Annotated in this window: 62 protein-coding genes and 1 tRNA gene (1 of these 63 running past the window's edge); all 63 read right to left on the reverse strand. The window is 40.7% G+C overall.

The genetic code is table 11. The features are described from left to right. Window position 1 precedes the first annotated feature (1 nt). Window positions 2-1,207, reverse strand: a complete 1,206-nt coding sequence (locus tag VMW39_06925) for a DUF401 family protein (GenBank protein ID HUW23745.1) — start codon at window positions 1,205-1,207, stop codon at window positions 2-4. Window positions 1,208-1,417: 210 nt separating this feature from the next. After that, window positions 1,418-1,846, reverse strand: a complete 429-nt coding sequence (locus VMW39_06930; GenBank protein HUW23746.1) for a response regulator — start codon at window positions 1,844-1,846, stop codon at window positions 1,418-1,420. A 61-nt stretch (window positions 1,847-1,907) separates the two neighbouring features. Further along, the gene (locus VMW39_06935) at window positions 1,908-2,141 is read right to left on the reverse strand and encodes a DUF167 domain-containing protein (GenBank protein HUW23747.1); all 234 of its coding nucleotides are present in this window, start codon (window positions 2,139-2,141) and stop codon (window positions 1,908-1,910) included. A 331-nt stretch (window positions 2,142-2,472) separates the two neighbouring features. Further along, window positions 2,473-2,546: transfer RNA gene (locus tag VMW39_06940), tRNA-Ile, on the reverse strand. Between the two features lie 141 nt (window positions 2,547-2,687). Beyond that, on the reverse strand, window positions 2,688-2,942 hold the full coding sequence (locus VMW39_06945; protein HUW23748.1) for an Lrp/AsnC ligand binding domain-containing protein: 255 nt from the start codon (window positions 2,940-2,942) through the stop codon (window positions 2,688-2,690). Window positions 2,943-3,023: 81 nt separating this feature from the next. Continuing rightward, window positions 3,024-3,578, reverse strand: coding sequence for an aldolase (locus tag VMW39_06950; protein HUW23749.1), 555 nt, complete (start codon window positions 3,576-3,578; stop codon window positions 3,024-3,026). A gap of 156 nt (window positions 3,579-3,734) precedes the next feature. Further along, window positions 3,735-5,465 carry an aldehyde ferredoxin oxidoreductase family protein gene (locus tag VMW39_06955; GenBank protein HUW23750.1) on the reverse strand — a complete coding sequence of 577 codons (1,731 nt, stop codon included), beginning with the start codon at window positions 5,463-5,465 and terminating at the stop codon, window positions 3,735-3,737. Between the two features lies 1 nt (window position 5,466). After that, on the reverse strand, window positions 5,467-5,694 hold the full coding sequence (locus tag VMW39_06960; protein HUW23751.1) for a MoaD/ThiS family protein: 228 nt from the start codon (window positions 5,692-5,694) through the stop codon (window positions 5,467-5,469). Window positions 5,695-5,791: 97 nt separating this feature from the next. Then, the gene (locus VMW39_06965; protein HUW23752.1) at window positions 5,792-7,897 is read right to left on the reverse strand and encodes a vitamin B12-dependent ribonucleotide reductase; all 2,106 of its coding nucleotides are present in this window, start codon (window positions 7,895-7,897) and stop codon (window positions 5,792-5,794) included. A gap of 413 nt (window positions 7,898-8,310) precedes the next feature. Continuing rightward, complete coding sequence (rpoD, locus tag VMW39_06970) at window positions 8,311-10,035, reverse strand: RNA polymerase sigma factor RpoD (protein ID HUW23753.1); 1,725 nt, start codon at window positions 10,033-10,035, stop codon at window positions 8,311-8,313. Continuing rightward, window positions 10,022-11,851 (reverse strand): DNA primase, encoded by a 1,830-nt coding sequence (gene dnaG, locus VMW39_06975; GenBank protein HUW23754.1) that lies wholly within the window; start codon window positions 11,849-11,851, stop codon window positions 10,022-10,024. The genes rpoD and dnaG overlap by 14 nt, the downstream gene beginning before the upstream one ends. A gap of 98 nt (window positions 11,852-11,949) precedes the next feature. Further along, window positions 11,950-12,903 carry an NGG1p interacting factor NIF3 gene (locus tag VMW39_06980; GenBank protein HUW23755.1) on the reverse strand — a complete coding sequence of 318 codons (954 nt, stop codon included), beginning with the start codon at window positions 12,901-12,903 and terminating at the stop codon, window positions 11,950-11,952. A gap of 81 nt (window positions 12,904-12,984) precedes the next feature. Continuing rightward, the gene (locus VMW39_06985; GenBank protein ID HUW23756.1) at window positions 12,985-13,617 is read right to left on the reverse strand and encodes a DNA-3-methyladenine glycosylase; all 633 of its coding nucleotides are present in this window, start codon (window positions 13,615-13,617) and stop codon (window positions 12,985-12,987) included. Continuing rightward, window positions 13,618-13,833: a 30S ribosomal protein S21 gene (gene rpsU, locus VMW39_06990; protein HUW23757.1), complete on the reverse strand. Its 216-nt coding sequence runs from the start codon at window positions 13,831-13,833 to the stop codon at window positions 13,618-13,620. Window positions 13,834-13,939: 106 nt separating this feature from the next. Further along, complete coding sequence (locus tag VMW39_06995) at window positions 13,940-14,284, reverse strand: histidine triad nucleotide-binding protein (GenBank protein ID HUW23758.1); 345 nt, start codon at window positions 14,282-14,284, stop codon at window positions 13,940-13,942. A 105-nt stretch (window positions 14,285-14,389) separates the two neighbouring features. Next, window positions 14,390-15,406, reverse strand: a complete 1,017-nt coding sequence (locus tag VMW39_07000) for a bifunctional phosphoglucose/phosphomannose isomerase (GenBank protein HUW23759.1) — start codon at window positions 15,404-15,406, stop codon at window positions 14,390-14,392. 32 nt (window positions 15,407-15,438) lie between these two features. Beyond that, on the reverse strand, window positions 15,439-17,157 hold the full coding sequence (gene ptsP, locus VMW39_07005) for a phosphoenolpyruvate--protein phosphotransferase (GenBank protein ID HUW23760.1): 1,719 nt from the start codon (window positions 17,155-17,157) through the stop codon (window positions 15,439-15,441). A 5-nt stretch (window positions 17,158-17,162) separates the two neighbouring features. After that, the gene (locus VMW39_07010; GenBank protein ID HUW23761.1) at window positions 17,163-17,429 is read right to left on the reverse strand and encodes an HPr family phosphocarrier protein; all 267 of its coding nucleotides are present in this window, start codon (window positions 17,427-17,429) and stop codon (window positions 17,163-17,165) included. Between the two features lie 15 nt (window positions 17,430-17,444). Continuing rightward, window positions 17,445-18,206 carry a PTS system mannose/fructose/sorbose family transporter subunit IID gene (locus VMW39_07015; protein HUW23762.1) on the reverse strand — a complete coding sequence of 254 codons (762 nt, stop codon included), beginning with the start codon at window positions 18,204-18,206 and terminating at the stop codon, window positions 17,445-17,447. Window positions 18,207-18,226: 20 nt separating this feature from the next. Further along, window positions 18,227-18,883, reverse strand: coding sequence for a PTS sugar transporter subunit IIC (locus tag VMW39_07020; GenBank protein HUW23763.1), 657 nt, complete (start codon window positions 18,881-18,883; stop codon window positions 18,227-18,229). Window positions 18,884-18,933: 50 nt separating this feature from the next. After that, window positions 18,934-21,144: an alpha-amylase/4-alpha-glucanotransferase domain-containing protein gene (locus VMW39_07025; GenBank protein HUW23764.1), complete on the reverse strand. Its 2,211-nt coding sequence runs from the start codon at window positions 21,142-21,144 to the stop codon at window positions 18,934-18,936. A 60-nt stretch (window positions 21,145-21,204) separates the two neighbouring features. Further along, window positions 21,205-21,693, reverse strand: coding sequence for a PTS sugar transporter subunit IIB (locus VMW39_07030; GenBank protein HUW23765.1), 489 nt, complete (start codon window positions 21,691-21,693; stop codon window positions 21,205-21,207). After that, window positions 21,693-22,118: a PTS sugar transporter subunit IIA gene (locus tag VMW39_07035; GenBank protein HUW23766.1), complete on the reverse strand. Its 426-nt coding sequence runs from the start codon at window positions 22,116-22,118 to the stop codon at window positions 21,693-21,695. Before VMW39_07035 ends, VMW39_07030 begins: the two co-directional genes overlap by 1 nt. A gap of 42 nt (window positions 22,119-22,160) precedes the next feature. Beyond that, complete coding sequence (gene rapZ, locus VMW39_07040) at window positions 22,161-23,030, reverse strand: RNase adapter RapZ (protein ID HUW23767.1); 870 nt, start codon at window positions 23,028-23,030, stop codon at window positions 22,161-22,163. A gap of 343 nt (window positions 23,031-23,373) precedes the next feature. After that, the gene (hprK, locus tag VMW39_07045; protein ID HUW23768.1) at window positions 23,374-24,318 is read right to left on the reverse strand and encodes an HPr(Ser) kinase/phosphatase; all 945 of its coding nucleotides are present in this window, start codon (window positions 24,316-24,318) and stop codon (window positions 23,374-23,376) included. A gap of 37 nt (window positions 24,319-24,355) precedes the next feature. Next, window positions 24,356-24,820, reverse strand: a complete 465-nt coding sequence (locus VMW39_07050) for a PTS sugar transporter subunit IIA (GenBank protein ID HUW23769.1) — start codon at window positions 24,818-24,820, stop codon at window positions 24,356-24,358. A 192-nt stretch (window positions 24,821-25,012) separates the two neighbouring features. Continuing rightward, window positions 25,013-25,732 carry an LPS export ABC transporter ATP-binding protein gene (gene lptB / locus VMW39_07055; protein HUW23770.1) on the reverse strand — a complete coding sequence of 240 codons (720 nt, stop codon included), beginning with the start codon at window positions 25,730-25,732 and terminating at the stop codon, window positions 25,013-25,015. 127 nt (window positions 25,733-25,859) lie between these two features. Continuing rightward, a complete protein-coding gene (locus VMW39_07060; protein HUW23771.1) occupies window positions 25,860-26,519 on the reverse strand; it encodes an LptA/OstA family protein in 660 nt (219 codons plus the stop codon). A 1-nt stretch (window position 26,520) separates the two neighbouring features. After that, window positions 26,521-27,078: an LPS export ABC transporter periplasmic protein LptC gene (lptC, locus tag VMW39_07065; protein ID HUW23772.1), complete on the reverse strand. Its 558-nt coding sequence runs from the start codon at window positions 27,076-27,078 to the stop codon at window positions 26,521-26,523. Continuing rightward, window positions 27,075-27,608 (reverse strand): HAD hydrolase family protein, encoded by a 534-nt coding sequence (locus VMW39_07070; protein ID HUW23773.1) that lies wholly within the window; start codon window positions 27,606-27,608, stop codon window positions 27,075-27,077. The genes lptC and VMW39_07070 overlap by 4 nt, the downstream gene beginning before the upstream one ends. A 76-nt stretch (window positions 27,609-27,684) precedes the next feature. Then, on the reverse strand, window positions 27,685-28,695 hold the full coding sequence (locus VMW39_07075) for a KpsF/GutQ family sugar-phosphate isomerase (protein HUW23774.1): 1,011 nt from the start codon (window positions 28,693-28,695) through the stop codon (window positions 27,685-27,687). A gap of 22 nt (window positions 28,696-28,717) precedes the next feature. Then, entirely contained in the window at window positions 28,718-28,903 is a 186-nt protein-coding gene (locus tag VMW39_07080; GenBank protein HUW23775.1) for a zinc ribbon domain-containing protein, read from the reverse strand. 16 nt (window positions 28,904-28,919) lie between these two features. Then, entirely contained in the window at window positions 28,920-29,753 is an 834-nt protein-coding gene (gene kdsA, locus VMW39_07085; protein ID HUW23776.1) for a 3-deoxy-8-phosphooctulonate synthase, read from the reverse strand. Window positions 29,754-29,795: 42 nt separating this feature from the next. Continuing rightward, window positions 29,796-29,966 (reverse strand): Trm112 family protein, encoded by a 171-nt coding sequence (locus tag VMW39_07090; protein ID HUW23777.1) that lies wholly within the window; start codon window positions 29,964-29,966, stop codon window positions 29,796-29,798. A gap of 9 nt (window positions 29,967-29,975) precedes the next feature. Further along, the gene (gene kdsB, locus VMW39_07095; GenBank protein ID HUW23778.1) at window positions 29,976-30,719 is read right to left on the reverse strand and encodes a 3-deoxy-manno-octulosonate cytidylyltransferase; all 744 of its coding nucleotides are present in this window, start codon (window positions 30,717-30,719) and stop codon (window positions 29,976-29,978) included. A 129-nt stretch (window positions 30,720-30,848) separates the two neighbouring features. Then, window positions 30,849-31,469, reverse strand: coding sequence for a methyltransferase domain-containing protein (locus VMW39_07100; GenBank protein HUW23779.1), 621 nt, complete (start codon window positions 31,467-31,469; stop codon window positions 30,849-30,851). Window positions 31,470-31,486: 17 nt separating this feature from the next. Continuing rightward, window positions 31,487-32,521 carry a glycosyltransferase family 9 protein gene (locus tag VMW39_07105; protein HUW23780.1) on the reverse strand — a complete coding sequence of 345 codons (1,035 nt, stop codon included), beginning with the start codon at window positions 32,519-32,521 and terminating at the stop codon, window positions 31,487-31,489. Continuing rightward, window positions 32,518-32,952, reverse strand: a complete 435-nt coding sequence (locus VMW39_07110; GenBank protein ID HUW23781.1) for a DUF4254 domain-containing protein — start codon at window positions 32,950-32,952, stop codon at window positions 32,518-32,520. The genes VMW39_07105 and VMW39_07110 overlap by 4 nt, the downstream gene beginning before the upstream one ends. Before the next feature lie 82 nt (window positions 32,953-33,034). Continuing rightward, window positions 33,035-33,913 carry a glycosyltransferase gene (locus tag VMW39_07115; GenBank protein HUW23782.1) on the reverse strand — a complete coding sequence of 293 codons (879 nt, stop codon included), beginning with the start codon at window positions 33,911-33,913 and terminating at the stop codon, window positions 33,035-33,037. Next, on the reverse strand, window positions 33,910-34,827 hold the full coding sequence (locus tag VMW39_07120; GenBank protein ID HUW23783.1) for a glycosyltransferase: 918 nt from the start codon (window positions 34,825-34,827) through the stop codon (window positions 33,910-33,912). The genes VMW39_07115 and VMW39_07120 overlap by 4 nt, the downstream gene beginning before the upstream one ends. A gap of 165 nt (window positions 34,828-34,992) precedes the next feature. Then, entirely contained in the window at window positions 34,993-36,072 is a 1,080-nt protein-coding gene (locus VMW39_07125; protein ID HUW23784.1) for a glycosyltransferase family 4 protein, read from the reverse strand. A gap of 5 nt (window positions 36,073-36,077) precedes the next feature. Beyond that, window positions 36,078-37,169 carry a glycosyltransferase gene (locus VMW39_07130; protein HUW23785.1) on the reverse strand — a complete coding sequence of 364 codons (1,092 nt, stop codon included), beginning with the start codon at window positions 37,167-37,169 and terminating at the stop codon, window positions 36,078-36,080. Window positions 37,170-37,249: 80 nt separating this feature from the next. Beyond that, window positions 37,250-38,227: a glycosyltransferase family 4 protein gene (locus VMW39_07135; protein ID HUW23786.1), complete on the reverse strand. Its 978-nt coding sequence runs from the start codon at window positions 38,225-38,227 to the stop codon at window positions 37,250-37,252. Further along, window positions 38,224-38,982 carry a glycosyltransferase family 2 protein gene (locus VMW39_07140; protein ID HUW23787.1) on the reverse strand — a complete coding sequence of 253 codons (759 nt, stop codon included), beginning with the start codon at window positions 38,980-38,982 and terminating at the stop codon, window positions 38,224-38,226. The genes VMW39_07135 and VMW39_07140 overlap by 4 nt, the downstream gene beginning before the upstream one ends. A gap of 143 nt (window positions 38,983-39,125) precedes the next feature. After that, entirely contained in the window at window positions 39,126-39,983 is an 858-nt protein-coding gene (locus VMW39_07145; GenBank protein ID HUW23788.1) for a lipopolysaccharide kinase InaA family protein, read from the reverse strand. 8 nt (window positions 39,984-39,991) lie between these two features. Beyond that, on the reverse strand, window positions 39,992-41,038 hold the full coding sequence (gene waaF / locus VMW39_07150) for a lipopolysaccharide heptosyltransferase II (GenBank protein HUW23789.1): 1,047 nt from the start codon (window positions 41,036-41,038) through the stop codon (window positions 39,992-39,994). A gap of 137 nt (window positions 41,039-41,175) precedes the next feature. After that, window positions 41,176-42,168 carry a lysophospholipid acyltransferase family protein gene (locus VMW39_07155; protein ID HUW23790.1) on the reverse strand — a complete coding sequence of 331 codons (993 nt, stop codon included), beginning with the start codon at window positions 42,166-42,168 and terminating at the stop codon, window positions 41,176-41,178. A 113-nt stretch (window positions 42,169-42,281) separates the two neighbouring features. Further along, a complete protein-coding gene (locus VMW39_07160; GenBank protein ID HUW23791.1) occupies window positions 42,282-43,622 on the reverse strand; it encodes a 3-deoxy-D-manno-octulosonic acid transferase in 1,341 nt (446 codons plus the stop codon). Next, a complete protein-coding gene (locus VMW39_07165) occupies window positions 43,623-44,381 on the reverse strand; it encodes a DUF3108 domain-containing protein (GenBank protein HUW23792.1) in 759 nt (252 codons plus the stop codon). Continuing rightward, window positions 44,351-45,490: a tetraacyldisaccharide 4'-kinase gene (lpxK, locus tag VMW39_07170; GenBank protein HUW23793.1), complete on the reverse strand. Its 1,140-nt coding sequence runs from the start codon at window positions 45,488-45,490 to the stop codon at window positions 44,351-44,353. Before lpxK ends, VMW39_07165 begins: the two co-directional genes overlap by 31 nt. 9 nt (window positions 45,491-45,499) lie before the next feature. Continuing rightward, on the reverse strand, window positions 45,500-46,393 hold the full coding sequence (gene secF, locus VMW39_07175) for a protein translocase subunit SecF (GenBank protein ID HUW23794.1): 894 nt from the start codon (window positions 46,391-46,393) through the stop codon (window positions 45,500-45,502). Window positions 46,394-46,499: 106 nt separating this feature from the next. Further along, window positions 46,500-47,882, reverse strand: coding sequence for a protein translocase subunit SecD (gene secD / locus VMW39_07180; protein HUW23795.1), 1,383 nt, complete (start codon window positions 47,880-47,882; stop codon window positions 46,500-46,502). Window positions 47,883-47,920: 38 nt separating this feature from the next. After that, window positions 47,921-48,583, reverse strand: a complete 663-nt coding sequence (locus VMW39_07185) for an HD domain-containing protein (protein ID HUW23796.1) — start codon at window positions 48,581-48,583, stop codon at window positions 47,921-47,923. After that, window positions 48,580-48,930, reverse strand: coding sequence for a preprotein translocase subunit YajC (gene yajC / locus VMW39_07190; GenBank protein ID HUW23797.1), 351 nt, complete (start codon window positions 48,928-48,930; stop codon window positions 48,580-48,582). Before yajC ends, VMW39_07185 begins: the two co-directional genes overlap by 4 nt. Window positions 48,931-48,954: 24 nt before the next feature. Beyond that, window positions 48,955-50,091: a tRNA guanosine(34) transglycosylase Tgt gene (gene tgt / locus VMW39_07195; protein HUW23798.1), complete on the reverse strand. Its 1,137-nt coding sequence runs from the start codon at window positions 50,089-50,091 to the stop codon at window positions 48,955-48,957. A gap of 24 nt (window positions 50,092-50,115) precedes the next feature. Then, window positions 50,116-51,285 carry a tRNA preQ1(34) S-adenosylmethionine ribosyltransferase-isomerase QueA gene (gene queA, locus VMW39_07200; protein ID HUW23799.1) on the reverse strand — a complete coding sequence of 390 codons (1,170 nt, stop codon included), beginning with the start codon at window positions 51,283-51,285 and terminating at the stop codon, window positions 50,116-50,118. Continuing rightward, complete coding sequence (locus VMW39_07205; GenBank protein ID HUW23800.1) at window positions 51,273-52,433, reverse strand: SpoIID/LytB domain-containing protein; 1,161 nt, start codon at window positions 52,431-52,433, stop codon at window positions 51,273-51,275. The genes queA and VMW39_07205 overlap by 13 nt, the downstream gene beginning before the upstream one ends. Then, window positions 52,417-53,022, reverse strand: a complete 606-nt coding sequence (locus tag VMW39_07210) for an epoxyqueuosine reductase QueH (GenBank protein ID HUW23801.1) — start codon at window positions 53,020-53,022, stop codon at window positions 52,417-52,419. The genes VMW39_07205 and VMW39_07210 overlap by 17 nt, the downstream gene beginning before the upstream one ends. A gap of 165 nt (window positions 53,023-53,187) precedes the next feature. After that, window positions 53,188-54,213 (reverse strand): Holliday junction branch migration DNA helicase RuvB, encoded by a 1,026-nt coding sequence (gene ruvB, locus VMW39_07215; GenBank protein HUW23802.1) that lies wholly within the window; start codon window positions 54,211-54,213, stop codon window positions 53,188-53,190. Window positions 54,214-54,226: 13 nt separating this feature from the next. Further along, window positions 54,227-54,829, reverse strand: coding sequence for a Holliday junction branch migration protein RuvA (gene ruvA / locus VMW39_07220; GenBank protein ID HUW23803.1), 603 nt, complete (start codon window positions 54,827-54,829; stop codon window positions 54,227-54,229). 50 nt (window positions 54,830-54,879) lie between these two features. Then, a complete protein-coding gene (ruvC, locus tag VMW39_07225; protein HUW23804.1) occupies window positions 54,880-55,371 on the reverse strand; it encodes a crossover junction endodeoxyribonuclease RuvC in 492 nt (163 codons plus the stop codon). 30 nt (window positions 55,372-55,401) lie between these two features. Then, window positions 55,402-56,151, reverse strand: a complete 750-nt coding sequence (locus VMW39_07230) for a YebC/PmpR family DNA-binding transcriptional regulator (protein ID HUW23805.1) — start codon at window positions 56,149-56,151, stop codon at window positions 55,402-55,404. A gap of 213 nt (window positions 56,152-56,364) precedes the next feature. After that, a protein-coding gene (gene fusA, locus VMW39_07235; GenBank protein HUW23806.1) for an elongation factor G crosses the window boundary here: on the reverse strand, window positions 56,365-57,671 show its 3' portion. 727 nt of this gene lie beyond the right edge of the window; 1,307 of the gene's 2,034 nt are visible here — the last part of the coding sequence; its start codon lies off the right edge, out of view — the gene reads right to left on this strand; the stop codon is at window positions 56,365-56,367.

The following is a 57,671-nucleotide window of genomic DNA, read 5'->3' on the forward strand; positions in this document are numbered from 1 at the left end:
GCTACATTATTACTGTATAAATAAGCCCAATCATTATCATCAGAAATACTGGAAGAATCAATTCTTTACGGTAAAGCTTCAGCCAATCAGCCTGGAAATATTCTCTGGTTAATGATAGACAAAAGTGGACGGGTGTCAGCAAGACCCCGGCAAAGCCACACATAAAAGAAAAAGTCATAAGTGACAATTTACCGTCAAAAAGGGGCAGAATAACAGGGAAAGTAATACCCACTGCAACCATCGTCATTCCCGTCAAAAAGCCTACAATGAAAGGGAGAAAAGAAATAACTAAGTATCGGGGAATACCTGCAGTGTTAAAGAAAAGAGGCAGGCGTTCTATCATTCCTGTAGTTCCTAACATCGCCTTAAAAATCATAATACCAAAAACCATAAGAATCATCCCATACTTCCCTTTTGCCAGAGAGCGCAAAACTGTTCTAATAGAAATCTGATTGCTGATGATTGTGAACACTATTGCCACAAGGAGAGCGTATAAAACTCTTAACCTGAAAACGAGGACCAGAACCATTACCAGAATAATTGGCGATAGGTTGAAGAGAAAATTCAGGATTGCCCGGCCTTTCCCGGAAAGAGCTTCTCCCGAATGTTCAGGTCTCCATTTCAGTCTCCCTATACCCCAAATTATTCCTATAATAATTGCACTCGCTGTCAAAATGCTATTGCTTGCAATTATTCTATAAACAGGCACGCCCAGAATGCCAGCAGCAAGTATGATTCCCGGATAGAGTGGGAAAGTATACTCCCAGATATGTCTAAACCAAAAATTGAGAAAGGTCTTTCGCTCATTGGATATGCCCATCTCCTGAGTAATTTCCTTTACCACTGGAGCAGAAACGAGCGCTCCACCAAACATGGGAAGAAAACCGATCACTGCCGGGATAACGGCGATAACCCACTTTATGTCTAAAAGTATATTTTTCATGTTATTGATTATTTTCTTAAAAGTATATGCTGCACTCATAGATAGGTTGAATATAATCACAAGAAAAAGAGTAGCAGCAATCTCCAGAGTCTCCCTTGACAGGCAAGCAGCGTAAAAAGTTTTTAAAATTTCTGTTAAGCTAAACCTGTAAGCAATACCCAGAAAGAACGCCGCTACTATCATAGTCAGAGTCAGATTCAATTTACATTTGAAAAGAATCAGAATAATTGCCAGAGAAACAATCAAGATTATTAAGTCGTACATATTTACTCTTCTCCCAAAGAGACTGCAGGGGCTCAATTTATTGAGTCCGTTTCTGCGGGTTCACCCAGCCCCTACACAGGGGCGGGGTGAATCTAACCCCTACGACGCTGAAGTAATTATAATAGATTTCTCGATAAAAAATCAAATAAAAAAATCTTCCCGTTTGGGAAGATCAAATTCAACACTATAAATTAAAAATATTTTCAAAAATTATTCTTCAGAAGTTTCTTCACGCCTTTCCTGAAAATCCGCCTTATATTCGGCTTTTTCAATAAGCATGCTGAATTTATTCTCAATGGTATTATTAATCGTTACAACTTCGAATGGCTTCACAATATAGTCATCTGCTCCTTTCTCAAAAGCACGCTCAACATCTTCTAATCGGTCTAAAGCGGTAAATATGAAAATGGGAATATCTTTTGTCTTCTTATAAGACTTGAGTAACTCACAAACCCTGAAGCCACTCATCCCGGGCATAACCAGGTCTAAAAGGATAAGGTCTGGCTCAAACATCCTTGCTTTTCTAATTCCATCTATTCCATTATTAGAGGTAATCACTTCGTGTCCAAACTTCCCCAGTCTGAACTTAAGAAGTGTCAGGACGCCTTCTTCATCATCTATTACTAGTATTTTTAGCACCGTTTTTTCCATATTGTTATTATACTACGCCCATAGAAAAAAATCAAGCATAAAATTATAATCAACTGTCACTAATGTTCTTTCCAATCTGCACAATTTTGTGTCTTGATTTTTCTCCCTGAACTATTTTTATCTGGTTCTTTTTCACTTTGAATTCTTGAGAGAATAATTTAATCAAAAGTTTATTCGCCTTTCCTTTTTCCGCTGGTGCCCTCAGGTGAACTTTCCAGCAATTTTCTTCCTTTTTGATTTCGTTCTTTCTGGCATTGGGAATCACCTTGACATTTAAAATCATTCCATTACCTTTCTGCTGAATTTAAAAAGAAACTCGCAGTTATCAAGTCTTCGGAAAACCCTTTGGCGAAGGAAAATCTTCGTTGAACCGGCCTCCTTTACAACGCCGACAAAGCCCGTTAAATTCTTCATATTCTTCCTGAGATATTTCTCGATTACACAATGTATATCTGTGTTTTTCCTCTTCAGGTTCGACCTCGCCACAACCACCCTTTGGGGAGGAGTTCAAAAAGGTTGGGAGTCCTTGCGAATCGCGTAGGGGCGACCCTTGTGGTCGCCCGAGCCTTCCTATCGGGAGGACTCCAGCTTTAGGGATGACCGGAAATAAAAAATGGGCCCACTAGGATTTGAACCTAGGACTCCCTGATTATGAGTCAGGTGCTCTAACCAGCTGAGCTATGGGCCCAATTGTGTTTTTATGCTATGAGTGAATTTATTATATTAGTAAATAAATAAAACGTCAAGAAAATTTTATTCTACTTTCAGCGCCCTACCCCACCCCACCCCAAAACAGGGAGGGGATTGGAAAAGGATGCTCTGACAGTGATTAGATGAAAATTTTTGGTTTTTTGAGTCCTACGGTAATTAGTGTTTCTGTTGCAGTAGTACCTGGAATAGCCCTTATCTTATTAATCACAAGTGAGGCAAGTTCATCTGTATCTCCTACTTGCACGCTAACTACGAGGTCCCACCGGCCAAAAACAGCAATAACTTTCTGGACTCCTCTAATTTGCCTTAATGCTTCCATAACAGCTTCTTCATGTCCTGATAATAGACGGACAAAAACCAACCCAGAGACCATTGTTTCCTCCTTCTATCAACCCTCCCTTTCGGGAGGACTCCAGAGCCGATTTCATCAAAGATGCAGAGCTTTGCTCTGCAGCTACTTCCGAGAAAAAAGGTCTGCAAAATACTTCACTTTGCAAGCATGTTCGATAGAACATATCGTTACGAATGCTTCCTCGACAATCTTTCCAATAGCAATGGGTCCGTGTTCTTTTATTATCGCGCCTTTGTGGTCTTTAAGTACATTCGCTGCGTTTTGGGCAAGCTCTTTCGACCCCACTCCTCCTGTTATGATAGGAATCTCGTGTAGGAAGTATTTGCTTTCACAGTCGGAAGGGATTAACAGGTTTGTGGAGGAAATCATCGATTGCACTATGGCAAATGGAGAATGGGCATGGATTATGGCTAAAGCAGAAGTCTCTTTGTAGATTTGTCTGTGTACTATTGTTTCTGAGGAAGCTATGGTGTCGAAACTACTGGGCTTATCCAGGTTTAACTCTACTACCATATTCTCATCGATCTCGTCGAGCATACTACCGCTTCTGGTAATTATGAGTTTGTTTCCTACTCTCACGCTGATATTGCCGAAATGGGAATGGGCCAATCCACACTGAACCATCTTTTTGCCAAATTTGCTAATTTCTCTCCACATTATGACTCCTTGAAAGGCTCTTAAAGTGTCCTTGTGCAATTTGAAATTGTGCCTACAAATATTTTCAACCTAACCAATGTCTACCGGGCGACCACAGCGGGTCGCCCCTACGCGTTCAAAACCACAATACGGGCTCAATGAATTGAGCCCCTACATTTAAATGTTGAGTTGTGCCAGTTTCTCTTTTGTGGGTATGCCCTTTTCACTCCATCCCCGGAATCGATAGTATTCCAGAAGAGATGCCAGAAACTCGTCTTTCTTAATATTCCTGCCCTCCACTCCTCCATCCTCTTGGAAAAACCTTTCCGGGAGGGTGTCGTCTTTATTACTGAATTTCTCTTTCAGATTGAACAATTTCTCTATATTCCAGACTCGCTCTCCTATCTCAAGCAGTCTTTCTGAGACAAAATCTATTCCGGTCACTGCACTTAGAATATTTGCCCACTCTTCTTCTCCCACGCTGAAAAGGGCAAATTTACAAACTACCAGAGAATCGACTGCGGTGAACAGATTCTGAATAACCTGCACAAGGCCAGACTTTCCTGAGAAAGTAAGTCTGTTTACTAGTTTGGGTTTGCCGAAAATCTCTGGACCAATCATATATGCTCTCAGATGGCATCCTCCTCTATTGGAAGTGGCATATCCTAAAGCCAATCCTAAAACTCCTCTCGGGTCATAGCCGGGTAACTCGAGACCTTTAACCTGCATGCTTATATCGGGGTTTTTGTTGACTCTGGCATATCTCATCGAGCCTTCGGATAATTCTTGACCAATCTCTTTTCTCTCACCAATTAGTTCGACTAACTTTAATAATTTTTCATCTGTGAGTTGCTTTCCGTTCAGTTCCAAATAGCAGGCAATTGTGCTTCCGGCAGTAATGGTATCCATACCATAATCATTGCAGAGTCTATTTGCTTTCATTATTGTCTGAATGTTGGAAATCCTACAGGAGGAACCGAACATACTTATGGTCTCATATTCAGGTATTTCCATTTCCGTGTCCCTGACTTCACGCTTGCAGGCTATGGGACAAGCATAGCAGGGTGTCTTTTTTATGGAAAAAGTCGAGTTTATCTTCTCTCCAGAAATTTCCTCTGCAAAATCGAACCGGGAAAACCTGAAATTCCCCGTGGGAAGAATCCTCATATAGTTTATCAAATTGACCAGAACTGCTGTTCCATACTGGCTAAGACCTTTGGAAGATACGGGGCTGGCTACAAGGAGCCTGGTTATGTCCTGAAAATACTTTTTGTATCTATCCCTGTCAAAGATGGGTATTTTCTTATTTCCTTTCACTACAATTGCTTTTAAATTCTTGCTACCCATCACAGCTCCCAATCCGCCACGACCACAGGCATGGCTATAGTCGTTCATTATGTTGGCAAACCTTACTCCTTTTTCTCCCGCCTTGCCTATACAGGAAACTCTCCCGAATTTCGATAATTCCCGGGTGACTTCCCGGGTATTTTTGCCCCAGAGATGCTTTGCGTCTTTTATGGAGATTTTGCCATTATGAATCTCTATGTATACTGGTTCCTCTGCTTTCCCGAATACTACTAATCCGTCAAACCCGGCAAACTTTAATTCGGGGCCAAAGCTCCCGCCACTGTTAGAATCGAATATGGTGCCGGTTAGTGGAGATTTAGAAACAGTGGCATATCGTCCGGAAGTGGGGCAAGTAGTACCAGTGAGGGGTCCGGCAGCAAACACGAGGATATTTTCCGAAGAGAGTGGGTCGACACCAGGCTTCACTAAATCATAGACGAGTTTCACCCCTAGACCACGGCCTCCCAGGTAGTCGGCGAGGAATTCTTCGCCTAATGGAATGGGCTCTATTTTCTTTTCAGTTAAGTAAACTTTTGCTATTTTCCCGTTCCAACCAAACATCTTATCCTCCAGCAATTATCGGGAAGAGACAAAGGGTGTCCCCTTCTTGAAGGGGAGTCTCTTTTCCTTGGGTAGACTCATTGACGATAACAAGAAGAGGTTCATTCTGGGGGATCCCTATTTTGGAAAGTAGATCTTTTACGATAGAACCTTCTTCGATATCTATCTCCAGATTGTCTCTCCGGGAAAACTTACGAACACTGGCAAATAATTTTACATTTACTTTCAACAGGAATTCCAAGTTATGAGTCAAACTTTCGTTTTACACGAGATCATTAAAAATAGACCTGACCCCTTTTTCTGAAAAATAGAGTTGACCCCATTTTTTAGAAGAGGCAGTAGGGGACTGGGCAACCTCCAGCATACTCTGAATCTACACTTACGTATCCAGGTGCCTCTTCCCCTGCTTCTTTAGGGATAGGACCGAGATAGAGTACTTGTTGGGACTTGCTTCCGTACCGATATATGGTAACTCCTTTGCATCCAAGTTGATAGGCGAGTTTGTAAACTTTTCCCACTTCTTCCACTGTGGCTTCATACGGAAGATTGACTGTTTTTGATACAGCGTTGTCTGTATACTTCTGGAAAGCCGCCTGCATTCTCACATGCCATTCAGGTGAGATATCAAAAGCTGTCACGAATATCTTCCTTATCGATTGGGGAATCTTCTTCATATGTTGTATTGAACCCTTCTTTGCTATCTCCATTAGCAATTTTTTATTGTGAAATCCTTTATCCATGGCTGCTTCTTCAAACAGACTATTGGTCTCCAGAAACTGTGTGCCTTCCAAAATCCTCCTAACATAAGATATAGCAAATAGAGGTTCTATGCCACTGGAACAACCTGCAATTGTGCTTATTGTCCCTGTGGGTGCAATTGTGATTAAAGCGGAATTTCGCACCCTGACTTTTCTCTTAGCCCAGATACTTCCTTTGAAGTTTGGAAAGACTCCTCTCAGCTTTGCTAGTCTTTTCGATTTTTCTCTCGCTTCTCTGGCGATAAATTTCATAGTCTTTTCAGCAATACGGATTCCTTCTTGGGAATTATAGGGAATGCCCAGTTTAATTAGCATTTCAGCAAATCCCATAACACCCAGGCCAATTTTTCTGTTACCCTTTGTCATTTTCTCTATCTGGGGAAGTGGATATTTATTAACATCAATAACGTTATCTAGAAAATGGATGGCTGTTCTTATTATGTCCCTCAATTTTTGCCAGTTTATCTTCTTTTTTCCGACCATCTTTGATAAATTTATTGAACCTAAAACGCAGGATTCGTACGGCAACAAAGGTTCTTCACCACACGGGTTAGTGCTCTCTATTTTTCCAATATGGGGCGTGGGATTGTATTTGTTTATTCGGTCAATGAATACGAGACCTGGATCTCCTGTCTTCCAGGCTGTCGCTATTATCAAGTTAAATATATCTCTGACCCTTAATTTTCTGGTAGGTTTTCCTGTTCTGGGATTTATTAGCTCATACTCCTTGTCTGCCTCAAGCAATCTCGTAAACTTATCTGTAATGGCAACTGAGAGATTGAAATTAGTAAAGGCGCCTTCCCTGATTTTGGCTGTGATGAACTCCAGGATATCGGGGTGGTCTACTCTCAAGATTCCCATATTTGCTCCTCTTCTCCTGCCTCCCTGTTTGATTATATCTGTTGCCATATTGAATACGCTCATAAACGAAACAGGACCAGAAGCAATTCCTTTAGTTGACTTGACTAAATCTCCTTTTGGTCTCAGTTTGGAAAATGAGAATCCCGTTCCTCCACCCGACTGATGAATTAAAGCCATATTTTTTACTGCTTCAAAGATTGATTTCATAGAATCTTCAACAGGCAGGACAAAGCAAGCAGATAATTGACCCATCCTGGTCCCCGCATTGATCAAAGCAGGGCTATTGGGGATGAATTCCAGACTCGACATTACCCTGTAGAATTCTCTTTCTGTCTTTTCTGCATTAAATTTTTTCCCATAGAGATAGTCGGCACTGGCTACCTTTCTGGCTACTCTCTGGAACATTTTCTTCGGAGTTTCGATTAGATTACCCGATTCGTCTTTTAATAAGTACCTCTTCTCCAGAATTCTTATGGCATTCACCGGCAATTTCAAATCATCTTCTATACCAAAGATTCCTTTGGCTTCACGAACCTCTTTTCGCTTCTGGCGATAGAGGATGTATGCCTTTGCCACTCTGGTAAGTCCCTTTTTAATCAAAACATTCTCTACGATATCCTGTATATCCTCAACACCTGGAATCTTTCCCACAAATTTCTGCTTGACTACCTTTATGACCTGGCGGGATAGTCGTTCTGCCAGGGCCCTGTTCTTTGCCTTTACTGCAAGAATAGATTTTTCAATAGCCCTGGTAATTTTATTCTGGTCAAAATTTACTACCCTGCCATCCCTCTTGCGAATTTTCGTTACCATTATGCTCCTCTAACGGTGAAGCGGAGCTTTCGAGACTGTGTGGCAATCCTGATTTGGGTAGCCGCAGGCTTTAGCCTGCGCAATTTCCCCGTCGAGAACGCAACCTGAAGGTTGCGGCTACCAAACAAAAAATCTAATTACGACACAGCCTCTATCGCTCTGCAGCTACAACTTTTTTCCCTCCCTTTCGGGAGGACTCCAAAGTCGATTGTTGGGCAAAAAAGTACCTGTCACTTTTTCTAATTTAACTTTTTTTCAAAAAATAATCAACAAAAAAATCCCCGAGTTTAGAGAAAAATGGTTTTCCTAAAACTCAGGGATTCTATTAACCCTCCCTTTCGGGAGGACTCCAAAGTCGATTGCTGGGCAAAAAAGTAGCCTGTCCCCTTTTTTGTCACCTTTTTCCTATGGAATTATTCAACGTATTCTCTTAAATACTTACTTCTTGAGGGATGTCGCAGTTTTCTTATCGCTTTTGCCTCGATTTGTCTTACTCTTTCCCTGGTTACATTAAATATATGACCTACCTCTTCTAAAGTGCGGGGATATCCCACTCCAATTCCAAATCTCAATTTGATAATCTTTGCCTCCCGTTCAGTCAAAGTTGATAACACTTTCTCTATTTCCTTTTGGCGCAAAATATCTAAGGCGACATTGACCGGAGAAAGGGTATCGCGGTCTTCGATGAAATCTTCCAGATGGCTTTCTTCTTCTTCACCAATAGGAGTAGCTAAGGATATCGGCTCTTGCATTATCTTTAATACGGCGCGTATTCTTTCTGGTGCCATCTTCATTTCTTTAGCATATTCTTCAATGAGAGGGTCCCGTCCATATTTCTGGCGATAGCGACGAGCAATTTTGGTCAATTTACTAATAATCTCTTTCATATGTACGGGAATTCTGATGGTGCGAGCCTGGTCGGCTATTGCCCGATTTATAGATTGCCTAATCCACCAGGTTGCATAGGTGGAAAACTTAAACCCTCTCTTATATTCAAATTTGTCAACTGCTTTCATCAGGCCGATACTGCCTTCCTGAATTAAATCTAACAAAGAGAGGTTGGGGTTGATATGTTTTTTGGCAATACTTACCACCAGTCTTAAGTTTGCCTTAACCAGTTTCAGTTTACTGTCGAGAATTTCTGACTCGAGTTGAGTAACCTGATTGTACAGCTTCTTTATGGCTAAGAAGTCCATTCCCATGGTTCGCTGAAGCTGGAGGATGCGCTGAGAAATGTTTTTTAAATTCTTGTGTATTCCTTCAATCTCTTTTAAAGTTACTCCCGTTTTCTTCTTGAATTCTGAGCGGGAGATTTTCTTTGCCTTAGCTTTTCGCCAGAGCTTTTTAGCTTCAGCGAAGGGGAGTTTAAGTTTTCGCTGATAGTAATTGCTTTCCTTTTCCAGTTGTTTTAACTTTAGACCTGTCTGTTTTATTTTTGTAATTATTTTTTTAACTTTCTCTGATTTTAAGTTCAAATCGAGAATTTGTTGTAGAATTTTCTTCTTTTCCTGGCTCAATAATTTCTTGACCTTCTCTTTTGACTTGGGAGTAATTCTCTTTGCCGTTAATTTCTTCTCGTAGGCAAGGACTTTCTTCTCGCTTTTAGTAATTTCCCGAACTACCTTTTTCATCTTCTGTCTCATTCTGGCTAAAGCTGCGTTAGTCTTTCGACCTCGAGGCATTAACTCCTTAGGAGTAATCTCACGTCTCTCTAGCATCTTACCCATCTGCCTTATTTCTCTCAAAGCTATGGGGGACTCTAACGCTATCTGTTTCAGCTTCTTTTCGTTGTCTTTTATGCTCTTGGCTAAATACATCTCCTGAGGCCGACTAAGAAGAGAAACCTTGCCCATTTCGTTCAGGTACATCTTTATGGAATCGCTTGTTTCTATTTCAGTGGCGGGAGTTATGGGGACTAAGCCTCCCTTTTCCTCCTCGGCTTTCTCCGGCCGTTCAATTAGGGCAATTTTATCAACTACGTCGATTCCCAGCTCATCCAGCTTGGTAAGGATATCGTCTATTTCGTCGGAATCGATTATGCTTTCAGGAAGTTGCTCGTTTATCTCTTGATAGGTCAGTTTTCCTGTCTCTTTTCCTTGTTCAATTAACTCAGAAATTTTTTCTTTATACTCTTTCATTTTTACTTCCTTTAAGTTGCTTTCTCAGTTTTTGAAACTTTTCTATCTTCTCAGATTGTACTGGCAAGCCTCTGTCTGCCAGAGAGGCAAGTTCTTCTCTCATTTTTCTTTCTTTCTTTTCTGACTTGTGCGTTTTTACTTCATTAACCAATGCGTTGACTATCCCTGGTGAGAATTCTGCTTTTTTCTCTTCGATAGCCAATGAAGCGATAATTTGATTGATATTGGCTGAAAATTGTAAATCCTCACTGTAAATCCTATCCATAACTATTGCTGGGTCTATAGATTTCTTCTTGTCATATAATTCGTATATAACCTTCACAACCCTGGAAAGGTCGTTTATAAAGAAGTCTTCAGGTGCGACTTCTGCCCTGATTGTTTCAATTTCCTCAGGAAAATTGAGCATTACCTGCACCAGCCCCTTCTCTGCCTTGAGAACACCTTGCTGAGAAGTAGGGTCTCGAAAATCTCTGACGAGTTCCTCTCTGTAAGAGGGCTCTTGCCACTGGTAAGTCTTTCTGTTTATTCTTCCCAGCTCTAAAAGTAATGTCTCTTCATCTACGGAAATTAACCGGGATAACTTTTTAACTTCTTCTTTCTGCTCTATCAGATTCTTTATTCTGGCAATGGTGGGCAAAACCTCTTCCACTACGGCAACTTTTCCTTCAGAAGTATTCAAATCAGTAGTTTGTGAAACTAACTTAATGCGATAATCAACTAAAGAGAGTGATTGGGAAATTTCTCTTTGAAATTTTTCTGCCCCCTGAGAGCGGAGGAAATCATCAGGGTCAGTGCCTTGAGGCAATGCCACTACTTTCACTTTCAGTCCACTCCCTATCAATAGGTCTAATCCCCTTAATGCGGCCTTAACCCCGGCGGTATCAGCATCGTATACTATTACTACCTCTTCAGCATACCGCGATATTATGGAAACATGGTCTCTGGTCAAAGCAGTTCCCAGAGTGGCCACACTGTTCTCTACTCCAAATTGATGACAAGTTAGAACATCTGTATATCCCTCCAAGATTATAATCTGATTCTTTTTCTGAATAGATTCCTTAGCGAGATTGAGTGCGTAAAGAATCTTTCCTTTATAAAAAACCGCTGTCTCGGGAGAATTCAGGTATTTGGGTAATCGTTCTCCTAAAACTCTTCCACCAAATGCAATTATTCTGGACTGAACATCAGAAATCGGGAAAATAATCCGATCGAAAAGCTGGTCGCGATAATCGTTTCTCTTTTCGGAAAAAGTGATCAATCCAGCTTTTTCTAATAGCTCCTTCGAATAACCTTTATTTACAGCAGCCTCTAACAACCCCCTCCCCGAACTAGGGGCATAACCAAGTCCAAATTTGTCAATAATTTCTTCTTTCAATCCTCTCTTGTTGAGATATTCCCGTGCCTTTTGAGCGGATATGGAATTCTTTAAACACCTGTGAAAAAAGTCGGCTGCATGACGATTGATTTCAAAGAGACTCTTTCTCTCTTGAGAGACTCTGGAGGATTCCTCCCGGCTGGCTCTATCTTTGGGAAGAGAAATCCCTGCCCGCTCAGCTAACCTTTCTACAGCCTCTATAAAACTTATCTTCTCATGTTTCATCAGGAAATTGAAGACATTTCCTCCTTCTCCGCAACCGAAGCAATGAAATATCTCTTTTTGCGGTGAAACGATGAAAGAAGGTGTCTTTTCCTGATGGAATGGACAGAGCGCCTTAAAATTACTTCCTATTTTCTTTAGAGGCAAATATCCAGAAATGACCTCTACAATATTATTACTCTGCCGTATTTGGTCTATTAAGTAGCCTGGAATAGCCAAAGTATAACTCCTTCCTCTCATCCCTGGCCGTTAAGGCCCAGAATGGGCAGGCCTAACCCTCTCCTCAAAGAGGAAAGGGAACTTTCATCTTAGAAAGACTATCTCTTAACACGGTAAAAACCCGAACAAGAAATAATATTTAGAGGGCTAAACTTCTTTATAGCTTGATCTAATAGGAGGTTGAGCCCTAAAGTATCGGAGGCCATATGACCGGCAATTACCACATTTATATGGAACTTTTCTGCATTCTGGTAATGTTTATCGCTCATGTGCATTCCCACTATTGTGCCGACTCCTGAATCGCTAAGTTTCTCTAAGGCTTCCTCTGACCCTTCAGTGCCACCAGTCATATCAACGAATATCTTTCCTGCCCGCCTCTTTTCAGAACCAACTATAACCTTCGGTCCGCTGCCTCTCGCGGTAGCTTGTTTATACTCCGGTATTTCCTTTAACAGCTCAAACACCTCTTCCACTCGTTCTGGTCTCTTCTTATCTAACAATTCTTGCAGATATGTAGTTACAAAATTATCTGCTGGAGTATGCACACAAATAAAGGAAATATCGAGCAACTCTGCTGCATCTACTGCCCGGAAGTGGTTTACCGGCATCACCTTGCGGCTAACATCCTTTATCCTCTTTGCCAGAAGGTCTTCTGCTATATTTATGGGAACACCATACTTGTTCAGGATGTCTGCTTGCATACCCATAACTTCATAGAAATTGGCATAAGCACGACCTTGGGGATGGTGGGCAAGGACTAATTCAATCTTTTTCCCCTGCAATTTTAAGCGATCAGCTAAAAGCAGTTCTGGGGTCTCGATGTCAATTCCTACAAGGATGTTTTTTATTTCTTTTTTAGTGTTGTTCAATATCCTGGTATCACTATAAGGGTTACTAAGGGTTTCCTGATCAAACTCTCTTTTTTTTGCTGCTTCCATTTTTTCAAACTCTTCTTTTTTCCTTTTTATCTCCAGTTTAACCCTTTTTACCCCACGAGGGTCGCGAGAAACTCCCTCTTCTATAACGAATTTGTAAAATTCAGTAAGGTTCAATTTATCATTTCCTTTCCTGTCCTCCCCTTTAGAGCATTCATCACTACTCTTGGGGAATGGATTTTGCGCAAAGACAAATTTTTATCCGTAACCCTGTTTTCTAATGGGGGTGGTTCGAGATACGAATTTACTTCCCTCAATATAATAGCGATAAGGAAGGTTCCTACCTTCCTTTATTCCTATACGCCCCGTATTGACGATGCTGAAGTCCTTAGAAGGAATTTCCTTCTTTCTGGAAGCAATCCGGGAGATAATAAATAGTTTGTTTCCCGTTAAGTCAGCCCCGTTCATCGACCCCGTAATACCTAAAGCCTTGGTCAATTTGCCAGGGCCATTGGTAAGACGAGCTAAGGGTCCATCTATTCTTCTGTGTTTTTTCATTAGTTTTATGCCTTCCTGGGGTTCTAAGGCCCTGATCAGAACAGCCCCGCTTACGCCATCCTTTTCTGTAACAACATTAAAGCAGTAATGGTTGCCATATACGAAGTAGATATACGCTTTCCCTGCTGGCCCAAACATTATCCTGTTACGTTGGGTAATTCCCCGATAAGCATGGCTTCCGGGGTCTCTCTGTCCAAGATAGGCTTCTGTTTCTACAATTTTACCCGAAATTATACCCTCATCCATTTTATGAACGAGGGTTTTACCTAACAGTTCTTGAGCAACGATTTCTGTCTTGCGGGAATAGAATTTTTTTGACAGTTTACTTATCAATTATCTTTTTCTGTCGAAACGACTTAAAAGCTTTAGTTGCCTTCTCTTCTGTTTCCTTTTTGACTCGGCGGCCTTTCTCTTTCTGCGAACACTGGGACTTTCATAATATTCCCTTTTCTTTATTTCCGTCATAAGTCCTGCTCTTTCGCATTCGCGTTTAAATCGCCGTAAAGCTGCATCTATAGACTCATTTTCTCTAATCTTTACTTCAGTCACATCTCTTCACCGCCTTACGTGAATCCAGCCCCTACACAGGGGCTGGATGAATCAACCTGTGTTCCCCCAGATTTACATCGGGGGACGTTCTTTGCTTCGCTACCTATCAACCTGGAGGCCAGCCTAATTTTCGACCACCCAACAAGTGAAAATGTATGTGAAACACTGCCTGGCCAGCATCGGCATTGCAATTTGCTACAATACGGAAGCCACATTGGGCAATGCTCTCTTGAGAAGCCAGTTTTTGAGCAACTAAGTAAATCTCTCCTATTAAATCCTTGTCTTCTGAAGTTAAGTCCACAATTGTGGGAATGTGCTTTTTAGGCATGATTAAAAGGTGTACCGGAGCCTGGGGATTGATATCCCTGAAAGCTATAATCTTATCATCCTCATAAACGATATTTGCGGGAACCTTTTTGTTTACGATACCACAAAAGAGACACTCTTCCATTTTCCTTCCAGAGCATACTTTGCCATTGTAATTAATACAAAATATCAACCTTTGATTATACTACAGAAAAGTCAAATTGTCAAGCGAAAAATGCGATAATAACTACTATAGCTGGGAGAGTTTCTTTTTCAATAAGTTAATCATTGGGGTGGGAATGGGGTCTACAGAACTTATCAACGCTAAATAGGTGCTGACCCAATCACTAAGATATACGAGAGAATGAAGGCGAGACAGGAGAGATTTCCCGCTGGAAGTTACATGCTGGACTCCTGCTACCTTGTCTTTTAGAATACTTTCTGTTATTATGATTCTCTGTTTAATTCTTTCGTTTTCAGCACTGTCCCTCAGGAAAATTAGGTAGAATTTCTTCGTAAATTCGCTACCACTGGCCCAAACTTCAATTTCATTATGGTTCATTTCTGGCAATAGACTGAAGAAAGCCATGCTCTTGCTATTTTCATTGAATTGGTTCTTCCAGCGGACAGCACAGGCAGCCAGATGCTCAGGAGCATATATGAGTAGAAAATGCCCTTTTATTCTTTCCGACAGCTCCTTTGCTAAATTGGCCTTACTCCGGGGGTTATACTGTTTACACAAGAGTTGCAAATTCTGAATTGTCTCTCGAATCTCCTCTTCTTTAGAGCCAATTAATCCCAACCTTTCCAGAAGAGTAACCATGGGAAAAAATAAATACCCAAAAGTTGCCCGTGGTGGCATGCCTCCTATAATTTCAATTATATCGATGCCATCTTTCTGACATAGTTCTTTTAACTTTCCCCCGCTGGTAATAGCTATGATCTTTGCGGAACGAGAGAGAGCATCCTGATAGGCAGATAGAGTCTCCTCGGTATTGCCCGAATAGCTGATGGCGAAGACTAAGGTATTCTCTCCTACATACTGTGGAAGGAGATAACCCCTGTTGACTTCAATGGGAATATTTGCCTCTCTCTGGAGATAGGACTTTAACAGGTCACCACCTGCTGCTGAGCCTCCCATTCCACAGACCACCACCTGGTGGATGGAGTCGTATCTTTTCACATCAATGGGATATTTCTTGGTAATTTGCACTGCCTGTTCACATTGAACGGGAAAATCTTCCAGATATTTAAGCATTTCATTCATTTTGGGATTAACTCTCTAACGTTGAAATAAAATTATGGTAAGGCTTCGAATTTCTCTATAATTTTGTTTACTTCTTCTTCTTTTGAAGTAGCCAAAACCTGGTTGGCCAGTTCCCGAGCTGTAGTTAAGCTCGTCGAACGAACAATTTTCTTAATCTTAGGTATGGATAATGGGGACATACTGAACTCATTGAGACCCATACCAAGGAGAAGCTTTGTAAAAGAAGGGTCTGCAGCCATTTCCCCACACATTCCCACGTGCTTGCCCACTTGATGTCCAGCATCTATTATCCTTTTGATCAGTCGCAAAATGGATAGATGCAATGGTTTGTAAAGGTGCGCGACATTTTCGTTAACGCGGTCTACTGCTAAGGTATATTGGATTAAATCGTTTGTTCCAATGCTTAAGAAATCGGCTTCTCGGGCTAGAATATCTGCAATTAAAGCAGCGGAAGGAGTTTCAATCATTACTCCTACTTCTATATTTTCATCAAAAGAGATTTCCTCTTTTCTTAATTCATTCTTTACTTCTTCGAGCAACTCATTGGCATGTCTCAGTTCCTTTGCACAAGATATCATGGGATACATTATCTTCAAATTCCCTTCTACTGAGGCGCGAAGAATAGCCCTTAATTGGGTTTTAAAAACATAAGGATATCTAAAGCAGAGCCGAATTGCCCTCAAGCCCATAAAAGGATTACGCTCCGGAGAAATGCCAAATTCGCCCACAAACTTATCTGCTCCCAGGTCCATTGTCCTGATTATCACCGGATAAGGCATCATTTTTCGAGCTACAGAGGCATACTGTTGATATTGTTCTTCTTCCGATGGTAGATCGGCTCGATTTAAATAGATATACTCGGTACGGAATAATCCAATTCCTGTTGCACCGTGAGCATGAACCGAGGGAATTTCTTCCGGGACTTCAATATTTGCATGTAATTCAACGTTATGCTCATCAGCTGTGACTGCTGGAAGGTCTGTCAGTTTCTTCAATGCTTCTTCAACGTTGGAATATTTTAGCTTCTGGCGTTCATAATTCTCCACTGTCACTGAATCGGGGTCGATAATAACAATTCCTTCTATTCCGTCTATGATTATTGTGTCACCTAGCTTGACTTTTTTAGTTACATTTTTCAAACCTACTACAGCAGGAATCTCTAAAGATTGTGCCATAATCGCGGTATGCGAAGTCCTTCCTCCAATATCTGTAGCAAATCCTATCACATTCTCTTTGCGCATAGCAATCGTGTCGGCAGGAGTAAGATTATGAGCGATTACAATTACTGGCGATGGGAGAGTAGCCAGTTCTTCCCTTTCCCGGCCAAGTAGGCGCTTCAATACTCTTTTCACCACATCCAGAATGTCACGACCACGGTCCCGTAGGTATCCGTCATCGATTATATTGAAAGTCTTTGTTATTTTATCAAATACCGTCTGGAGAGCGTATTCGGCATTTACCCTTTGCTCTGTAACCATTTTTGTGACGTCATTTCGAATAATAGGGTCCTGCAAAACTAGGAGATAAGCATCAAAAAGACGTACGTGTCTCTTACCAAGTTGCTTCAAAGCTTTCTGCCTTATTCCGTCCATCTCCTCCCTTGTCTCAGCAACTGCTTTGCGAAAGCGAATAATTTCCTGTTTTATATCAGCAGGGTCAATTGTTCTCTTGGAAATATAGAATTCTTCTTCTTCGAGGAGGAAAGCTCGTCCAATCACAATACCAGGTGAAGCAGCAATTCCTTTTAACATAACCTCTACTCCTCATCAAATTTTTTTGCAAATAACTCTTCTATTTTTTTTATGGCTTCTTTTTCATCTTTTCCATTAACAATTACTGTTATCTCAGAACCGAACTCTGCTGCCAACATCATAATTCCCAAAATGCTATCTCCGTCAACTTCCTGGCCATTTTTAATTATGGCTACTTTTGATTGGAGCTTAGCGACAGTCTGGGCAAGAAGTGCCGCAGGTCTTGCATGTAGACCTAATTTATTCTTTATTTTAAAATTTTTTTCTATCATTAAACATTCCCAATATCAGAATATATAGGCTCCTACGCAGGAAATTCCAATAAGCAAATACAAAAGCTTTGCGGAAGAAATTCGCCAGCGATTAAGTAAGACAACCGAAAAGAAGAACGCTAAAAAGTATAGTCTTTCTATCGCTCTCCAGTCCCGAAACAGTACTACTACAACAGTGAGTAAAACAAGAGCTAAACCAATAAGATGGCTACTCCATATTGTACGAAGATAATGCATTTTCTCAAGAAGTCTTACCACTTTAGTCTTCTTTTCATAACCTTTCATCACTCCTTTAATGCGAGTATGAAAGTGCAGAAAATTATAGAGAAATAGAAAAATTAGTGGCGCCAGCCAGGCGCCTTCCCACTTCTTTAAATATATAATCACCAGAACGCAAGCTACCAATGCAGTAAAGGGTCGCCACGCTCCCCAAAATAGTGAATCGCCAATACCTCCGAATGCTCCGCCCATACTCATCTTTACTGTGCTAATTTCTTCCGGTTTGACCTCTCCTCCCTTTGCCATTTCTTCTTCCAGACGCGCGACTATCCCTACTAACACATTTGCAAAGTATGGATGGGTATTGAAAAATTCTAAATGTCGCTTATAAGACTGGATCCTTTTCTCTTTTTCAGGATAGAGCTTATTCAGAACCGGTGCCAATATGTAAAGAAATCCCAAGTTTTGCATCCGCTCGAAATTCCATACAGATTGCACACAAAAGGACCTCCAGCAAAGACGATATAAATCGAGTTTCTTGATTATTCTATTGTCCATTGGATTATACATCCCGATTTTCAATCGGGAAATCTGTACCTAAAACCTCTGAAGGTGTTAAAAGCTATTGCTAAACCCAGAGCGGGTATGAGCCTATATGCAAAATTCAGACCTGTCAATACGCCATACGGTAAACAGGAAAATAATTTGGGCAGAAAATATACCCCGGCACTAATTGCAATCAGAGAGAAAAGGAATCCTTTAAGAAAAAACAGAAATAAGCTAAAATAATTAACTTTTCCCAAGGCTTTTAAATTACCTTTGGGGATTTCTCGATCTAAGTAGTGCACGAAATGTGCATTTAGTTTTCTTTGCTTAATATCTATGCGCGTAAAAATTTCTCCCAGAGGCATCGTAAGTGCCAGGACAACCATTCTGTAAGAACCCTGAAAATTATTACCCAGGGGAAGCATTCTCTCGGTCAACATTATCAGAGTTGTGCAAGTTACTGCTACTATTGTTGCATCAGGAGGAATAGCTGCGCCCACAGATATCACATTTATCCAAATGAGTTCTAAAAGAACACCAATAATGAGTCCTGTCTTGAGGTCTCCTAATAATAAACCTATGAGGGGTCCACAGACAATAGGCCGGCAGACCATTATTTGTCCCCAAGCACTTACATCTAAACTTAACAATCCTCCAATAAAACTAGCTACAAAGATTTCAACAATCATTAGAACGGTCCAACGTAGATATATTGACAGGTTCAAACACCTGGGCTAAATCATATATCTGTGATTTTTAATTTCAAAGTGATAGTCTGTTTCTCTTTGGGTTTTAGATTTAATTTCCAGTGAGGAAATACAACTGATTGTTGATACATACGCTCGTAAGCTGCATCTCCTTCTGAGATTGTTTCTATGGGAAAATGCCACAAACAACAATGTGGGTTGAATTCCAAAGTTATATTTATTCCATAATGCTCGTCGTGCATACCAATTTCCTTCAAATCAGAAATTTCTCCAAATGAAGAGAAATCTTTTTTCTCCTTTCTATCGGGGACATAATAATAACATTTTTTATCTTCTGCTGAGGAAAAAGAGAAGTTAAATTCAGAACCGAACCATAATTCTGCGCGGTTCTCTCCTTTGTTGACAATTTGATAAATAATGATAATTTTCGCCGAGTTCGCTGATACTGTTATTTTCTTTTCCACTTTTATGGGTTGCTGAAAATCTCCTACCCAGACAAATCCTTCTCTAACAAAGTTTATTCCAGTCGGTTCAGTTCTATACATGTAAGATTGGTCGACGAAATCTCCCTGTTCTCCATACTGGCAAGTTGAGAAATCAAAGATCTCTGTATCAGGATGTAAGAAATGGTCTACCAAGGAGGCCCTTTCATACCAATCATAGTGAAGATATTTCACCAAGTTCTTGTCTTTTACTTTTTCCATATTATGAATTGATTTTACACTTTTATTTTCCATATCGGATTTAGAATCAAAGAGACTGGCTCGAACAATCTCTTCGTGGTAAGCTTCTTTCCTTCGAGTCAGAGTAGTTAGCAGATTTAAGTTTTGTGGCTTATAATCTAATTCGAATAGAGATGCTCCCATAGATGGTTTAAAGTAGGCATTGAGTAAGGGGGTACTGACCAAAACCTCTGGATTTCCATCCAGGTCGAAATCGAATTCCTCTGTTTCTATACATTTAGAACCTGTTTGGTTCTTACCATCAACAGTTTTTTCTGCATTAATCAGATGTTTATAAATCGCTTTTCTAAGATGGGGAAAGTAGAGTCCTCCGAAAACGCCATGCCAGTAAGCGCAATTGCACTGGCCTTTCCAGAGTTCATCCCTCGCTTTTTCCAACCAATCTGGAAGTTCTACATTTCCTCCCCTAAATTCCACTGAAAACTCACTTCCTTTTTTATTACTCCCTCTTTCCGAGGCGTGTATGTTCTTAGCTGCTTTGAAAATCTTGTTGCTAACTAACAGCATCTTCTTCTGCATCCAGTTACTCTCGGTGTATTTCACAAAGAAGTTTCGCCAGAAGCCTCCTTTCAGAAACCTTGCATATCGTTCGGACTGAGGCAATTTTTCAACTTTCCTCTGGATATCAGTAAATTCCTTTCTCGCCTTAGTGGGTAAAACCCATTCCATCATTTGGGAATAGGAACCTGTGGGAAGATATATTCTTCCTTTAGGTTCAAACTGGGCAATGCATTCAGAAAAAGTAACTGTTCTAATCCATTTTTTATTTCTTTCTAATTCGGTAAAGAACTGCTCAAGCCAATTCTGTTTATAGGCTAGCTCATAGGTGCCTGGCCAGAAGCCAAACTTCTCTCCGTCATCAGCCATTACTACCAGTCTCTCTTCTTTCTCCGCTGCCTGGGATTTAAAATACTTAATGACTTCTTCTACGGGATGGAAAGGCATGAGAAATCGCAGCTTTTCACTAATTGGAAAAACTTTGAGAGGATAGCCCTGTTCCTCGGTAAGATAATACCCAAAAAGTTGTTCCTCAAAAAGCCCGGCAGATTTGAAAGGCAAATCGTCAATGACAGTATATTCTACACCTGCCTGAGAAATTGACTTTGCTAAATGTGGCTCCCAGACACGTTCTGCCAGCCACATACCTTTTGGTTCGTAATCAAACAAGTCCCTGATATATTTGTTCAATTTCATTATTTGACCAATTCTATCACGGTCGTATAACATAGCTAAAATTGGTTCATAGTAACCACCGGTCATAAGTTCAATTTGCTCGGTTTGTAAAAGATTCTTTATCATTGAAATAAATTCTGGGTGATGTTTAACAATCCACTCCAGAAGGACTCCGCTAAAATGGAAAGTCGCTTTTATGCCAGAATGTTTTATCAGAACTTCCAGAAAGGGAAGGTACGCCTTCTGGTAAGCCTCCTCAAAAATGGCTTCAAAATTACCAACTGGCTGATGGTTATGAATACCGAATGCGAAGTTTATTTTTTTCATATTCTCAAAATTCCCGAGAGGGACTTGAAATTTGTGTACGCAGACTAAAGTCTGCTACTCCTACGTTGCCTCTCTCTTGATAATTTCCATTATATCAATCTTTTCATCATCAGGAACCATTCTCGCTTCCAAGTGGACTCCAAGTTTATCCAGTTCCTGAAAAGCTTGAATGTCTTCTTTACTAACTGAAATAGCTTTGAGAATCTGTTTTTTATCAGGAGAATAATGCATTCCCCCCACATTTACTTCTTTTATTCTTACTCCTTTATTGATTAAATTCAGGACATCCTGGGGTGAAACGAGAAGGAGCATCGCCTTATCCCCTTCAAATTGGCCATTCAGTATCGCCTCCTTCGCTTGAGTTATAGTCAAAATGGATATCTTGGCGTGGGCTGGAACTGCCATTGAGAACAGGGTTTTTTGCGTTCGGTCACTGGCAACAAAGTCGTTGACTACAATCACATGATTAATTTTCAGGAATTTCATCCAGTTTTCAACTACTTGACCGTGAATTAACCGGTCATCAATTCGCACTAGAACCATGCCCATTATTTATTTTTCGCCTTTGAGACTTTATCAAGAAACTTTTGCTTGACATCAAGAATGCTCTGTTCACCCTTTTGGCGGATGAGACGAGCCAATTCTTTCAGAGGGAGAGACTGGCGATAGTTCATGCCAGCAATTAGCATCGGCAAATTAACTCCACTAATAATTTCAACTTTCTCATCATTAACAAACTTGAGGCTGGCATTTGCCGGTGTACCTCCAAACATATCCACGAAAATGATTTTCCCTTCCGATTGCTCGTTCTCTTCCTTTAGTATCTTTTCTATCCTTTTACTTAATGTTTCTAACCCATCATTTTCATGTAAGGATAATGCCCATACTTCCTTCTGCTCTCCTAAAATAACCTGCGCTGCTTTAACTAACTGCCGACCAAAATCGCCGTGAGTTATAATAATGAATCCAATCATTTGATACGCAGACTGAAGTCTGCTACTCCTATAATGCTTTCTTTATGCCGATTTTTCAATGTCACGGTACTGAGTTTTAACAGGGTACTTCTTTCCCAGAAACTTATTCAATTCATTCACAACAATTACTGAACGATGGCGCCCTCCCGTGCACCCCACAGCTATGGTCAAATAAGATTTTCCTTCTTTAATATAGTAAGGAATTAGAAATTTCAATAACCCAGAATATTTCCTCAAAAACTTCTGGGTAACAGAGGATTTCAAAACAAATCGGGAAACTTCCGGATTGTTTCCGGTTAATGGTCTCAGTTTTTCTATATAATGGGGATTAGGTAGAAAACGAGTGTCGATTACCAGATCGGCGTCAACCGGGATACCATATTTATAGCCAAAAGCAACTAGGCTGACATTCATCGTATCCAGTTCCGGTACCTCTCTGAAACTAGAAAAGACCGCTTGCTTAAACTCCTGAGGCATGAGAGTTGTAGTATCAATGATTTTATCAGCTTGTTCTTTTATTCCCATAAGTCTCTTTCTCTCTTTGATGATAACCTCAAGTATACTTCTTCCTTCCTTATCCAGGGGATGTTTCCTGCGCGTTTCACTATATCTTCTCACCAGGACAGAATTACTGGCTTCTAAAAAGAGAATCTGGTGGCTGAATCCCATTTTACCGAGTTCTTCTAATGAACTAAAAAGGTCATCTAAAAAGTCTCCTTCTCGAATGTCAATGCCTAAAGCGACTTTCTTTATTTTATACTTCAACTGTAAACAAATTTCAGCAAATTTAGGTATCAGGGTAGTAGGTAAATTATCTACGCAGAAATATCCCAAGTCCTCAAAATTCTTTAAGGCTGTACTTTTCCCTGCTCCTGAAAGCCCTGTTATTATGACAAAGTTACCCTTGGCCATATATTTCTATTTTCCTTCCTTTCCCTAATGCGAAGGGATTTGGTGTGCAGCGAGCATTATAATTTTTAGCCAAAAATCGAAGATTAGAGTTTAGCCGAAACTGACCGTAGGGAATTTCGGTAAACTCCTGAGATTTTTGGCGGTGCTCAAAGAAGATATTCCCTTCGGGAATACTTCCATAGGGGTTTCACCCCTCTGGCGTTCACCAAATGTCCACCGGACATTTGCTTCTCTGTCACCCCTTAGGGGAAATCAGATTATTTCCCCCAAACCCCCTAATCCGCATCCCGATTGTTATCGGGATGCTTACAAAAAATTGTCAGCGAGCGAACCAAATCCCGAGCTACTTCTTTTCTTTCTTTCGCTGGGTGATTTTTATTATTTCCTTATCCAACTCACTAATTGCGGAATATCCCTCTCTTCTTAGTCGCTGATTCATAGCTGCTACCTCAATAATCCTCGCTATGTTCCTTCCAGGACGAATCGGGATTACTAATTCCGGAACATTAACTTCCAGAATCGTTGTATATTTCTGGTCGAAACCAAGTAGTTCGTACTCTTTGATTTTGTCCCACTCTTCAAGTCTAATTACCAGATCGATTTTTGCCGAATTTCTTACCGTACTTGCTCCAAACAATTTTTCAACATCTATTATTCCCAGTCCTTGGACTTCTAAATAGTAGCGGATCGGTTCCTTGGCAAAGCCAATAAGAATGTTGCCCCTACGCTGTTTAATTCCTACTACTTCTCCAGCAATTAAACGATGTCCTCTATCGATAAGTTCCAGGGCACACTCGCTTTTGCCAATGCCAGTCACTCCTAATATCAAAATCCCAAGACCGTAAACTTCAACCATCACTCCTTGAACAGATTTAGTGAGTGTAAGTCTATCCTCTAAAAAAGGCGAAAGGCGATTTACGAATGTAGAAATAGAAATGGAGGTTCTAAAGACCGGAATTTTCGCTTTCTGCGCCATTTTTATAAATTCTTGAGGAGGAGCAAAATTGCTGGTAACAATAAAACATGGGATTCCCTTGGAGAAGATCCCGCTTAACACAGTGGCTTTTCCCTTGATGTCTAACTTCTTTAAATAATCTAGTTCTTCCCGGTCTAAAATCTGGAGTTGACCAGGAGGTAAAATATCTGCCTCGCCAGATAACGCAAGGCCAAGACGATGAACTTCCCAGCTGGTTATTTTCCGATTTAAACCTTCCTTTCCAGCCACAAGCTGCAAATTTAACTCTGCCTTTTTCTGTTTAAGTAATTCTTCAACCAGAAGCTTTACCATTGTGAACTGACCTCTTATTTGTTCACCATTGCACTAACTAATATGCATCTTCTTCCTTGATAATTTTAACTACTTCACTTGGGACTTTTGCTTCTCGTAGTGCCTGGCGAAAGAACTTATCCTTAAGAAGCCGGGATATTTTTGCCAATACTTTCAGATGCATCCCTGCCGAGTCTTGGGGAGCGATCAGGAGAAAAATTATATATACCTTTTCTCCATCTAAAGCATCAAATTCTATTCCCTTTCTGGATGTAGCAAATGCACAGACGATTTCTGTTACTTTATCTGTTTTAGCATGGGGAATTGCTACCCCCTGTCCAATCCCGGTGGAACCTAATTTTTCTCTATCCAATAGAGCCTGAAGTATTTTTTCTTTTGCATTTTCTTTTATCCTCTTGGCAACCACCAACTTATCAATTAACTCTTTCAGCGTCTCTTTCTTTTTGATTGCTTGTAAATCTACTTCAATGGCCTCTTTGCAAAGAAACCCCATAATCTTCATCTTTTTCTCCTCCTATGCAGAATGGTCTTTTTTTTCATTATTTTTGCTTTATAATTAAACTACATTTTAATAATTTTGTCAATTACCAGAATTTTCTGGAGTAGCGAAACTTGTTTCGCATTAACGCACCGCAAGCGGTGCTACTCCAATTTTCTACTCCTAAGACGCAGGCTGAAGCCTGCGACTACGTTTTTACATCTTGAATTTTTCGCCTAAGTAAACTTTGCGCGCTTCTTCTGATTCCAACAACTCTTTAGCAGTTCCCGAGAGCAAAATTCTTCCCTCATACATAATATAGGCTCTATCGATGATTTCCAGTGTCTCTCTAACATTATGGTCTGTAATCAGCACTCCCAATCCATTATTTTTGAGCCGGGCAACAATCTGTTGAATTTCCACGGTGGTTATGGGATCAATGCCTACAAATGGTTCATCCAAAAGAATGTATTGAGGAGTGGTTACCAGGGCTCGGGAAATCTCTACCCTTCTCTTTTCTCCTCCGGATAGTAAGCAGGCCTTATTTTCTGCTAAATGTTCCACTCCCAACTCTCGAAGTAGACTTTTCAATTTTTCTTTCTTTTCGGACTGAGTTAGTTTGGTTGTCTCCAAAATAGCCTCTATGTTTTTCCTGACTGAAAGTCGCCTGAATATGGAAGGTTCCTGGGATAAATAACCAATCCCTTGCCTGGCTCGCTTATACATCGGTAACTCTGTTATGTCCCTTCCCTCCAAGAATATCCTGCCTTTGTCGGGACGAAGGAGGCCCACAATCATATAAAAGGTAGTTGTTTTACCAGCCCCGTTTGGACCAAGCAGACCTACAATTTCACCCGGGTTTATTTCTATTTCTACATCATCAACAATTTTGCGATGTGAATATGTTTTAACCAGACCACTTGCTAATAAGCTCATTTTCCACCATTCAATAGAAATATTTTGTCGCGTAGGGGCGACCTTTATGGTCGCCCAGGGGCTTTATGCCCGCCCCGTAAAAATCCTCATGGGGGAATTTCTAACGGAACGCCCATAAAGGGCTACACTACCGGTTTTTGGGGTAGATAGATGCCTTTACATTTCCTTCCATAATGATTCTTTGTTCATCGATAAACATAGTAATGATTTCTGCCGAGTAGTTAGCCTTTGCTTGTTCGTTATCCTGGTAAATACAGGGAGAACCTCCGGATAGAACAATTTTTTTTATTTCATAATCGTAGTCAAGAATCTCACCTGTAGCCGTTATTTCTCCGTGTTCTACCCTGGCATCACCCTGTACATGAACTTTTTTCCCATTGTCCAATAACTTTATTACTTCTCCTTCCATTTTTATTCTGTCTTCGGGATTCTCCTCATCGATTCGGATGAGCTCTGGATTGCCAGTTAAAGTACTCTTCTTGCTGTCCACATTGTAAGTTAATCGGTCAGAAAAGGCTTCCAGTTTTATAGATTCTTCTGGATAGGCTATAAGATGGACATTCCCTTTTCCTACTATATAGTTCTTTTTCTCATAATGTTCCATTATATCGGAAGTTATTACATCTTTTTTCCTAACCAATTTTACGTTCCCAAGAAAACGGGTGATTTCCCCTCTTCCCAATACTTCCATCCTCTCTCCTGTAATATTCACTGGCTGTTTGGGCTTCTCAGCAAAAACTGCGCTTACAAAAATGAATGGCAAAAAAAGTAGAATACTCTTTTTCATGTTATTCTGATGATTTATGAATTACTCTTACGTTCTTTTTTATAACAATTTTTTCCAACCCTGGATCTGACTCTAATCCCTGCCCGGTGATTATTGTGTCACCCTTTTCCTGGCGAACAAAATCATCAGTAACTATTTTCTTTCGCTGGGTATCCCACTTCAGGCTTTCTGTCTTTAGCGTTATTCCTTCTTCTTCAGAAGTAACTACTACGTCTCCCCTCACTTCCATATCGCCTGATGGAGAACGAAGTTCCCCTTCCCTGGCAGTTAGAATAGAAGTAATTTTCCCCTGGTCATAAAACCTAATTTTGAGTTTTTGTACAATTGTCCTTTCTTCTCTCTTATAAATTTCCGCTCTATCTGCCTCCAACTCCCATTCCTTTTCTCCCTGATTTGTGTGGGTGAGGGTAAAATTTTCTATGGCCTGGTCAGGAAAAGATTTTTTGTCAGAAATTTTTGGTTTTTCTGGTTTCTCTTTTCCACAACTTGATAAACTAATAATAATAAGAAAAGTAAATACCCAGAAAAAATTCTTCTTCGCCATAATGTTGTCGTTCATTTATTACAATACTCTCCAGTAGCCTTTTCCCATTTCCCTTGTAATTTCAGTATCAGCTCAACCACTTCCCGCAAGACACCCCGACCACCTTCAGTCTTGGTTACATAATCTACTGCCTGTTTTACCTCTTCTGGCGCATCTTTCGGACAGAAAGATAATCCTGCCCTCTTCAGAACCGGTATGTCCACAAGGTCGTCTCCAATATAAGCGAAGTTTTCCTTCTTAAGTTTAAATTCCTGCAAAATCTCTTCAAGGGCTTCATCTTTGTCCATTCTTTTAAGACGAACGGCTTCTATCTTTAAATCCCTTGCCGTTTCCTCAACCTGCTTGCACCCTCTTCCTGATATCCAGGCAAACTTCAAATTTCCTGGTCGTCTGGCAAGATTAAATCCCATGCGGTCTTTAACGTTCCAGCTCTTTATCTCCTCTCCAGACTCCATAATCACAATATCGCCCGGGGTGAGCACACCATCAATGTCCATTCCTATCATCTCTATATTTTGGGCTTTTGCTTTGATTTTTTCATCCATTTCGCCATACCTCAAATTATTGCGGGCATAAAGCCCCCCTTATCGGGCGACCACGGTGGGTCGCCCCTACGCGACCTTAAAGAATGCCTTCGGAAAGAAGGTCCCTCTCGTCTACAATTCCTATGGGATAGCCCTTTCCATCTACTACAGGTATATTATCGAACTTCTTCTCCTGCATCATTTTTGCTGCCTCTATAGCCAGTATGTCCTGGGTAATAGTCTTTGGATTTTTAGTCATTACGGTATGAATTTTTTTGTTTAGAATTTTTTCATCTTTCTGCAATCTACGTCGCAAATCCCCATCAGTGAAGAACCCCACCAATTTACCAGAATTATCAACGACGCTCGTTGCACCGAGGCGCGTTTTAGTCATTACTAATAGCGCTTCTCTAACTATCTTTTCCTGATGGATTACAGGATTATCTTTGCCTTTTCTCATTATGTCTTTAACCTTAAGGAGTAACCTTTTGCCGATAGTTCCACCGGGATGAAGACGAGCAAAGTCCTCTTTTTTGAACTTCTTTCTTTTCAACAGGGAAATCGCTAGAGCATCGCCCATGGCTAACATCGCTGTTGTGCTTGCTGTAGGAACGAGATTATAAGGGCAAGCTTCTTCTTTTACTTTTACATTAATGACTAAATCGCTTTTCTTTGCTAATTTCGATTTAGGTTTTCCGGTTATGGTTATTAACTTTAAATTCATTTTCCTTATCAGCGGCAAGAGTTTCTCAATCTCTTCAGTCTCCCCACTATGTGAGAGAGCTAAAACTAAGTCTCCTTCAGTCATCATTCCTACGTCACCAAGAATCCCTTCTGCGGGGTGGAGGAAAAATGCAGGAGTGCCTGTAGAGGCCAGGGTAGCTGCAATCTTTTTCCCGATCAATCCCGACTTTCCCATGCCCATAACTATAATTCTCCCCTTACAGGAAGCTATTATTTCCACAGCCTTTTCAAAATTACGGTCAATAGTGGAGATAAGATTCTTTATAGTTCTGGCTTCAATTTTTAAGACCTTTTTTGCTTCTTCAATACTTCCCACAAGATACCCCTTCTCCCTCTCCCCCAAGGAAAGAGGGGAATTTATCATTAGAGCCCTACAGAATCGGAAATTAATCTTTCAGGAATATCCGCAACAAAATATAAGCGATACCTAAAATAGCATAAATGATTGCTAAAACTTTTAGATGCCATTTCCAGGTTGGTTCTTCTATCAGAACAGGTCTAAGGTCTGCTTTGCATTTTACACAAAATTTGGCATTCTCTTTGTTGTCATGCCCACATTTTGGACAACGCATATGTGCCTCCAGAGTCTTATTCTTTACAGGTTGTCTTGACTACTTTATCTATTTTTATTAGTTTTTCCAATAGCTCTTTTACTCGACTCAATCTAATCATATTTGGGCCATCGCTTAGAGCTTTCTCTGGTTGTGGATGAACCTCTAAAAAAAGTCCATCAATGCCTGTTGCTACTGCTGCCTGAGCAAGGAAAGGAACATATTCTCTCTCCCCGGCAGTGGTGGTTCCCTTTCCCCCTGGTTTTTGAACACTGTGGGTGGCATCGAAAACTACAGGATAACCAAAGGACCTTATTATGGGTAAAGATTTCATGTCTACAACTAAATTATTGTAACCAAAACAACTTCCTCTTTCTGTCAACAGGATATTTTTGTTTCCAGTCGATTCTATTTTTTCTATTACATTCTGCATATCCCAGGGGGCAAGGAATTGCCCTTTCTTTACATTTATTGGTTTCCCTGTCCTGGCTATGGATATGATAAGGTCAGTCTGTCGGCATAAGAATGCCGGAACCTGTAAGATATCGGCTACCTTGCTAACCAATTTAACTTCTTCTATCTGATGAACATCGACTAGTAATGGAATATCGAATTCTCTTTTGACTTTCTCTAAAATCTCCAGTCCCTTGTCCAATCCAGGACCCCGATAGGACTTGATGGAAGTTCGATTGGCTTTATCGTAAGAAGACTTGAAAATAAAGGGGATGTTTATTTCACCTGTAATCTCTTTTAATCCTTCTATTGTCTTTCTGACCTGGTCCTCCGATTCGATAACGCAGGGCCCAGCAATCAGAACCAGAGGTCTGTTTCCTCCGATTTCAATATGGCCGATTTTTACTATTTTTACCATTTAATTTCCTTGAAAGTCATTACGGGCATAAAGCCCTACAAATTACTCTAATGGAATGGCTTCATCGATTAACATTATGGGAATGTCGTCTTTAATAGGATACATCAGTTTACAGCCATCACAGATTATCCCGTTTTCTTTTTCATTTAAATGGACGTTGCCCTTGCATTTGGGGCAGGCTAAAATATCTAATAGCTCTTTGTTAATGGCCATAAAACCTCCTTATTCAGAATTTCTAAATATTTTTCTGACTTTTTCCAGGTCTTCCCGAGTGTCCACGCCAACAGAGTCGCACTCTGTAATTACTACTTTTATTTTGTATCCATTCTCCAAAGCCCTCATTTGTTCTAAGTCCTCAATTTTCTCTAAAGGGGTTTGCTTCATCTGGACAAAATTTAGAAGAAAGTCTCTCCTGTAGGCATAGAGGCCGATGTGTTTGCAACAGACAGAACCAAGACTTTCCAACTCTAACGAATCCCTAACATAGGGGATTTGTGCACGAGAAAAATAGAGAGCAAATCCACCATTGTCTATTACCACTTTAACTACATTGGGATTATTGAGTTCTTCTTGTGCAATTATTTTCCGGGCAACGGTGGCTATATCGATAGTTTTATCTTCAATTAATGCTTGTGCCACTTTTGATATAACTTCTGGAGAAATCAGAGGTTCATCCCCTTGAATGTTTACGAAGATATCTGCATTTAACCCTTTGGCTACTTCAGCTACTCTGTCAGTACCACTTCTACAGTTAGAAGAGGTCATTATTGCTTTACCTCTAAAATTTTCAACTACTTTGAAAATTTCCTCGTTATCTGTGGCTACCAGGATGTCGTTCAGAAGTTCCGCCTTCTTTGCTTGTTCGTAGACTTTCTGAATCAAGGGTTTACCGAGGATGTCGGCTAATACTTTACCTGGAAAACGTTTCGAATCGTAGCGGGCTGGAATGATCCCTATAATTTTCATTCTTCCTTTAAAAGTGCCTCATGCCCCCTCATCCTCTCTCCCAAGGGAGAGGAGATAGCGAAAAGGAACATTCTTCATAAAACTCAATCTTTTATTCTAGCATATAATTGAAATAATTGCTAATACAAATTATGGCTTAAACTTTTGTAATAAAACAATATTATGAGCATGAAAGTATCTCATCACAGGAAACAGCTTTAAGCCTTTAAATCCAATGGAACTTAATTCCTTCTCAAAAGCACCGAGGGGCAACATGCTTATCTTCTTGTTGACATTTTTAATCCGGCATCTCACCCATCTTTCTACACTATGTAAGAGATTATAGCGATAAAATGAGAGTATGACGATTTTTTTTGCCACTCTGTGAAGTTCTTTTAAAATCTGAAATCGGGCTCTGGAATGAAGGATGTGCTGGAATAATCTTATGGTTACGATGCAATCGAAGGAATTATCTTTTAAGGGTAAGTGCTTTATATCTCCTACCAAGAAGTGGTGAGGGGAATTAGTAGGAGGAGAATATTTTCTGGTAGTTAGAACCATGGGAAAAGAGACATCTGCACTGGTTAAATTGAGACTTTTTTTCAGGAACAACTCGGAAAAGCGCCCATAGCCACAGGGAACGTCCAGTATTGAAATGGACTTCTCTTCTATAGACCCAAAAATTTTCTCCAGTATCTTGCGTTCCCTCTTGTTAACTACCTTCTGGTCAATACCTTTATATCTGGTCCTTTTGTATTCTTCTACATCCATTTTTTACTTCCTGCCATTTATAATTTTTTTATTTTATCTTTTACCTGCTTTACAACTTCTTCCACTGTTATAAGCTCCATGCAATCCTGAATCTTGCATTTTCTACAACCCTTTCTGCGGCAGGAGAGTAGACTTAAGTCTTTCTTGATGACAACATTCCCTGAACCGTAAGGGCCATTTCTTTGGGGATCGGTGGGCCCATAAAGTCCAATTGAAGGAATCGAGAAAGATGAAGCAATATGGAGTGGTGCGCTGTCGCTCCCGATGAACAGTGTGCACCTGGAAATAAGAGAAGCTAATTCTTTGAGACCTGTCCTGGGAGCAATTAGGGGTTTTTCTTCCATTGCACTATTTATAGATTCAATTAGATTTTCTTCCCCAGGACCCCAGAGGAGTATCACTTTTGCTTTAAACTTTTTTATGAGAATATCTGCCAGGTGAGCATAGTTCTTGCTTGGCCAAATTTTGCTCTTCCAGCTTGAACCAGGATTTAAAGCAATTAGAAGTTCACCTTTATTTATCCCTTCCCCTTCTAAAAATCGTTCCACGTACTCCTTTTCAGGTTCTCCAATTTGAATTAAAAATTCTTTCGTTTCTATCTCCGCTCCTAAAAGATTGGCTAAGGCGAGGTACCTCTCCACTGCGTGCCAATCTTCAGGAAATGGAGGAGCTTTAAAATTAATAAATAGTGAGTTGAATTCCCTGCCGTTCTTGGGATCGAAGCCGAGCCTCGTCTTTGCGCCTGTTATATAGGCAAATAGTCCACTGCGGAATTGGCCGTGGGAGTCTACTACAAGATCGAATTTCCTGTTCCTTAATTTCTTTATAAGCGGCCACAGTCTACTAATCCACCTATCCCTGTCAAAGATAATGACTTCATCCAGGTAGGGATGTCCGAGGAGGAGCTCTTCTGCCTTTTTCTGGACCAGCCAGGCAATATATGCATAGGGGTACCTTTTTCTCAAAGCTCCCAAAAGGGGAAGGGTGTGTACAACGTCACCTATCCCACTTAACCTTATAATCAAAATCCTCCGGAATTCTTGTAATATCATTTTGATTTCTTGACTTTTCTCTCCAGCAATTCGTCAATTCGGTCAATGAGGTCATTGCGACTTAGATTAGTGATGTCTATTTTTCTCTTAATCCTTCCAATATAGGCGTCATTCACATCAGACCTTCTGGCTTCGTCTTCAAGATGCCAGAGCTGCATATTTTTCTGACACAGACGATCCACTAAGGCTCCCAGCGTTGCCAAAATCTTCTCTTCCACCTTGGGCTGTTTATATAGTTTCACCTTTTCATCTTTTAACTTTACTTTTCTCTTCAATGCCCGAGCTAAAAATTGATTCATTTCCTCAATCAACTCTTTGCGCTGGGACTGAACTATATCTATTTTCTTCTTACTCCCTTTTTTTCTTAAATTGTTGAGTCTAATGTTCTTGATAGTTAATTTATCAACTAAACTTCCCAATGTCTCTGCCAAGTCGACCCTCCTTTGGTAGCCGTTCCGATTCATCGGAGCTACTCCTTTTTTCATGCAGACTGAAGTCTGCTACTCCTCATATTTATTTCATTAAGATGAAATTTTTGTACTCTCCGATCTTCCAGCCTGTCCTCCTGGCAATGAAATCTGAAATCCTATTTCTTATGTCCTTAAATGTCAATCTATGAGTGCTCTTGGAAATATCGAATTCTCCTTGCCACTCATTGATTCTTTTCCTCATTACTTTGGGGTGGTTGCCTTCATGCTTCTTGAGCATGGCGGGATCGATGTGTTTAAGATAGTCGAATTTTTCTTTCTTATATTCCTTCTCCCAACCATCACCGTGGTGGAGAGAGTCATGATAGCGTTTCTTTGCTGCCATTACTTTAGAAGGTCGTACCCAACCGTAGTGATAGACGTGGGCACCAGTATCTTTTACTCTTAATTTCTTTCCATTGAGCCTGAAGCCCTGGGCACTGCTCCAGGAGGCTATGCCCCGAAAATTCCTGATTATTCTCACTTCTCGTTGATACCAGTGGTATGAGTTTATGAAAGTCGAGTAATCTCCGTAAAAATGTAGCCAGTTAAATATAAGCCCTTCCACTCTCTCATCGGAAAGTTCTTCTTCCATGCGTTTTAATATCCTGTCTAGATCTCGCTCATGGACTACTTCATCAGCCTGTAAGTAGAAACACCAATCGCCCGTACATTTCGCCAGGGCAATGTCTGTTTGCTGTGCCAGAATTCGGCCCTTATACTTGAAGTTTGGATCCCATTCCGACTTGATTATCTTGATTTTTTCACTCTTAATTGCACTGATCGCATCCAAAGTGCCATCATCAGACTTCCCTACATTTACTATAAGCTCATCACAGATGGGTAGTATGGATTTGATCGACTCTACTACAGGAAATGAAAATTTTATAGCGTCTTTCACAAAAGTAAATCCGCTTACCTTCAATTTTCTTCTCCTAATCCTTCTAGGCTCCCCGTTTGAATTATTTTCTCATATGCATTTATATACTTCCCGGTCATGATTTCGGCTGTAAAATTTTCCTCTACTCTTTCTCTACATTTTCTGGGACTGATTTCATCGGCTCTGTTTATGGCTTCCTGGAATTCTTCAAAGGTATTACAGCGAAAACCAACATCAGGAGTGACTACTTCTGGCATTGCTCCCATGTTAGTGGTAATCACAGGTGTTCCTGAGGCTAATGCTTCTATGGTCACCAGACCAAATGGTTCCTCCCAGTTTGTGGGAAAAATAAGAGCTTTTGCTCCCGCCAGAAGCTCTGCTTTCTCTTTATCATCTACCTCTCCTACAAATTTGATGTTCCTTCTAAAAGAGAACCTCCACCCTCCAGCAACGATCAGTTTGAATCCCATCATCTTCGCTAATCTTATGGCAAAATCTACATTCTTAACTTTCCAGGAGACTTTTGATAAGAAGAGAAAATAGTTTTCCTTTTTCTCATTGTACATAAAATACTCGAGTTTGATTCCATTGTAAATATAATGTCTACTCCCATGGCGAATAGCATGGTTCCTACTTACAAATACTGTATTGGGTAGAAACTTCTCTCCCGGTTTGCCATTTCCCCCAATCGTGACTAAATAGGGTTTCGGGGGAGTCTCTTGCGGTGTGCCATATAACTGAACAATGTCTATATTGTCAGGAATATAATCTTCAAAATTTCGTATGGGTTTCTTTATTGTGGTGACATTTACAGAAGGTAAATGCGTGCCCGCCAAGCTGAGTAGATATACCTTATGTCCCCTGTTTGCCTGTTCTTTCATTAAATTAACAACTATCCTCTGTGTTCCTCCATACTTTTTCACAGGCAAGACCTTGGGGCAGTAGTGAAAGATGTTCATTGGAATTCTCCTAAAACCATTACGGGGATAAACCCCTGGGCGACCATAAAGGTCGCCCCTACGCGACCAAACCATTATCCGTAGTGTAGCCCTTTATGGGCGTAGTTTTTACGGGGACAAAGCCCTGCAGTACGTTAACCCTCCCTTTCGGGAGGACTCCAAACCCTACGCGACCAAACGGTCGTAAATCTTTCTTGTCTCCTCAACCATCCTCTCTATACTGAACTTCTCTTTTACCAGTCGAAAACCTTCTTTTGCCATTCGACCCGCAAGGTCTCTATTTTTCAGAAGAGAAATAACGGCTCCGGCTAAAGCGTCTGGATTTCCCGGGGGGACTAAAATTCCATTTACTCCGTCTCTCACAACCTCCGGGATTCCTCCTATATTGGTAGCTACTACGGGAACTCGAGAAGCAAAGGCATCCAGGAGAGAAGTGCCTAATCCTTCCCAGCTGGAAGATAACACAAAGAGATGGAGAATGGAAAGAATTTCCGGAATATCCTGGCGAAATCCGAACAATTTTACCTTTTCTTCTAGATTGAATTTTTTAATTAAAATCTCTATCTCTCTACGAAGAGGGCCCTCTCCTGCTATTAAAAAGATTACCTCAGGAAATTCATCTACCACAATTCTTGCTGCCTCAATAAGAGTTCTGTGGTCTTTATCCCAGGTAAGCGCGGCAATATTTCCTATGATTAACTTATCTCTATTGAGTGCCAATTCAGAAATAAGATAGTCTGCCTCTACATTCTGAAATCTCTTTATATCTACTCCGCTGTAAACAACGTCTATCTTCTCTTTTGGTAAACCATCAGCCACTAGAACCTGTCTAACTCTTTCAGAAATTGCTATTATCCTATCGACATTTGCATACTTCGCTCGACTGAGTATATTCTTCTTAATGGGAAAGTTAACTCTCCGGGAGAGAACAACCTTGCAATTTCCACTACTTTTTGCTGCCAATAGACCCAATGCGTGCGCGTGGGAAGAATGGAGATGAACTATATCGATAGAGTTTTTTCTTATTATCTTTTTTAATTTACATACTGCCAGGAGATCCCATTCTCCATGCATCTGGACCGGGAAAACTTTTAACCCTATAGCTTTTGCTCTTTCTGCCAGAGGGCTTTGAGGAGGACAGGCAATTATGTTATCGTAATCTGTTAGCCTCTGGGCAAGATAGAAAACTTGCTGCTGGCCACCCCTCCAGGTTTTTGCTGAATCGATATGTAATATAGTATCCAATCTTTTTACACTAAAGTCTTACTTAAGATTTCTTTTACTTGCTTGCCAATCAATTCTGAAGTAAAGTTTTCCTGAATTAATTTATATCCATTTTCAGCTATTCTTCTCCGTAATTCTTCATTATCCTTTAATAACATAATTGCATTAGCCAAAGAGTCAGCATTTGCTCCTTCGCAGAGGAAAATGTTCTCTCTATCCACAAAATATTCGAGAATAGCGGGAGTTCTTCCAGTAATTACAGGCTTTTTAAAAGATAAGCACTGAAAGACTTTGTTAGGAACTACCCTCAATGCTTTCTCCGTATTCCCGAATATTCCCAGGCAGATGTGGGCACGGGAAACTACCTCTGGTAACTCGTTAAAAGGAACCCAGTCTCGTAAAACTATATTTTTTAATCCCAGTTCTTCGGCCAACTTTTTAATCATAGGAAAGGTCTGCCCCGAGCCTATCAATTCGAAGCGAATGGCCCTATCCTTCGTCTCCACTATCCTGGCTGCTCGCACAATATGCTCTATTCCCTGCAAGGGAAGGAAGGACCCATAAAATTGAACGAGGAAATTACTTTCTTTTCTATTTTTCTCTTCCCCCCTGGCTTTGAATAGAGAAAAAAGTTCGTCAGGCACTCCTACCGGGACCCGGCTAAATTTACTTCTATCTATTCCAAATTCCCTGGCATAATAATCTGCGTGCGCAAAGGTATCTGCCAGAACTATGTCCGCAAGTTTAAAGGACAATTTGTCTATCCTAAAATTGTGTCTTGCCTGCATGGAATATGGTGCCACTTTCTTCTGGTCGACAACTTTAGTTTCATACCTGGAAACTAATGGGTCAAAAACTACAGGCTTATTGGTTAAAAATCCAAGAAGCTTGGCCAGAGGAACATCTTTGTGCCGAAAAGCAGGAACAAAAATAAAGTCATATTTTATAAGAAAAAATTTAAGATGTTGAAAGAATAGTATGGGATATCTGAGCCAGAATTTAAATTTTGACTTTGTATGGCATTCTACTACTTCCACGCCATTTTTTATAAGACCTTTTTTAATGATTACATTACGTATATATCCAGGATTATAACCCCCAAAAAAACAGACTCTCATTGTGCCTTCCTAATGTCGGGCTCGGGGACGAGCCCGACTACCAGTCATAACGCGAAGCTTTGCTTCGCTACTCCTTCCAATCACAGAAGATTCGTAAATTCTTTTTCTAACTTGTCCACGAGATTCGACCATGTATACTGTTGAATTTTCCTATAGCCTTGCTCTGTTATCCGCTCTCTTAGATTTTTATCTTCAATTAGTCTTCTTATCTTTTTTGCAATTAGAAAAGGATATCTAAAACGAAAAACTAGGGCGGTTTCTCCATCGGCAGCGAAATCTCTCGTCCCCGAAGGAGAGCAGACTACGGGAACCTTGCAAGCCATGGCTTCAGCACAAGGATTGCTCCATCCCGCTCTCTTTTCAGCACTAACAAAAATATCTGCTTGAGAATAGAGCTCGGCCATTCTTTCCTGTGGTAGAGCAGTGTAAAATGTAACGGGAACTCTGGTATGGAGCATTTGACGGGCATCGAGTCGGGGATTGCCCACAGGAGTATCGAATAGCAGAAGCCTTAAAGAAGGATATCTTTTATTCAACAGTTCTACTGCTTTGACGACTTTTTGTATTCCTTTCCTCTTCTTGTAGATCCTCCCATAACAGAGAATTTTTATCTGGTGGTTGTCCTTCTTTGTTTCTACAGGATGGAATATTTCGGAATTTATCCCACCAATTCCCTCAATGCATTCTCTCCTATACTTGCGTCTCAGCATATCACATATTCCGGTAGAGTTTCCCATAACGAGCAATTTTCTATTGATACATACTTTTTGATTGTTTTTGTGCTCAAGAAGGCAATAGAAAATTTTCTTATTAGCTTTGGCTCTTTCTAAGTAATTAAGAACCGAGTAGTCACTGGATATTACAATGTCGTTCTCCTCCAAAGTTACCTGTTCTACGGGTCTTGTCTCACCAGAGAACTCCAGCCAGGTGGGACGACTTCCATCTGAGTGATAGATTCTGAAGGAGTGACCTCTTTTTATAAAATTGTTCCCTATCTCGATATACCTTCTAACCCCTCCAAAAACTTCCACATGCGGAAGTATAGCGGCTATTTTCAATGGATTTTTCCCCTCGACAGTTCCCAGAGTTTCAGATATTTCATAAACACGTAGAAGCTACCTATAATTGAAACAATAAGCCCGTAAATCCCATCCAGATAACCTTTTTTTATCAGGTACATTTTGACGAATTTAGCGAGTGGCCGGAACAGTAAATCGAAGACTCTCGCTCTCTTACCATCTGTAAACATCTCTTCGGCAGCCAGTGAAGTGAACTTATCAATTCTACTTAAATGGTCGGATAAATTTTTATATGAATAGTGGTTTAAACAAGATTTAAGGTAGCCTTTCCTGCCTTCTACTACTACAGACTCATGTACCATCCGCTCGTTAAATCTTCCTTTTCCTTTTCGAAAAAGTCGTAACTTATAGTCAGGATACCACCCACAATGTCTGATCCATTTCCCCAGATAATGATTTCTTCTCGGTATATAGTAACCATCGAAGGATTGGAACTGGGAATTGAGAATTACGAGGATTTCTTTCTTCAATTCTGGCGTAACCCTTTCATCAGCATCTATATTTAATACCCACTCACTGCTTGCTTTTCCTAAGGCCAAATTCTTTTGCTGAGAAAAATTGGTCCATTTGTTCTGGAATACTTGGGAAGTGTATTCTCTGGCAATCTCTACAGTCTTGTCATTACTGAAAGAGTCGACGATTACAATCTCATCTGACCACTTTACACTTTCCAAACAGTGCTTAATGTTTTCTTCTTCATTGTAAGTAATGATAATTATTGAAAGTCTATTCATTTATTTTTCTGATCCTATTGGGCGACCACAGAGTGTCGTCCCTACATTGACGCGGAGCTTTGCTCCGCTACTCTATTTTGAAGCAGAGTTTCGCTCTGCTGCTACAATTTACCTTAAAGGGTGTCTCGATTAGAATCAAAAAATTATCCGAAAAGCCTCCAGTAGAGCCTGTGTCCCCAATGGAAATGTGAGCATCTGCGAATATATTTTCTGAGATTCGCCTCTACTAATCTATTTCCCTTAAAATAGGAGAGGAAGAATCTGAGTTTGTCTGTAGTAGTTAGCGGCGCTTTCCATTTTTCACAAGACCTATTAAAACGAGCCAGATTCTTAATCCTCACTCTCAGGGTGAGGTTCTTCTTAATCTTTGAGCAATCGAAATCAACGAGATAAACTCGAGTTCCTTTTCCTGTATTCTGAATCAATACATTCTTAACATTTAAATCTGCATGGTATATTCCTGAGGCGTGCATTTTCTTAATGGTTTGGGCTAAGGAGTTAATTATTTCTCTCTTTAGAGACATTTTTTCCTCCAGCGGTCTCTCATTGAGCCCCTTCAGGTATTCCAATAAATTGGCACTATCAGGAATCTCTTTATAAGCTATCTCTCCTTTATAGAATGGACCAAAAATCCTGTCGACTCTGGCAGCAAGGACTTCGGGAACAGGGATGCCTTTTTGGGACGCTGCTTCCAGGATAGCCAGTTCCCGAAATGGTCTTGAATTTCCCAAGAAGATGTCTCTTGTTACTTTACGAAATAATCCTCCATGTTCATAGCGTTTTACGAGCATCCTTTCATTGGAACCTTTAATTGGAATACAGGGAATTATGTTCCTGCCCTTGAGTAGACTAACCCCTGGGAACAATTCTCCTTCTTCTTTTATCTTTCTGGAAAGAGCCACTTTTTGACTTAATATCTGGTCTCTATATTTATCTTTTACCAATATAGTAGTTCTACCTATCATTACTTTCTCAAATTGTGGCGGAATTTTCTTGTCCAACCTTTTTCTTAACCTCTGTTAATGACGAGTGCTCCCCCTTTAGACTTCTCAGTTCTCTTAAGCTGGCTTTGAACGGCCTGAAGGACATCTTCCACGGTAATCGATTTCATACAGGTCGGTTCTTTGCAAACTACCCTCGAACAGGGACTGCACGGCAGGTCTTTCTTTATTACCACATGGTTCCTGCCCCAGGGGCGGCTGCGTCGGGGGTCTGCAGGACCGAATAGAGCAATTACCGGAGTACCGCTGGCAGCAGCCACATGCATAGGACCTGTATCGTTGCCCACGAATAACTTGCATTTCCGGGAAAGCGCAGACAGTTCTTTGATACCTGTCTTTGCTATTATCGCTTTTTCTTTCATTAAACTTATTACTTTTTCTATAATTTCATTTTCGCCCGGTCCCTGGAAAATGATAACTTTTGTTTTGAATTCTTTAATCAGTATATCGGACAACTCGGCGTATCTTGGCTCTGGCCACCTTTTCGATTGCTTAAATGCTCCGGGATTGATACCTATCAGTAATTCTCCTCTGTTAATTCCCTTCTCTTCTAAAAACCTGTCGGCCCAATCCTCAGCTTTTGGGCTGAAAGGCAAATAGGGTTCCTTCCTCGCCGGTGCTACTCCCAGGGAAAGGACGATGTTTAGGAACATATCTATATCGTGGACAGGAGCCCTGGGAGGCTCTACTCTTCTGGTTAGAAGTAGATTTCTCAGTGAATGACTATAGCCGATTCGCTCTGGAATTCTACTTAAATAGACAAAAAGAGCAGCTTTATAGGAACGTGGCTGCATAATTATACCCATGTCGAAATTTCTATTCCTTAATGAGCGAATAAACCTAATCTTCCCCTTTAAGGTCTTCTCCTTGCCTCTCTCATCATAAATAATGGTTTCATCTACATTCGGATTGCCATCAAATATTTCTCTCACCCAGGGATTGATTAGAAGGCTTATATGGGAATTGGGGAATCCTTTTTTTAAAGCAGCTAAAGCTGGGGTCATAAACAGTGAATCTCCAATCCAATTTACACCCTTAACTAAAATCTTAGTCATTTCCCAATCCCTTTCCTATCTTTAAAGCAGAGCTTCTCTCTGTCATTACTGACATTTAAAAGATAGTTTGTGATATGGAGTCCTTGCGAAAGCAAGGTTGATTACATCCCTCCCTTTTGGGAGGACTCCAGACCTTTTTAAAGGAATGGAGTAGAAGCTTCCGGTTTTTCCACTTCCTCTTCCTTCTTTGGTTTAGTTCTCCACCTGTTGTGAAACCACCACCAATGTGTGGGATACTGCCGGACAAACTCTTCAATAACTTTGGTAATCTTAGCTGTGACAGTGAGAACATCTTTCTCCTGATTACCGGATATTTCAAACTCGACCGGTGGACCGATAATAACTTTATGTTTATTCACTCCCTGACGCACGTTGAATATGGGAACTATGGGTGCACCTGTCTTTAAAGCCATGACTGCAGGTCCAACAACAGTTCCTGCTGGACGGCCAAAAAAATCGACAAATACTCCGCCTTTTGCTTTGTTTTGATCGGCAAATAGAACGAGTATCTTGTTTTGACGCAAAGCGCCGAGAGATCCACGTACGGCTGTCGACCTGGGACGGGCAGGTATGGAATGGAACCCCAACTGGTCTCTCCATTTCTGGAAGTATTTTTCTACTCTCGACTCATCTGCTGGCCTCACCACCAATGCATATGGATACCCCCGGGAAGTAAGTCCTGTTCCCATCAGTGTAAAATTGCCAAAGTGTGCACAAAGTCCTATTACCCCTTTCCCCCGGGATAGTGCCTGTTTCAAATTTTCTTCTCCCTCTAAGACAAACTGTTCTTTAAATTGATCGAGGCGTGAAGAATTCCCAAAAAGAGAACTCGTTGCCGAAACCAATTCATAAAAACTCTGAGTAACTTCTCGCAAGCAAGCACGATAAATATATTCGATTTCTTCCTTGCTCTTTTCCTTTCCTAAACTCAAAGTGAGGTTTTCTAGAGCTATTTTTCGGTGCTTCCTGGTAAACGGGCGAGAAATGACCTCTAAGTAGCGGGCAATAAGAGGAAATGCTTTTGCGGGCGTAACCGTAAACAACACGCGCATAATTAAGAATGTAACCCAGGATGCGTTTTTTTCAAATCTCTTCTTGAATTTACTTTTTTTCTTTTTCTTTCTCTTCATTTTATTTTAATCCTCTGTTCTGGAAATTGATTCAGTCCCCACAGAAACGGGTTCGATAAATTTAATCCCTGTATTGACGTAGTTGGGCGACCACGGAGTGTCGCCCCTACTTTTTATACGTAGGTGAGCAGGTTTTTTGCTAATATGGCACTCTTTTCGGCAGCTCCCTTATGCGCCTTAACTATTTCCAGAGCAGTCCTTCCCATTCTTTCTAATTCTTCGGGATTTGATAATAACTTAAGGATACTGTTAACTAGCTCTTCTCTATTAGATACTACTCTTCCTGCTCCCCGGGAAATAAAAGATTGAGCTATTTCTTCAAAATTGTCCATATAGGGACCGAAGAGGACCCCCTTTCCTAAACTGGCCGGCTCGAGAATATTGTGCCCTCCCACAGGAACCAGGCTTCCACCTACAAAGACAATTTTTGCCAGAGCATAGAAATGAGTGAGCTCGCCAATGGTGTCCAGGAGAATAATCTGATTTAGATTGTTGCCATGAAATGGAGAAGAAAGTTCTGACCTTCTGGTGAATTTAAAATTTCTGCTATTCAGCAACTTTTCCACTTCGTTTACTCTCTGCATATGGCGGGGCGCAAGAATTAAAACTATCTGAGGATAAGACTTTTTAATTTCTCCATAAACATCAAGGATTGTCTCTTCTTCTCCCCTATGCGTGCTACCGGCAACAAAAATTACCTTGCTTTCGCCAGGACTCCAGAATTGTTTGGAGTCCTCCCGAAAGGAAGGAAGGTAGTTATCTTTTGAATCAAGAAGAATGTCAGTGCCTACATCAAACTTCAAATTTCCTGTTACAGTGACTGTTGAGGAATTAGCTCCCAATGAGATAATCCGCTCTGCATCCATTTGACTCTGCATAATAAATAGGTCGATATTTTCCAGGACTCTGTTCATCAAGAACTTAACCATTTTATACTTTCTAAAAGAGCCCGTAGAAATCCTTCCGTTAGCTACCATTATGGGAACTGTTCTTTTCTTTGCTTCCCTTATGAAATTCGGCCAGAGCTCTGTTTCGGTTATAATCAACAATTTTGGTTTGATGGTATCGAGAACTCTTCTCACTATGCAGGAGAAATCAAGAGGAAAGTAAATGAATGCCCGGGCATCGGGAATTACCTTTCTAGCCATAGTTTGACCAGTAGTGGTTAATGTGGAAATAACAAAATCGTAATCAGGGCATTCCTTTTTAATGGCTCTTATTAAATTCCCCATGGCTACTACTTCGCCCACGGAAGCGGCATGGGCCCAAATGAGGTTTTCATTTCTTGCTCTGTTTATGCTTTTATTCAAAAAACCTAATCTCTGTTTCAGCCCTTTTCTTATTTTCTGAATAAAAAATGGCCAGAAGATAGAGAAGAAGAAAACTAAAAGAATCTGGTAAAAAGTCCAGAAGAAATCGAACTTTTTAATCTTGCCTTTCACGGGTTTTTCCATTTAGAATTTCGCTTTCTTTAGAAGCATAGTAATCTTTCCCATCTTGTTTTGCCTTTCTATTTTTACCGGAAGCTTCCTTTCGTCATTGCTGAGCCACATCTGGGAGCTCTCTGCGTGAACCTTTCCTTCGCTCTTCCATACTACTTCGGTCTTGAGTGCTTTATATTTACCAAAAGGAGTGGCAACTTTTTCAATCCCGATAACTTTTACTTCTACTGAATAGTTTTTGCCGTCATCATTAGCGTCTATAATTAGCGAGTCTCCTTCTTTGAGTTCCTGTGTTCTTAAATAATAAATAGAGGATAAAGAATCCTGAACATAAACAGGAATATCAATCTTTTTCCCTTTATATAAAGCTTGATGTTTTTCCTGGTCGTAAATTATCTCCTTATTAGAGCTATACTTGCCTCCTCTCAATTTCTTTCTTTGCTTCCAGGTAAATATACCCTGTTTATCAATATGCGATTCTATAAGGTCTCTAATCTTGTAAAAGATATCGAAAAATCCCGAGCTCCGAGTAGAAAGGGTCACGTAATAAGCATCCCTGCCAGAAATTTTCACAATCTTCTTTACTCGCATTACCGCAGTCCCGCCAACTACCCCTTTCCACTTAACTATATAGGTTAACTTCTCTCCTACTCGGAAAGCTTTATTCTCTACTTTACGCCAGAGAGAATTTGCCAAGCAACCTATTGAACTACTGTAAAAAATGAGAAAAAGAATAAAAATCAGATATATGATTCTATTTTTCTTTGCCATTCCTCTTTGCCTCGAACAATCTCCAGTTCTACTTTCAATATCCAAATTTCCCAGAAAACCCTGTCGGCTTCTGGAGAAATAATTCTCTCCAGTCGCACTCCATCCTTTTCAGTGGTAACTGCGATTACTTCTCTTTTCTCCAGGTCAGTTCTGCATGCGGTTTCTATTTTCCGGAGGTCATTTCGCTGATAATCGTGGTGGTCGGGAAATTGGAAAATTTTGACGATTTCTGCGCCCAACCCTTCTAATGTCTTCTCAAAGGAATAAGGATTGCCGATACTGGAAAAAGCAACTACTCTTCTATCTTTAATAAAATCTAAATTTTTCTTCTCTCCAGAGAAAGAACCTTGTAGATATTTTGGCCGGTGAACGCTTTCCAGGATTGTCGAGTGAGAGTTGAGTCTTTCTAAATCGCCAATTATCCTGTGTAAATCATCCCGGGAAACAAGATTTGCTCTGGTCAAAAGAAAAATGTCTGCCCTGGATAAGTGTGAGACAGGTTCTCTTAAAGACCCGCGAGGAATTAAATAGCCATTACCATAAGGATCTAAACAATCTATGGTTACAATGTCTATGTCCCTGTTCAAAGACCAGTATTGAAAACCATCATCTAAAACCACAACTTCAGTAGCAAATTTCTCTATTGCATATTTTCCACTGTTTATTCTATTTTTTCCTACAATTATGGAAACATCGGGTAGATTTTTTGAAAGGAGATAAGGCTCATCCCCAGCCTCCCTGGAAGAGAGGATTAACCCCTTTCCGTCGGATACTATCGATATCTTGTTCTTTTTATCCTTTTCCTTCCTCCTTCCATACCCTCGAGATAAAACGGTAACTCTCTTTCCCATTTCTTTGAGTAGTTTAGCTATCATAATTACAGCGGGAGTCTTTCCTGTGCCACCCCATGTAATATTACCCACACTAATTACAGCACAGGGTATCCTGGTTTTAGGGATGACTCCCAGTTTGTAGATGAGCCAACGAATCTTAATCGCTAAATAGTAGAATCGAGATAAGATAAAAAATAAAGAACGAAAAAGAGAATGGATTTTCCCTCTTTCGTTATTTATGCAGGCTAGATAGAAGCCTATTATTTTCTCTCTCATTACATGTTCTTATCTACTCTTTTTCGCCTTCCACTCATAAACGAGGGGACTGGCTATAAATATAGACGAATATGTTCCGATAAATATCCCTATTAAAATTGCAAAAGAAAAATCGTGAATAACAGGACCACCCAGAACGAATATTGCTAAGACCACCAACAGAGTGGTCAGGGAAGTCATCGTAGTGCGGGATAATGTCTCATTAATGCTTGAGTTTATTACCTCAATCAAAGGCTTTTTATATTGCAGCTTGATATTCTCTCTTATCCTGTCGTAGACCACGATAGTATCGTTTATGGAATATCCAGCTAATGTAAGGAGGGCAGCAACAATGGGAAGAGTAATCTCTTTTCCCAATATGGCGAATATACCAAAAGTGATGAATACATCGTGAATTAAGGCTGTTACTCCAGCAAGGCCCCAGATACCTCCTATAAAGCGCCAGGCGACATAGATAATAATGCCTAAGAAGGCGAATAAGAAAGCCTTTATACCACGTTTTTTAAGATACTCACCAACCACGGGTCCCACTACCTCGTTTCGCTCAATGGTAAATTGATTTTGAGGAAACTCTTCTTGGAAAATGGAAGTTAACTTTTGAACAATCTCTAAAGGTCCGACATCCAAACTTTTTACTCTAATGATCAGTACATTGGTATTGGGAAATTTCTGAATGGTAGCTCCGGATAGCTCGTGTCTCAACAGTGTTTCTCTCATCCCTCCTACGGCGATTTCCTGGGAGAAATTTATTTGTACGAGTGTGCCACCAGTAAAGTCTATCCCCAAATTTACTCCTTTGTGAAAGATGGCATACCCTGAGACCAAAATCATAAGTCCCGAAAGGATAAAAGCTTTCTTTCTCTTTTCAATAAACCCGAAGTTCATTTTACCAAAAAATTGCATCCCTCTCTCCTATTTAGTAATAATTGAAAGATAGTTCTAAAGACATGTCTTTTTAGCCAAAAATCGAATCCTGTAGCGGCAAAGCTTGCGCTTTGCTGCTACCTTTCTATATGCTTAGTTTCTCCACTTTTTTACCCACTAAAACCATATCGAAAACCATATGTGTAACCACTAAGGCAGTAAACATGCTAATTAATATACCTAAAGAAAGCGTGACCGCAAAACCTTTTACCGGGCCCGTGCCGAATTGAAACAAGAAAGCTGCTGCTATCAATGTAGTCAGGTTGGAATCGAGAATGGTCCTGAATGCCTTCTGGTATCCTGAATCAATTGCTACTCTGACCGTTTTGCCTGCTTTTAACTCTTCTCTGATCCTCTCAAAAATCAAAACATTGGCATCTACTGACATGCCGATGATTAAGATGATGCCAGCGATGCCAGGCAAGGTTAGGGTTGCACGAAAATAAGCCATCATTCCCAAAAGTATAATCAAATTTAAGATGAGTGCTAAGTTGACAACCAAGCCAGATAACCTGTAGTAGATTACCATAAAGAGCATTACGCAAATAAGACCAATTCCCGCGGCCACTACTCCAGCACGAACTGAGTCTCTTCCCAGGCTGGGACCCACGGTTCTATTCTCTATGATGTTAACTGGTGCAGGCAAAGCACCCGCCCTCAATACAATAGCTAAGTTCTTGGCTTCCTCCATGGTGAAGTTTCCTTCAATTATTGCATGGCCATCAGGGATCTTACTCTTGATTACAGGAGCTGATTGCACTCGCCCGTCAAGAACAATAGCCAGGTTTCTCTCAATGTTGATTTCTGTTATCCTGGCAAATTTTTTGGCACCGTCCTTATTGAAATCGATAGCTACATAGGGCATATTATACTGGCCACCTATCTCTACTTTGGCATTGGTCAGTGCTGCCCCAGTAATTTCCGGCTCCTCTTTCAATAAAAATAATGTTTCCATCTTCCCGGGCAGGACTTCATAACCAGTGGGAATTTTGCTGGGATCAACTTTTCCTTCAGAATCTAATACCTCGCTTATTCTGACTCCATCATTGACCAATTTGAACTCGAGTAATGCCGTCTTTCCAATAAGTTCAATCGCTCTTCCGGGGTCTTTCACTCCAGGTAATTCCACAACGAGCCACCTATCTCCCTGACGAGCAATTAATGGTTCGGCCACGCCGAATTGGTCTACACGATTGCGTATGACCTCTAATGCTCTTTCCATAGCATCGCTGGGGGAAGTTCCTTCGGGAAGTCTATTTAAATCAACTTCCAAAACCAGATGCATTCCTCCCCTTAAATCGAGGCCCAGCTTCAGGATTTTGCCCAGAATTTTATCTTTCCTCTCTTCCAGCTTTACCCTTTCCTCAGGAGATTTACTATACCATTGGTATGTCGGATATAAATATGCTAGCGCCAATATAACAATTATTGCTGTAAGGATTGCTTTCCACTGAATTGATTTCTGCATAAATATCTCCTAAATGCCTATTGACATATGAAAAGCGCCTAAAGCAGTTTAATTTTATTAATAAGCAGTTCAAAATTGCATTTTAAAAATTTTGCTGCTCGCCGACACATTATCATTCTTTTCAGAAATATCTCAAAGTACTCCATCACCTGGGAAGCTTTGGTATCAATGGTGAGTTCTAATGTAATTATCTTCTTGGCGTGGTTTACTCTCAGAAATGATTTCTTCGATGCGTAATTTACACGGTCGTGAATATCAAATATCTTTAGATTGGGACGCACTCTCGATTGATGAACATCCGACTTGTCAGCTAGAATAACGGCTGCAGCAATGGCATTGATGGGACCACCGGTCTCCTCTTCATGATTACCAATCGCCCCGGCAATCAAGGCAATTTCATTACTATCCATCTTCAAGCTTTCCAAAATTTCAATAGCTAACAGCGCTCCACTCTGCTCATGACGCGTCCTACCGATCATATTTCCCATGTCGTGGAGATAACCAGCAATTGCAACCAACTCTGTTAATCGTTGATTATATTCTAAGTAGGTTAAGATATTATGAGCAATATTGGAAACCAACTTAGCGTGACGCTGCCCATGCTCAGTGTAGCCCACTGCACTCATATATTGGTCTGCCGCTCCCAGGAAAGCAATCACCCGAGGATGCTGTTTAATTTCTTCAATTGTTACTCTACTCATTTTTCCTCTTTTCCTTGCTCGGGACTGGCCGGTAATTTGACCACTGTGGCAATTGCACTTTTGGAAATAACTACTTTTACTCCTTCAGCAATCTTCAAATCCACAACATTGCCTTTGATTGCACTTACTATCCCGTGAATTCCGCCAGAAGTAATGATTTCATCTCCCTTCTTTAGGGCATTGAGAAGATTCTGGTGTTCTTTAACTTTCCTCTGTTGAGGACGAATCAGAAGAAAATAGAAAACAAAAAAGATTAGAACTAGAGGCAATAAGCCTCCAAATGCACTACCTCTGGAAGCCCCTTCCGCTCCTCCTGGACGTTGACCCAAAGCATAAACAAGATCCATTAGATACCTCCATGTTTATATTAATTAGTGAATTTTTTCACTATCATTATGCCACTTTTTTAAAAATTCTCTTTTTGCTTCCTCATAGCGATCCTGTTCAATCGCCTGACGAATCTGTTTGAATAATTTTACCATAAAATGCATATTATGTAAAGTGTTTAATCTTAATGCCAAAATCTCCCCTGCTCTAAAAAGATGGCAGAGATAGGCTCGGGAAAAGTGACGACAGGTGTAACATCCACATTCTGGATCGAGAGATGCAAAATCGTCTTTGTATTGAGCATTTTTAATTACTACTTTTCCTCGGGAGGTGAACACCTGACCGTTGCGGGCATTCCTGGTGGGCATAGCACAATCGAACATATCGATGCCCTTCTCCACAGCTTCCCATAGTTGTTGAGGCTCTCCCACTCCCATTAAATAGCGTGGCTTGTCCTCGGGAAGGAACGGTGTAGTGTAGTCCAGAATCTCATTCCGTAAATCCTGCGGTTCTCCCACGCTCAAGCCGCCTATTGCGTAACCTTCAAATCCAATTTCTATCGTCTCCTCAGCGCTCCTTTTCCTTAAGTCCTTATGCATCCCTCCCTGGATAATGCCAAAAAGCCATTGTGAATTTGGCGATGAGTGGTGATTGTTGAATTCCTTTTTGCACCGTCTGGCCCATTTCAATGTCAATTCCATCGACTGCTGGGCGTAATCTTTCCCGCAGGGATAGGGAATGCACTCATCAAAACAGGTTATAATATCGGAAGCTAAATTAATCTGAATCTCAATAATTTTTTCCGGGGAAAAGAAATGCTTAGCGCCATCTATATGCGACTGGAACTCTACCCCTTCCTTGCTTATCTTTCTTCGGTCGGCAAGACTGAAAACTTGATATCCGCCACTATCACTTATAATTGGTCTATTCCAGCCCATAAACTTATGGATACCACCAGCCTTCTTTATTATCTCCACTCCCGGTCTTAAGAATAGATAGTAAGTATTGCTGAGAACTATCTCTACTCCTGCCTCTTCCAGTTCCTTGGGCGACAGGGTTTTTACTGTACCTTGAGTCCCTACGGGAATAAACACAGGAGTAGTGATTACGCCGTGGGTAGTTACAATTCTACCTATTCTCGCTTTTTTACTCTTCTTTAATACTTCAAACGTTTTTTTCATTACATTGTTTTCTTTATTGAAGTTTCAAATGATGAACATAGCATCGCCGTAACTGTAAAAATGATACTTTTCCTTTATGGCTTCTTCATATGCCTGGAAAATATTCTCCTTTCCAGCAAATGCTGCCACAAGCATTAAAAGAGTAGATTCCGGCAAGTGGAAATTGGTAATTAACCCGTCTACCACTTTAAATTTATAGCCAGGATAAATAAATAGTTCTGTCCAGTTCTTTCCTGGTTTTACTACGACCTTCTTTTCCAATTTGGCAGAAATTGATGGTGGTTTTTCCTCTACACAACATGATTCTAAAGCTCTTACCGTGGTGGTTCCCACGGCAATGATTCGCTTTCCCTTTTCTATAGCCTGATTAATTGCTCTGGCAGTAGCCCCACTTAATTCAAAGTATTCGGCATCCAGTCTATGCCTGGTAATTTCAGCCTCTCTTACTGGCCTAAAAGTTCCCCAGCTTACGTGCAAAGTGAGGGGTACAACCTTTGCTCCTTTAGCTTCGATCCTGTTCAATAGCCTCTTGGTGAAGTGGAGCCCTGCAGTGGGAGCTGCTACTGCCCCTTCCTTTTTTGCAAATACCGTCTGATACCATTTCTTATCTTGAAGTTTAAATCTATCGTGAGAATTTCTTTTAATATAAGGAGGAAGGGGAACTTCACCAATCTTTTCCAGGTTCTCTGGGAAAGTTCCTGGAAAGTCGAATCCAAAGATAAATTTTCCTCCTCCTGTAGATAAAACCTTGCCCAGTAAACAAGGAATTCCTGGAGAACGTGAGCTTGCCCAACTGTTCTTCCAGAAGAGCACTTCAGTCTCTTCCCTTATTCTCCTTGCTGGCCTGACTATTGTCTCCCAAACTTCTTTGAAATTCTCTCTTTTTCCGCAAGAACTAGTAGTTATCTTTTCCGTCTTTGCCAACCGCCTTAACAGGAGAACTTCTACTTTTCCTTCAGTATCCTTTTTCCTTCCTAAAAGCCTGGCTCTTATTACTTTTGTATTATTAATTACCAGTAAATCACCAGGCTCGACCAGTTTCACTATGTCAACGAACATCTTATGCTCTGTCTGACCTGTTTTTCTGGATAGTACCATCAGTCGACAGTGGTCTCTGGGTTTAGCAGGTGTCTGTGCAATAAACTCTCCAGGCAAGTGATAATCGTATTCGCGGAGTTGGGTTAATCTTCCCATTTCTCAATCTTTGTTTTAGGATAATAGTATCGCAAAATCTGTCGATAGTTGGCTCCCCGTTCAGCCATACCCTTAGCTCCCCATTGACACATACCTACCCCATGCCCCCACCCTCGGCCATAGAACTTTATTCTGTTACCTATATGTTCCATGGCAAATAGTGTGCTCTTGATGAGGTTGGGACCCATAACCATCCTGAAAGTGCTTGCTCTAATTTTGAGGCGACCTCGCTGGTGATAGATTTTTAAATAAGTTACTCTACCAGAGGAACTTCTCCCTAAAATTTTAATCTTCTTGATCTCTTCGAGATTGTATCCTTTTTCATTTAGTTTCTGTTCAAGCATTTTTTTCTTTATCGTCTTTTCCCAGTAGTACTGGTGAGTCTTTTTACAAAAAGGGCAGACTACTCCTTTCAAATAAGGAAATCGTTCTTCTCCTTCCCAGACGTTGGTTACATCTTCTGTGTATCCTCCACAATTACTGTGAAAGAAGCTCTTTATAAGCTCTCCCTTATAAGTAATTACCTCTCCTTGGGTCAGGTCGACTGCTTTAGACGTGCGCGAGTCTTCTGCTTCCCCACCACCATATACTTGAGAGGTTATTGTAGCTGAAAGGTCGAAACCTTTTTTATCGTACTTTCCCAAATTTTTCATAACGTAGGTCCGGGAAACGACTGCCTGGGCTTTAAGAGCTTCTATAGACCATTCCGGAGAGACTTCCCGGGTCATTACCCCGTAAAGGTATCCTTCTACTCCCAGTTCGTTTATTACATTTAAGTTCCTTTTACTGTTTAACGAAATTTTAATCCCATCCCGGTATCTCCGACCATTAACCCTGAGCATCTCACCATCAGAAAGGGAATTGAACCGAAGCGATGGGCTGAATATTTCATTCCCAATTCTTATTCCTTTAGAGGTAGACAAGATTAAATAGATACTACTGCTCTTCAGTTTAACATGCCTTCCCGTTCCTAAATCGATGACTTCAAAACCATCGTCCGCACTGATATTGGCTGAATAGACATTTTCTAAAATCCCTATGCGAATAATTGTTTCCGGCAAACGGTTCCCGGCTAAAGACGGTGGGGACAGAAGTATGGGAAGGATTAAAAATATCAATCTGAAAAATAAATTAAATTCTTTTCTCATCTATTTTCTCTTTTTCACTGAAAATGCATCCACAATAGTGCTGTCGATAAAGGTCCATCTTCTTGGAAATCTCTATGCCTTCCTTCCACCCAAGGCGAAAGTCTGCATAATAGAAATTTATATTATACTCATTTCTAAGTTTTTCGCAAATTTTTTTTATTATTTCGTGTTCCTGAAATTTGCTATATAAAAGTGTTGTGGAAAAATAGTCGTAGCCTCCTTCTTTTGCCTCTTTTGCCAGTTTCTCTAACCTTAAATCATAACACTTTTCACATCTTTTCTCTTTCTTCCAGGACACAGGAGTTCTCCCTTGGCCCGCAGAATGGACAGGCAAATCAAATTTTCCTCTGGTTGCTTCCAGCCACTCCTCTAAAGCATACTCGTCTTTCCAGATCATCGGTAGCTTTTCTTTCTGGGAAAAATAACCCATAGTCATCATCCTGTTTTGATACTCGCTATAAGGGTGTATGTTGGGATTATACCAAAACCCGGTGATTTCTAAATCTTTTCCTTCCATTTTTACTTCGCGCAGCTTCTTTAACGGATAAAAGGCGCAACCTGCACAACATACATGTAATAAGAGTCTCATTTAAGTTTCTCTTCTTGGGATAATTTAAATAAAGCCTGTCTTAACTTACAGGCTTTAGTGGAGTAGCAGGTTTTAACCCGCGTTATATAATAGAGTAGTCCTAATTTATCGAGACATTATTATAATGGAGTACTAAAAATGACTCTGACCCCTTTTCCTCTTTTCCTAAAATAGTTCTTGTTGGTCTTTAATGGAATTCTTGGGTAACTTTAGATGTTCGTAGGCTAATTTAGTGGCCATTCTTCCCCGAGGGGTGCGCTCTAGAAATCCAGATTGAATCAGGAAAGGCTCATAAACATCGGTTATGGTTTCTGTCTCTTCGCCTACAGCTACTGCTATTGTCTCTAAACCTACCGGCCCTCCGGAAAACTTCTCCATGATTGTAGTCAAAACTTTCCTGTCCATACTATCCAATCCCATCCCATCGACCTCGAACATCTCCAGAGCTTTCTGGGCAATCTCCTCTGAAATTCTCCCGTCTCCTTTGACCTGTGCATAGTCACGCACTCTTCTTAGAAGTCGATTAGCTACCCTGGGCGTAGCGCGACTCCTGTGGGCAATTTCCCTGGCTCCAGCCGGGTCAATAACAATATTTAAAATTCTTGCTGAACGAAGAACTATCTGTTCCAGTTCGCTATCCGTATAGAAATTGAGACGGGCTACAATACCAAATCTTTCTCTTAAAGGAGATGTCAAAGAGCCTGCCCGGGTAGTTGCGCCGACTAAGGTGAAACGGGGAAGCTGAAGTTTAATGTTTCTGGCGCTGGGGCCCTGGCCGATTATTATATCTAAATTATATTCTTCCATTGCCGGATATAACGCTTCTTCAACCATACGGTTAAGTCGATGGATCTCGTCAATAAAGAAAATATCTCCATCAGAAAGATCGGTTAGAAGAGCGGCCAAATCGCCAACTCGTTCCAGAATAGGACCGGAAGTTGTCTTTATATTAACTTTTAATTCTTTAGCAATTATGTAGGCAAGCGTGGTTTTCCCTAACCCCGGAGGGCTATAGAAAAGGCAATGGTCAAGAGCTTCTTTCCTCTTCTTTGCTGCTGCAAAAAATATCTTAAGATTTTCCTTTAACTTTGTCTGGCCCACGAACTCTTCTAACGTCCTGGGCCTGAGTGTATAGTCGAACTTCCTCTCTTCTTCGTTCTTTACAGTGGGTATGGTAATCTTCTCTTGCATTTTACCCCATTTTTCATAAATATTTTAATGCCTGCTTAATTATTTCTTCAGCCTGAGCATCTTTATCTATGGTTTCACATACAGAATTTACTGCTTCTTTTGCCTGGAAAACTTTATACCCTAAAGCGACCAGCCCACTTATGGCATCGGCAATTTCCTGTTCGTTTCTGGCAGCAAATCTTTCCTTTCCGGCAAAGGATAAGACTTCTATCTTGTCCTTCAAACCTATGATCAACTTCTCTGCAGTCTTTTTGGTCAGGCTAAAAATTCCTGTTAGAACTTGCGTATCTCTGGCAATTACCGCTCTTCTGAAATCGGGAAAAGATTTGGAAATCTTGGAGAGAATTTCCAGCGCGCCCTTGGCTCCTATCTTGGAAATTGACCGCAGAATGAGAAACACTTCTCTCTCTTCCAGAGTTAGAAACCCGTAAAGTGTGTTTCCTTTGCCGTACATAGATGCTGATATCCATGTGTAAATTTTGACTTCCCCTCCTGGGGAAGGCAGTTTTTCATACGTAGACAGAGGAATGGAAATCTTGTAGCCCACTCCTTGAGCTTCCACAACAATATGGTCAGTTTCTTTGTCTTCTAATCTTCCTCTTAAAAAGTCGAACATTTTTTAGTTCCCATTAGCCAGCAATTTGAACGGGAGTCTCACACTTATTCTCACTTTCCCAGTTTAGCCATTTTCTGGGAATTGAGATGACAAAGAGCTACAGCCAGGGCATCTGCTGCATCGTCGGGTTGGGGTATATCTTTTAGTCCTAATAAAATCTTGAGCATCTTTTGCATCTGTTTTTTTTCTGCCCGCCCGTAGCCAACCAGAGCTTGTTTAACCTGGAGGGGAGTATATTCAGCTACAGGCAGATTTGCTTGGACTGCTGCCAGAATAGCCACTCCTCTAGCTTCTCCTACACTTATTGCTGTCTTTACATTTTTAGCAAAAAAAAGCTGCTCTATAGCAGCAATGTCTGGTTTATATTTTTTAATTATTTTACTGAGTTTTTTATGTATCTCTTCTAACCTTCTTGAGAAGAGACTCCTTTTATCAGTGTTTATACACCCATATGCCTCAACTTTATAAGTTACTTCTTCTGTCCTGTTTATAATCCCCCAGCCTAAAGCAGCTATGCCCGGGTCGATTCCCAAAACAACCACATTCTTCCCCTAAAAGTTAACTTATGATTTTCAAGACACCTTTTCCATTATCTCCTTCGGTATATCGAAGTTGGCATATACATTCTGAACATCGTCATTATTATCTAACCCGTCCATAAGCCTCAGCATCTGCTCAGCCTTTGCTCCCTCAAGTTTAACGTAGGTCTGTGGTAGCATAGTTACCTCTGCAGAATTTATCTCAATATTTTTTCCCTCCAGGGACTTTTTTACCTTTTCAAAATCCTGGGGTTGAGTGATTATCTCGAAAAGGTCCTCATCATCTGCCTTTACATCCTCTGCGCCGGACTCCAGGGCTATTTCTATTAGTTCTTCTTCTTTTATCTTCTTCTTATCTACGGAAATGTATCCCTTCTTGTTAAACATCCAGCCCACACAACCCGCATCTCCTAAGTTTCCCCCGTGTCTGGAAAACGTTTTTCTTACTTCTGCAGTTACACGGTTCTTATTGTCAGTGGTTATTTCTACTAAAATTGCTGCTCCACCCGGACCATAACCTTCATAAACCAATTCTTCATAAGTTACGCCTGGTAACTCTCCTGTACCACGTTTAATCGCTTTCTTGATATTGTCCTGGGGCATATTAACTGCCCTGGCTTTGTCAATGGCAACTCTCAGGCGAGGATTGCCAACAGGATCACTTCCTCCTTGCCTTGCTGCCACAGTGATTTCTCTTATAATCTTGCTGAAAATCTGGCCTTTTTTAGCATCTATAGTAGCCTTTTTATGCTTTATTCCAGCCCACTTGGAATGTCCAGACATTTCTCCAGTACCTCCTTATATGAATCCCGCCCCTGCATCAGGGGTTGGATAAATCAGAGAGATTGGTTTTAGGTTATATTATTTTATCATAAAACTTTACCTTTTGTAAAGAGAAAACCTGGGATAAAACGTCTGTTCAAAAGCAGCTAAGGAGTTCTACATGCAATAAACTCTAACTACGCAATGTTTAAACTTTGAAGGTGGCTTCGGTGGTTATCTTCCTTCTTCCTTTGCCTTTTGGTAAGCTTCAATTAGAGGTTGAGTAACATTTGGCGGTACTTCTTCATAATGAGAAAACTTCACTTTATGTTCTCCACTCCCCTTGGTCAATGAGCGCAAGTCTGTAGCATAATTGAAAAGTTCTCTCTCGGGAATTAATGCTTTTATCACCTGTTTCTTACCCTCACGGTCCATGCCTAAAACTCTGCCTCGCCGACTATTTAAATCTCCCATTACACTGCCCATGAACTCCTCAGGAACAATCGCTTCCACTTCCATAATCGGCTCTAAAATAAAAGGCTGTGCCTGTTCCACCCCTTTCTTAATGGCCATGCTACCGGCAATCTCAAAGGCTAAATTGGAAGAGTCGACATCGTGGAAACTACCATCGTAAAGAGTCACTCTGACATCCACTACAGGATACCCAGCAATTATTCCCTTTTCCATGGATTGCTTAACTCCCTTCTCCACTGCGGGAATATATTGACTGGGAATTGCACCACCGAAAATCTTATTAACAAATTCGAACCCTTTCCCTTTCTCTAAAGGTTCGGTTTTAATCCAGCAATCGCCATATTGCCCACGACCTCCGGACTGCTTCTTATATTTTCCCTGAACATCGGCAGCAACGCGAATGGTCTCCTTATAGGCAATCTTAGGCCTTCTCAATTCTACCTCCACGCCATATCTCGCTTTCACTCTTTTGGACATAATTTCTAACTGGAGACTGCCCATTCCTGATAAAATCATTTCTTTCGTCTCTTTATTCATCCCGGACTTCAAAGTAGGATCTCCACGCATGGCTGTAGCTAAGGCATTGGCTATCTTCTCTTCTTCACCTTTCGACGTGGGATAGACAGCCATGTTTACCACTGGTTCGGGAAAGCTTATCTTGGAGATGGAAACCCTCTTTTTTGGGTCACAAAGCACATCATTCGTCCCCGTATCTTTTAGTTTAACCACGGCAATGATGTCCCCTGTTTCTCCTTCCTTGGCATCAATACGCGTTTTTCCCTGCACAAAGGCAATTTGCCCTATTCTTTCAGAGGAACTTTTAGTGTTATTAATCACATCCAACCCGGTTGATGCTTTACCTGAATATATCTTTAAATAGTTTATCACTCCCAGATGGGGCTCAGAAAAGGTCTTAAACACCAATGCTGAAAATGGGCCATTGGGATCAATCTTAACTTCTCCCTCTCTTTCCATAGGCGAAGGCGCATATTCTACCAGAAAGTCGAGAAGTTGACCGATGCCAATATTTTGTAATCCCGAACCACAAAGAACAGGCACAATTTTGT

It is taken from the genome of bacterium (assembly GCA_035530055.1).
In the GTDB taxonomy this organism is placed as follows: Bacteria; UBA6262; WVXT01; order WVXT01; family WVXT01; genus WVXT01.

Coding starts and splice junctions, on each gene's coding strand:
- kdsB (HUW23778.1), bottom strand. CDS start 30,719: ATGAAAATTATAGGGATCATTCCAGCCCGCTACGATTCGAAACGTTTT.
- VMW39_07100 (HUW23779.1), bottom strand. CDS start 31,469: ATGGATGTAGAAGAATACAAAAGGACCAGATATAAAGGTATTGACCAG.
- VMW39_07205 (HUW23800.1), bottom strand. CDS start 52,433: ATGAGAAAAGAATTTAATTTATTTTTCAGATTGATATTTTTAATCCTT.
- VMW39_07160 (HUW23791.1), bottom strand. CDS start 43,622: ATGGAAAAACCCGTGAAAGGCAAGATTAAAAAGTTCGATTTCTTCTGG.
- VMW39_07015 (HUW23762.1), bottom strand. CDS start 18,206: ATGGACAATAGAATAATCAAGAAACTCGATTTATATCGTCTTTGCTGG.
- hprK (HUW23768.1), bottom strand. CDS start 24,318: ATGGTAAAGCTTCTGGTTGAAGAATTACTTAAACAGAAAAAGGCAGAG.
- VMW39_07025 (HUW23764.1), bottom strand. CDS start 21,144: ATGAAAAAAATAAACTTCGCATTCGGTATTCATAACCATCAGCCAGTT.
- VMW39_07165 (HUW23792.1), bottom strand. CDS start 44,381: ATGGCAAAGAAAAATAGAATCATATATCTGATTTTTATTCTTTTTCTC.
- VMW39_07230 (HUW23805.1), bottom strand. CDS start 56,151: ATGTCTGGACATTCCAAGTGGGCTGGAATAAAGCATAAAAAGGCTACT.
- VMW39_07060 (HUW23771.1), bottom strand. CDS start 26,519: ATGAAAAAGAGTATTCTACTTTTTTTGCCATTCATTTTTGTAAGCGCA.
- lptB (HUW23770.1), bottom strand. CDS start 25,732: ATGAGCTTATTAGCAAGTGGTCTGGTTAAAACATATTCACATCGCAAA.
- ruvA (HUW23803.1), bottom strand. CDS start 54,829: ATGTTCGACTTTTTAAGAGGAAGATTAGAAGACAAAGAAACTGACCAT.
- VMW39_07050 (HUW23769.1), bottom strand. CDS start 24,820: ATGAAGATTATGGGGTTTCTTTGCAAAGAGGCCATTGAAGTAGATTTA.
- VMW39_07010 (HUW23761.1), bottom strand. CDS start 17,429: ATGATAGAAAAAAATTTTAAAATAAAGAATAAATTAGGTCTACATGCA.
- VMW39_07140 (HUW23787.1), bottom strand. CDS start 38,982: ATGAATAGACTTTCAATAATTATCATTACTTACAATGAAGAAGAAAAC.
- VMW39_07105 (HUW23780.1), bottom strand. CDS start 32,521: ATGATATTACAAGAATTCCGGAGGATTTTGATTATAAGGTTAAGTGGG.
- VMW39_07030 (HUW23765.1), bottom strand. CDS start 21,693: ATGGGCATGGTTCTAGTGCGAATTGATGACCGGTTAATTCACGGTCAA.
- VMW39_06935 (HUW23747.1), bottom strand. CDS start 2,141: ATGATTTTAAATGTCAAGGTGATTCCCAATGCCAGAAAGAACGAAATC.
- tgt (HUW23798.1), bottom strand. CDS start 50,091: ATGAAAAAAACGTTTGAAGTATTAAAGAAGAGTAAAAAAGCGAGAATA.
- VMW39_07035 (HUW23766.1), bottom strand. CDS start 22,118: ATGATTGGATTCATTATTATAACTCACGGCGATTTTGGTCGGCAGTTA.
- VMW39_07130 (HUW23785.1), bottom strand. CDS start 37,169: ATGAGAGTCTGTTTTTTTGGGGGTTATAATCCTGGATATATACGTAAT.
- VMW39_07000 (HUW23759.1), bottom strand. CDS start 15,406: ATGAATGAAATGCTTAAATATCTGGAAGATTTTCCCGTTCAATGTGAA.
- VMW39_06995 (HUW23758.1), bottom strand. CDS start 14,284: ATGGAAGAGTGTCTCTTTTGTGGTATCGTAAACAAAAAGGTTCCCGCA.
- VMW39_07070 (HUW23773.1), bottom strand. CDS start 27,608: ATGGATGAAAAAATCAAAGCAAAAGCCCAAAATATAGAGATGATAGGA.
- yajC (HUW23797.1), bottom strand. CDS start 48,930: ATGGATCTTGTTTATGCTTTGGGTCAACGTCCAGGAGGAGCGGAAGGG.
- VMW39_07155 (HUW23790.1), bottom strand. CDS start 42,168: ATGAAGAGAAAGAAAAAGAAAAAAAGTAAATTCAAGAAGAGATTTGAA.
- waaF (HUW23789.1), bottom strand. CDS start 41,038: ATGACTAAGATTTTAGTTAAGGGTGTAAATTGGATTGGAGATTCACTG.
- VMW39_07080 (HUW23775.1), bottom strand. CDS start 28,903: ATGCGTTGTCCAAAATGTGGGCATGACAACAAAGAGAATGCCAAATTT.
- rapZ (HUW23767.1), bottom strand. CDS start 23,030: ATGGCCAAGGGTAACTTTGTCATAATAACAGGGCTTTCAGGAGCAGGG.
- VMW39_07210 (HUW23801.1), bottom strand. CDS start 53,022: ATGAGACTCTTATTACATGTATGTTGTGCAGGTTGCGCCTTTTATCCG.
- secF (HUW23794.1), bottom strand. CDS start 46,393: ATGCAATTTTTTGGTAAAATGAACTTCGGGTTTATTGAAAAGAGAAAG.
- VMW39_07020 (HUW23763.1), bottom strand. CDS start 18,883: ATGATTGTTGAAATCTTTGTAGCTAGTTTTATTGGAGGATTGTTAAGT.
- VMW39_06950 (HUW23749.1), bottom strand. CDS start 3,578: ATGTGGAGAGAAATTAGCAAATTTGGCAAAAAGATGGTTCAGTGTGGA.
- lpxK (HUW23793.1), bottom strand. CDS start 45,490: ATGAGAGAGAAAATAATAGGCTTCTATCTAGCCTGCATAAATAACGAA.
- ruvB (HUW23802.1), bottom strand. CDS start 54,213: ATGCAAGAGAAGATTACCATACCCACTGTAAAGAACGAAGAAGAGAGG.
- secD (HUW23795.1), bottom strand. CDS start 47,882: ATGCAGAAATCAATTCAGTGGAAAGCAATCCTTACAGCAATAATTGTT.
- VMW39_06925 (HUW23745.1), bottom strand. CDS start 1,207: ATGTACGACTTAATAATCTTGATTGTTTCTCTGGCAATTATTCTGATT.
- VMW39_06955 (HUW23750.1), bottom strand. CDS start 5,465: ATGTTTGGTTGGAACGGGAAAATAGCAAAAGTTTACTTAACTGAAAAG.
- rpoD (HUW23753.1), bottom strand. CDS start 10,035: ATGAAAGAGTATAAAGAAAAAATTTCTGAGTTAATTGAACAAGGAAAA.
- ptsP (HUW23760.1), bottom strand. CDS start 17,157: ATGTTAAAAGGAATTGCTGCTTCACCTGGTATTGTGATTGGACGAGCT.
- lptC (HUW23772.1), bottom strand. CDS start 27,078: ATGAACGACAACATTATGGCGAAGAAGAATTTTTTCTGGGTATTTACT.
- VMW39_07185 (HUW23796.1), bottom strand. CDS start 48,583: ATGAGTAGAGTAACAATTGAAGAAATTAAACAGCATCCTCGGGTGATT.
- VMW39_07075 (HUW23774.1), bottom strand. CDS start 28,695: ATGATAAATTCCCCTCTTTCCTTGGGGGAGAGGGAGAAGGGGTATCTT.
- kdsA (HUW23776.1), bottom strand. CDS start 29,753: ATGGTAAAAATAGTAAAAATCGGCCATATTGAAATCGGAGGAAACAGA.
- VMW39_06965 (HUW23752.1), bottom strand. CDS start 7,897: ATGGTAACGAAAATTCGCAAGAGGGATGGCAGGGTAGTAAATTTTGAC.
- VMW39_07090 (HUW23777.1), bottom strand. CDS start 29,966: ATGGCCATTAACAAAGAGCTATTAGATATTTTAGCCTGCCCCAAATGC.
- VMW39_07120 (HUW23783.1), bottom strand. CDS start 34,827: ATGAACATCTTTCACTACTGCCCCAAGGTCTTGCCTGTGAAAAAGTAT.
- VMW39_06945 (HUW23748.1), bottom strand. CDS start 2,942: ATGGTCTCTGGGTTGGTTTTTGTCCGTCTATTATCAGGACATGAAGAA.
- queA (HUW23799.1), bottom strand. CDS start 51,285: ATGGGAAGATTAACCCAACTCCGCGAATACGATTATCACTTGCCTGGA.